The organism is Bradyrhizobium sp. SZCCHNR1002, assembly GCF_032381435.1.
GTDB lineage: Bacteria > Pseudomonadota > Alphaproteobacteria > Rhizobiales > Xanthobacteraceae > Bradyrhizobium > Bradyrhizobium aeschynomenes.
This window is the reverse complement of the sequence record NZ_JAUHIS010000001.1, coordinates 1,489,934-1,547,604: the sequence shown is the minus strand read 5'-3', so window position 1 is coordinate 1,547,604 and position 57,671 is coordinate 1,489,934. Positions and strand designations below refer to the sequence as shown.

General features: G+C 67.6%; 36 protein-coding genes (2 of these 36 running past the window's edge). 14 read left to right on the top strand and 22 right to left on the bottom strand.

The features are described 5' to 3' along the window. The 4 genes in view from QX108_RS06895 to QX108_RS06880 are tightly spaced (each overlapping or abutting the next) and all read right to left on the bottom strand, a layout consistent with a single transcriptional unit that may run on beyond the window. Positions 1–4,075, bottom strand: the 5' portion of a protein-coding gene (locus tag QX108_RS06895; protein WP_315780249.1) for a type I polyketide synthase. It extends 437 nt beyond the left edge of the window; the window shows 4,075 of its 4,512 coding nt (coding positions 1–4,075); the start codon lies at positions 4,073–4,075; its stop codon lies off the left edge, out of view. Beyond that, entirely contained in the window at positions 4,072–7,380 is a 3,309-nt protein-coding gene (locus QX108_RS06890; RefSeq protein WP_315780251.1) for an amino acid adenylation domain-containing protein, read from the bottom strand. Before QX108_RS06890 ends, QX108_RS06895 begins: the two co-directional genes overlap by 4 nt. Continuing rightward, complete coding sequence (locus QX108_RS06885; protein ID WP_315780253.1) at positions 7,377–11,771, bottom strand: type I polyketide synthase; 4,395 nt, start codon at positions 11,769–11,771, stop codon at positions 7,377–7,379. Before QX108_RS06885 ends, QX108_RS06890 begins: the two co-directional genes overlap by 4 nt. Next, on the bottom strand, positions 11,768–13,132 hold the full coding sequence (locus tag QX108_RS06880) for an MFS transporter (RefSeq protein WP_315799390.1): 1,365 nt from the start codon (positions 13,130–13,132) through the stop codon (positions 11,768–11,770). The genes QX108_RS06885 and QX108_RS06880 overlap by 4 nt, the downstream gene beginning before the upstream one ends. 272 nt (positions 13,133–13,404) lie before the next feature. Between QX108_RS06880 and QX108_RS06875 the strand changes: the two genes are divergently transcribed. Next, positions 13,405–14,058 (top strand): 4'-phosphopantetheinyl transferase, encoded by a 654-nt coding sequence (locus tag QX108_RS06875; protein WP_315780570.1) that lies wholly within the window; start codon positions 13,405–13,407, stop codon positions 14,056–14,058. 63 nt (positions 14,059–14,121) lie between these two features. Here QX108_RS06875 and QX108_RS06870 read toward each other — a convergent pair whose 3' ends face one another. Next, positions 14,122–14,898: a GntR family transcriptional regulator gene (locus QX108_RS06870; protein WP_315726219.1), complete on the bottom strand. Its 777-nt coding sequence runs from the start codon at positions 14,896–14,898 to the stop codon at positions 14,122–14,124. 66 nt (positions 14,899–14,964) lie between these two features. Between QX108_RS06870 and QX108_RS06865 the strand changes: the two genes are divergently transcribed. Genes QX108_RS06865 through QX108_RS06840 form a run of 6 tightly spaced genes read left to right on the top strand, consistent with a single transcriptional unit; the run spans position 14,965 to position 22,418 of the window. Continuing rightward, a complete protein-coding gene (locus QX108_RS06865; RefSeq protein WP_315780257.1) occupies positions 14,965–16,281 on the top strand; it encodes a M20 family metallopeptidase in 1,317 nt (438 codons plus the stop codon). Next, entirely contained in the window at positions 16,281–17,828 is a 1,548-nt protein-coding gene (locus tag QX108_RS06860) for an ABC transporter substrate-binding protein (protein ID WP_315780259.1), read from the top strand. Before QX108_RS06865 ends, QX108_RS06860 begins: the two co-directional genes overlap by 1 nt. A gap of 15 nt (positions 17,829–17,843) precedes the next feature. After that, positions 17,844–18,791, top strand: coding sequence for an ABC transporter permease (locus QX108_RS06855; protein ID WP_315780261.1), 948 nt, complete (start codon positions 17,844–17,846; stop codon positions 18,789–18,791). Then, positions 18,784–19,614: an ABC transporter permease gene (locus QX108_RS06850; protein WP_315720667.1), complete on the top strand. Its 831-nt coding sequence runs from the start codon at positions 18,784–18,786 to the stop codon at positions 19,612–19,614. Before QX108_RS06855 ends, QX108_RS06850 begins: the two co-directional genes overlap by 8 nt. Next, positions 19,611–21,185, top strand: a complete 1,575-nt coding sequence (gene nikE, locus QX108_RS06845) for an ABC transporter ATP-binding protein (protein ID WP_315780263.1) — start codon at positions 19,611–19,613, stop codon at positions 21,183–21,185. Before QX108_RS06850 ends, nikE begins: the two co-directional genes overlap by 4 nt. 18 nt (positions 21,186–21,203) lie before the next feature. Then, positions 21,204–22,418: a M20 family metallopeptidase gene (locus QX108_RS06840; protein WP_315780265.1), complete on the top strand. Its 1,215-nt coding sequence runs from the start codon at positions 21,204–21,206 to the stop codon at positions 22,416–22,418. Between the two features lie 7 nt (positions 22,419–22,425). Here QX108_RS06840 and QX108_RS06835 read toward each other — a convergent pair whose 3' ends face one another. From QX108_RS06835 to QX108_RS06820, 4 genes are all read right to left on the bottom strand, one after another. Beyond that, a complete protein-coding gene (locus QX108_RS06835) occupies positions 22,426–22,782 on the bottom strand; it encodes a carboxymuconolactone decarboxylase family protein (RefSeq protein WP_315780267.1) in 357 nt (118 codons plus the stop codon). 9 nt (positions 22,783–22,791) lie between these two features. Further along, positions 22,792–26,028 carry an efflux RND transporter permease subunit gene (locus tag QX108_RS06830; protein ID WP_315780269.1) on the bottom strand — a complete coding sequence of 1,079 codons (3,237 nt, stop codon included), beginning with the start codon at positions 26,026–26,028 and terminating at the stop codon, positions 22,792–22,794. After that, entirely contained in the window at positions 26,025–27,026 is a 1,002-nt protein-coding gene (locus QX108_RS06825; protein ID WP_315720662.1) for an efflux RND transporter periplasmic adaptor subunit, read from the bottom strand. Before QX108_RS06825 ends, QX108_RS06830 begins: the two co-directional genes overlap by 4 nt. Positions 27,027–27,144: 118 nt before the next feature. Then, positions 27,145–27,453 (bottom strand): metalloregulator ArsR/SmtB family transcription factor, encoded by a 309-nt coding sequence (locus tag QX108_RS06820; RefSeq protein ID WP_315720661.1) that lies wholly within the window; start codon positions 27,451–27,453, stop codon positions 27,145–27,147. Between the two features lie 119 nt (positions 27,454–27,572). Here QX108_RS06820 and QX108_RS06815 point away from each other — a divergent pair, with 119 nt between their 5' ends. The 7 genes from QX108_RS06815 (at position 27,573) to QX108_RS06785 (ending at position 35,628) form a co-directional block, all read left to right on the top strand. Continuing rightward, the gene (locus QX108_RS06815) at positions 27,573–28,859 is read left to right on the top strand and encodes an FAD/NAD(P)-binding oxidoreductase (protein WP_315780271.1); all 1,287 of its coding nucleotides are present in this window, start codon (positions 27,573–27,575) and stop codon (positions 28,857–28,859) included. Next, positions 28,856–29,296 carry a thioredoxin TrxC gene (gene trxC / locus QX108_RS06810; RefSeq protein WP_315720659.1) on the top strand — a complete coding sequence of 147 codons (441 nt, stop codon included), beginning with the start codon at positions 28,856–28,858 and terminating at the stop codon, positions 29,294–29,296. The genes QX108_RS06815 and trxC overlap by 4 nt, the downstream gene beginning before the upstream one ends. A 52-nt stretch (positions 29,297–29,348) precedes the next feature. Then, positions 29,349–29,552, top strand: a complete 204-nt coding sequence (locus tag QX108_RS06805) for a DUF2892 domain-containing protein (RefSeq protein WP_172183741.1) — start codon at positions 29,349–29,351, stop codon at positions 29,550–29,552. Between the two features lie 47 nt (positions 29,553–29,599). Continuing rightward, on the top strand, positions 29,600–31,045 hold the full coding sequence (gene ccoG, locus QX108_RS06800; RefSeq protein WP_315780274.1) for a cytochrome c oxidase accessory protein CcoG: 1,446 nt from the start codon (positions 29,600–29,602) through the stop codon (positions 31,043–31,045). A 201-nt stretch (positions 31,046–31,246) separates the two neighbouring features. After that, the gene (locus tag QX108_RS06795) at positions 31,247–31,453 is read left to right on the top strand and encodes a hypothetical protein (RefSeq protein WP_172115248.1); all 207 of its coding nucleotides are present in this window, start codon (positions 31,247–31,249) and stop codon (positions 31,451–31,453) included. A gap of 1,046 nt (positions 31,454–32,499) precedes the next feature. After that, on the top strand, positions 32,500–33,969 hold the full coding sequence (locus QX108_RS06790) for a B12-binding domain-containing radical SAM protein (protein WP_315780276.1): 1,470 nt from the start codon (positions 32,500–32,502) through the stop codon (positions 33,967–33,969). Between the two features lie 36 nt (positions 33,970–34,005). After that, a complete protein-coding gene (locus tag QX108_RS06785; RefSeq protein ID WP_315780278.1) occupies positions 34,006–35,628 on the top strand; it encodes a hypothetical protein in 1,623 nt (540 codons plus the stop codon). Between the two features lie 7 nt (positions 35,629–35,635). Here the strand turns inward: QX108_RS06785 and QX108_RS06780 are convergent, their stop codons facing one another. The 13 genes from QX108_RS06780 to QX108_RS06720 all read right to left on the bottom strand — a co-directional run. Continuing rightward, positions 35,636–37,345 (bottom strand): hypothetical protein, encoded by a 1,710-nt coding sequence (locus QX108_RS06780; protein WP_315780280.1) that lies wholly within the window; start codon positions 37,343–37,345, stop codon positions 35,636–35,638. A gap of 78 nt (positions 37,346–37,423) precedes the next feature. Then, on the bottom strand, positions 37,424–40,165 hold the full coding sequence (locus tag QX108_RS06775) for a DUF4157 domain-containing protein (RefSeq protein WP_315780282.1): 2,742 nt from the start codon (positions 40,163–40,165) through the stop codon (positions 37,424–37,426). Positions 40,166–40,173: 8 nt separating this feature from the next. After that, entirely contained in the window at positions 40,174–43,218 is a 3,045-nt protein-coding gene (locus QX108_RS06770) for a DUF4157 domain-containing protein (RefSeq protein ID WP_315780284.1), read from the bottom strand. Then, complete coding sequence (locus QX108_RS06765; RefSeq protein ID WP_315780286.1) at positions 43,215–44,600, bottom strand: ATP-binding protein; 1,386 nt, start codon at positions 44,598–44,600, stop codon at positions 43,215–43,217. The genes QX108_RS06770 and QX108_RS06765 overlap by 4 nt, the downstream gene beginning before the upstream one ends. Next, positions 44,552–46,225 carry a contractile injection system tape measure protein gene (locus QX108_RS06760; protein ID WP_315780288.1) on the bottom strand — a complete coding sequence of 558 codons (1,674 nt, stop codon included), beginning with the start codon at positions 46,223–46,225 and terminating at the stop codon, positions 44,552–44,554. The genes QX108_RS06765 and QX108_RS06760 overlap by 49 nt, the downstream gene beginning before the upstream one ends. Before the next feature lie 18 nt (positions 46,226–46,243). After that, complete coding sequence (locus tag QX108_RS06755; protein ID WP_315780290.1) at positions 46,244–48,292, bottom strand: hypothetical protein; 2,049 nt, start codon at positions 48,290–48,292, stop codon at positions 46,244–46,246. 11 nt (positions 48,293–48,303) lie between these two features. After that, the gene (locus QX108_RS06750; RefSeq protein ID WP_315780292.1) at positions 48,304–50,370 is read right to left on the bottom strand and encodes a hypothetical protein; all 2,067 of its coding nucleotides are present in this window, start codon (positions 50,368–50,370) and stop codon (positions 48,304–48,306) included. 5 nt (positions 50,371–50,375) lie between these two features. Then, positions 50,376–50,549 (bottom strand): hypothetical protein, encoded by a 174-nt coding sequence (locus tag QX108_RS06745; RefSeq protein WP_246739323.1) that lies wholly within the window; start codon positions 50,547–50,549, stop codon positions 50,376–50,378. Between the two features lie 43 nt (positions 50,550–50,592). Continuing rightward, positions 50,593–52,245 (bottom strand): hypothetical protein, encoded by a 1,653-nt coding sequence (locus QX108_RS06740; protein WP_315780294.1) that lies wholly within the window; start codon positions 52,243–52,245, stop codon positions 50,593–50,595. A 33-nt stretch (positions 52,246–52,278) separates the two neighbouring features. Further along, the gene (locus QX108_RS06735; RefSeq protein WP_315780296.1) at positions 52,279–56,646 is read right to left on the bottom strand and encodes a hypothetical protein; all 4,368 of its coding nucleotides are present in this window, start codon (positions 56,644–56,646) and stop codon (positions 52,279–52,281) included. Between the two features lie 3 nt (positions 56,647–56,649). Continuing rightward, entirely contained in the window at positions 56,650–57,084 is a 435-nt protein-coding gene (locus tag QX108_RS06730; protein WP_172183761.1) for a hypothetical protein, read from the bottom strand. Continuing rightward, positions 57,081–57,497 carry a GPW/gp25 family protein gene (locus QX108_RS06725; RefSeq protein ID WP_172132801.1) on the bottom strand — a complete coding sequence of 139 codons (417 nt, stop codon included), beginning with the start codon at positions 57,495–57,497 and terminating at the stop codon, positions 57,081–57,083. The genes QX108_RS06730 and QX108_RS06725 overlap by 4 nt, the downstream gene beginning before the upstream one ends. A gap of 63 nt (positions 57,498–57,560) precedes the next feature. Then, positions 57,561–57,671, bottom strand: the 3' portion of a protein-coding gene (locus tag QX108_RS06720; protein ID WP_315780299.1) for a phage baseplate assembly protein V. Its footprint extends 1,527 nt past the window's final position; the window shows 111 of its 1,638 coding nt (coding positions 1,528–1,638); its start codon lies off the right edge, out of view; it ends in the stop codon at positions 57,561–57,563.

The window sequence follows — 57,671 nt, the reverse complement described above, 5'->3', positions numbered from 1 at the left end:
CGAACTGCTCGGCGTCGCCCTGCAGGATGATGCGCAGGATCGCGGTGAGGCTTTCCGACGGGCGCATCGCGAACGCATCCATGCTCGTGGCGGCGCCTCCCGCAAGCTCATCGTCGCGGGTCAACCACCGGTCCCAATTGGTGCTGACCCAGTCCGTCGTGCCTTGCCGGCTGCGGAGCGCCGCGGCCGCATCCAGCACCTGGTTGGCGGCCGAGTACGCGGCGAAGCCGAGGCCGCCGAGAATGGCGGCGTTCGACGACAACAGCACGACGAAGCGCGGCGGCGCCGCGCATGCGGCGACGGCGGCGTCGAGGCCATCGAGCCCGGCGAGCTTGGGAGCAAATTGCGCGGCCGCATCCTCCGGCGTGAGCTGGAGGATGGGGCTGATCAGGGCGGTGCCGCTGGTCACTGCGGCCGCATGGATGATCCCGGCGACCGGACCATGCGTGCGTTCGAGGGCCATCACGGCTTGCGCCATGGCTGCGGGATCGGCGACGTCGGCGGCCACGACATCGATGGAGAGGCCTTCGCGACGCCACCGGCGCAGCGTCGCGACCCGCTCGGCGTGCCGGGTATCACAGGCGTCCCAGCGGCTTTCGTCCGGAAATCCGGGCCGCACGATCAGCGCGACGCGGGCGCCGAACTGGCGCGCCAGATGGTCCGCGAGCAGCCGGCCGACACGACCGAGGCCGCCGGTGATCACCACGAGATCGCCGGGAGTGACGCTGCGGATGGGCGCTGCATCGGGGCCGAGTTGCGCCGGCGTGTAGTCCCTCAGCCAGCGTCGGCGCCCGCGCAGGGCCACGATGGGCTCCAGGCGGACGGCGCTGATCTCGCGCAGCAGGCCATCGACGGCAATCTGCGGCGATCCACGACGGTCGAGGTCGACGACGCTGACTTCGCAGCCCGGGAATTCCTGCGGCAGGACCTGGGCCACCCCGAGCAACGTCGGACGCGCTGCGATCAGTTCGTCCTGGGGGTCGACGAGCACGGTATCGCGCACGCCGATCACGATGCGCGCGGGCGGCGCATGTCCCGCGGTCGCGCAAGCCTGCATCAAGCCGACGATCGTCATGAAGCCGTTGCTCACCTCGGCGTCGGCTCCGCTATCGGGACCTGCACTCCAGAGATGAACGGCGAGTGCAGGTGCAACGCCGGCTGCGACGAGGAGCAGATTGAGGTCCTCGGCCGAGCCGGGACGAATTTGGAAACGATCCTGATCGTCGATCGCAAAGCCGTCGCCGGCGGTGACGCAAAGCACCGGATCATGCCCGGCCCTGCGCAGCCCGGTGATCACGTCGGCAGCCATGACGCTGCCGTCGTCGAACACGAGCGCCGCACCCGAGACGGCGCCGGGTCGCGGTGCCGGCGGCAGCGCCCGGCGCCAGGCAGGCAGATAGAACCACTCGTCGATCGGCTTGTCAGTTGCCGCGCCGCGGCGCTCGCCAGGCGCGGGCGCGTCGATCCACAGCCGGTTCCGTGCGAACGGATAGGTCGGCAGTGGCACGCGGACGCCGTCCGGGACGCCTGCGGTTGCGGAGAGATCGACGTCGACGCCCGCGCACCACAGCTGGGCGGCGGCGGTCAGCAGCACGGCCTTGTCATCGTCATCGACGCCGGCTTTGCGCAACGACGTCACCCGGTGGTGGTTCGCGCCGTAGGCGGGATGCTGCGCGGCCAGCATCGTGCAGGCTTCGCCCGGGCCGCATTCGATCAGGACGAGGTCAGGCTCGCGCAGCAGCACTGCCAATGCACGATCGAAGCGGACCGTGCGGCGCAGATGCGCGATCCAGTAGTCGGGCGTGAGCTCGCCTGGCCGAAGCCAATCGCCCGAGAGACTCGAGATCATCGGGCACGACGGTGCGCGCTGCGGCACCTCGGCAAAGCCGGCGGCGAAGGCGGGCATCACGCCGTCGATCGCGCGCGAGTGACCGCCGACATTGAGGACAAGGCGCTGGGTGCGAATGCCGTGCGCCTCCAGCTTGCGCTCCAACTGGTCGATGTCGGCCGCAGGGCCGGAGAGCGTGCACAAGGCCGGGCCATTGATGGCGGCAAGGTCGATCTCGGGCCCCGCCAGCGCCATCGCCGTATCGCTCGGAGCCATCACCGCCAGCATCGCGCCGGCCGCGCTTGCATCCTGGAGTGCCGAGCGCAAGGCGACGATGCGGGCGGCCTCGGCCAGCGTGAACACGCCGGCGAGCGTCGCGGCTGCATATTCGCCGAGACTGTGGCCGAGCATGATGTCGGGCGTGACGCCGCGCGTTTGCCATAGCCGCCCCAGCGCATAGGACACCGCGAACGTCGCGGGCAGCGTGACGCGGGCGCTGCGATCGGCCGGTGTGTCCGCGGCGTCGCGGATCAGCGGCAGCACGTCGACGCCGGCAGCGCTGAGATGGGTGGCGACATCGAGCAGTGCGTCACGGAACGCAGGCTCCTGGTCGAGCAGTCCGCGCGCCATGCCGGGATAGGCAACGCCGCCGCCTGGAAACAGGAACGCGCATTTCGGCCGAACCAGCGCGCGGGCCGCAACACGGCGCCCGCTTCGACCCGAGAGCGTCGCGGCGGCCTCGGCCGCATCACGCGCGATGACGGCACTGCGCTGCTCATGAGGCGTACGGCCGGACTGCTGCGTATAAGCGGCGTCGGCGAGCGTGACCTCACTGCCGGCCAGGCGACTGGCGAGCGCCGCGCCCAGTCGCTCGACACCGTCCTCGTCGCGCGCGGAGAATGGCAGCACGCGCCAGCTTCCGTCTCGTCCGGCGTTTCGCTGTGCCGTGAAGCTCTCGACCACGACATGAGCGTTGGTGCCGCCGATGCCGAAGGCGCTGACACCGGCGCGACGGACTGCGTCGCTCCAGGGCTTGGAGTCCGTCGCGAGATAGAACGGGCTGGCGGCGAAGTTGATCGCCGGGTTGGGCGTGTTGATGTTGATGGTCGGCGGGATGATGCCGTCGCGCACCGCGCAGACCGCCTTGATCAATCCGGCGACGCCGGCGGCGGCGTCGAGATGGCCGACATTGCCCTTGAGGCTGCCCAGCGCGCAGAAGCCATTCCGCTGCGTGGTCTCGCGGAACGCCTGCGTCAACGCGCTGACCTCGATCGGATCGCCGAGCCGTGTGCCCGTGCCGTGCGCCTCGATCAGTCCGATCTCATCGGCGGTGATGCCGGCGAGCTGCTGCGCCAGCAGCACCGCCTCGGCCTGTCCCTCGACGCTCGGCGCGGTAAAGCTCATCTTGCGGCCGCCATCATTGTTGATGGCGCTGCCGCGGATGACGGCATGGATGACGTCGCCGTCGGCCAGCGCTTCCGAGAGCCGCTTCAGCACGACCATCGCGGCCGCATTGCCGGGCACGATGCCATCGCCCGCTGCGTCAAACGGACGGCAATGGCCGTCGCCGGAGAGCACCGACCCCTCCTGGTGCAGATAGCCGCCGGTGAGCGGCAGGCTCACGGTCACGCCGCCCGCCAGCGCGGTGTCGCATTCGAACGCGAGCAGGGCGCGGCAGGCCATGTGTACGGCGACCAGCGAGGTCGAGCATCCCGTCTGCACGTCGACCGCGGGGCCGTGCAGATCGAGCTTGAATGCCAGCCGTGTCGCAAGAAAATCCTTCTCGTTGCCGATGAAGATCTGGTCGTCGCCTTCGGCCGCGCGCGGATTGTCGGTGAGGTTCGATAGCCAGTAGCCGGCACGGGCGGCGCCGGCGAAGACCCCGGTCCACCCGGCGATGCCGCCCTTGCGATAGCCGGCGCTCTCGAGCGCGGCATGGCCGACCTCGAGCAGCAGCCGATGCTGCGGATCCATCAGCATGGCCTCGCGCGGCGAATAGCCGAAGAAGCCGTGATCGAAGCAGTCGGCGTGCTCGAGCACGGCCTTGGCGCGCACATAGTCCGGCCGCGCGGCGAGCGATGCTGGCACACCGGCCTTGGCGAGATCGTCGTCGCTGAGCTCGCGCACGGATTCGATGCCGGCCTGAAGATTGCGCCAGAAGGTCTCGACGTCGGGCGCGCCGGGGAAGCGCCCGGCCATGCCGATGACCGCGATCGCCTCACGCTCGATCGAAGGGCTCTCTGTCATCGCAGGCCCTCTCCACGCATGCGCTGGGCCCGACCGCGAACGCTGCTCGCGGCACCGATACCAGCCGGCTGCGCGGCGGAGTTGATATGGCGCGCCAGCGCAGCGACGGTCGGAAACTGAAACAGGTCGGCGATGGCGAGCGGCACTGCAAATTGGCTCGTCATCCTGTCGAAGGCTTCCACCACCAGCAGCGAATTGCCGCCGAGCTCGAAGAAGGTGCTGTCGCAATCGACATCGTCGCGGCGGAGCACGGTGCGCCAGATCGCAGCGATCGCCTGTTCGGTCGGGCTGCGTGGGACGGATTGGCTCTGCGCCGGCGGCGCGAATGGACGGCCGAGCAGGGCCAGCGCGGCGCGATCGATCTTGCCGTTGCCGGACAGCGGCAGCATGTCGAGCCGCAGGAAGCGGGTGGGCATCATGTAATCGGGCAGCCGAGGCCGCAGCCAGTCGCGCATCGCGTGCAGCGTCAGAGAGGCCGACCGTGGGACGACATAGGCCGCGAGCTGGCCGCGGCCGGATTCATCCGGCTCGGCTGTCACGGCGCAGTCGGCGATGTCAGGATGGGCTGCCAGCACGACCTCGATCTCACCTGGCTCGACGCGGTAGCCGCGGATCTTGATCTGGCCATCGCGCCGGCCGAGGAAGGAGAGCCGTCCGTCGCGGTTCAGCTTGACGAGATCACCGGTGCGGTACATGCGCGCCCGGTCGTGCGCGCTGAACGGATCGGCCACGAAGCGTCCGGCGGACGGCTCATCCGGGCCGAGATAGCCATCGGCGACCTGCATGCCGCCAATGCAGAGCTCGCCCGCCATCCCGAAGGGTTGCAGCCGGTCCTGTGCATCGAGCACGTAAAGCCGATTGCCGGGCAAGGCGCGTCCGGCTGCAGGCAAATTCGGCCAGCGGAAGGCGTCGCCGTCGAGCACCTCTTCGCTTACGACATGGGTCTCGGCGGGGCCGTATTGGTTGATCAGCCGCAGGCCGGGATGCCGGACGAACAGGGCGCGGACCTCGTCCGTCATTTGGGGCTGCTCTCCCGCGGTGATGATCTCACGCAGGCCGTCCAGACGCTGGTTGGAGCAGACCACGCCGCGCGCGAGCAGGGCGATCAGGGCGAATGGCAGATACACCCGCTCGATCCGCTGCCGTGCGATCAGCCTTGCCAATTGCTGCGGATCACGCCGTTCTGCCGCGGTAGCCGGGATCAGCGTGCCGCCGGTCAGCAGCGTAAACAGCACCTCCTGGATCGCAACGTCGAAGCCGACAGCCGACGACTGCAGGGTCCGCATCGGCTCCGCATGTTTGGCGCGTTGTGCGGCCATCAGGTTCGCGAAGGCGCCGGCGGGCATGCGGATGCCCTTTGGTACCCCGGTCGATCCTGAGGTGAAGACGATATAGAGCGGCGCATCGCGGCGCGTCGCCCGCGGCGGAATCGCCCCGGAGCCCAGGTCGGCCAACAGCTCGTCGATGGTCGCCCGCTCGGCGCCGATGTCTGCGCTGCCATCGTGCCCGTTCGCACACAACACCAGCACTGCACCAGCCAGTGTGATCTGCTGCGCCAGGCGCAAGGCCGGCAGGTCCGGATCGATCGGAGCAAAGGTGAAGCCGAAGCGGGCGCAAGCCAGCATTGCACAGACGAGATCGCGGCCGCGCGGCAGCAGCAACGCGATCACGTCTCCCGCCGCAAGACCGCGTGCATGCAGTGCTGATCCGATCCGGTCGGCACGATCGAACAGCTGATCATAGGTGAGGTCCGGACCGGAGTCGTCGCGATAGGCGCATTGTCCGGCAAAGTCGACGCGCGCCTGCGTGAGCAGCGCGCCGAGATCGACTTCCGAAGCCGGGCCGCCATCGCCGGCAGCGATGATGTCGGCCTGCGCTGCCGCATCGAGCAAAGAATGGCCGGCGAGCGGCAGGTCCGGCGCTGCCACCGCGGCTGTGAGCCAGACCTTCAGCATCGCGACAAGGCCGGTCATCGTCTCCCGGTCGAACAGGTCGCTGTTGTAGAACAGGCTGCCGGTGAGCCCGGCGTCGATGTCGCGCGCGCCGGTCCAGCTCTGCCGCCCATCCCACAGATGCAGCTCGATGTCGAAGCGCGAGGCGGGCAGGCGATAGGGGAATGCGGCCGTCGAAAGTCCCTCCAGCTGAAGCGGCAGCATCGGTGCGTTCTGTAGCGCGAACAGCACCTGCACCAGCGGATTGCGACTGGTGTCGCGCGGCAGATCGAGATCGTCGACGAGCTTCTCGAACGGCAGATCCTGATGCGCCTGAGCCCGGATCATCGCTTCGCTGGTACGTCGAACGAGATCGCGGAAACTCTTTGCGTCCTCGAGATCGAGCCTGATCGCCAGCGTGTTGACGAAGAAGCCGATCAGGTTCTCGAGCGCAGGATCGGTGCGACCGGCGACGGGCGTGCCGATAGCAAAGTCGCTCTGTCCGGCGAGACGACCGAGGACGGCACGAAACGCGGCAAGCAGCACGCAATACAGCGTCGTCGACTGCTGTCGTGCCAGCTCGCGGGCCTCAGCGATCAGCGTCGCATCGAGGCTGAGATCGATCGCATCACCCCGCAGCCGCGCCAACGCCGGGCGCGGACGGTCGAGCGGCAGGTCGAGCGCGGGAACGCCGCCCAGCGCCGTCGTCCAGAAACAGAGCAGGTCTTGAAGGCGAGTCCCGCTGAGCTCGGCGCGCTGCGCGGAGCTGAAGCTCGCATAGTCGGTCGCGAGCGGCGCGAAGCTCGGGGCTTGCCCGTGCCGGCGCGCGGTATAAGCCGCAGCGAGATCGCGATTAAACACCGCAAGCGACCAGCCGTCGGCGCAGATGTGGTGCAGCACGACGACCAGGACATGGCGCTGCGGCGCCAGCCGGATCAACCGGGCGCGGATCACCGACGCGGGCAGGTCGAACGGAGACGCGACTTCGGCATCGACCAGCCTGCGGGCCTCGTCCTCATCCGCCGCGTCGACGACCGGCAGCGCGACGCGCATCGCAGGGCGTACCGTCTGCATGGGGCGTCCGTCGATCTCGGCGAAGACCGTGCGCAGCGGCGCATGCCGCGCGAGCAGATCGTTCAGCGCCTCGGTCAGAGCCGTGACGTCGAGCGGTCCGGACAGATCGAACGCGCCAGGGATGTTGTAGGCCGGGCTGCCGGGATTGAGCCGGTCGAGAAACCACAGCCGCTGCTGCGCAAACGACAGAGGATAGCTGTGCGGCTGGTCGTCACGGCGGCTGAGCAGCTGCGCCAGCAGCGCGCGCTGCTCGGCGGCCGACATCGTCGCCAGATCGGTGGCCGGCCGCGCGGCGGTCATGTCGGTTGTCCCTCCGCCAGCAGCCGTTCGAGCAGTCGATTGACCTCTTCGCCCGACATGACCTCGACCATGCGACGCGCTTCCTCGCTCACCGGCCGGGCGAGCTCGCCTTTGGTGATCGCGGGCGCGGCCGATGCTGCGTCGGCCAGGCGGTCGAGCGCGGCGGCGAGCCGGACCGGTGTCGTGTGCTCGAACAGAAGATCGGGCGTGACCGGCAACGCGAAGCGCAGCCGCAGCCGTGACACGACCTGGATCGCCTGCAGCGAGTCGCCACCGAGATCGAAGAAGTCCCCGTCATGAGGCAAGTCGGCGCGTCCGAGCACCTCGGCGAAGATGTCGCGGATGCCGCGCGCGCGGTCGGTCGCGTCATCGACGGCACCGTCGTTGGAGGCCGTGGCATTGCCGGCCAGCGATGTCCATCGCGCAAGACGTTCGTCGAGATCGCCGCCGCACACGACGACCTGGCCGGTCAGCCCTCCGGCGACGACGCGCTCAATGGCTTCGATCGCCTGCGGCGTCGAAAGTGCGTAGCGCGCCGATGCAACGTCGCCGGCATCGAGGCCCTCGGCCCAGGCGTCCCAACACAGCGACGCCCATCGACCGTCGCGCTCGGCATGCGCGTCGAGCCAGGCATTCGCGGCCGCATAGGATGAAAAGCCGAGGCCGCCGAGCAGCGAGGCCAGCGACGACATCAGGATGCGAACGCTCAGTTCGCGTCGTCCGAGCACCGTTTCGAGCGCCTGCAATCCTGCGACTTTCGCCGCAAGCATGCGCGCGGACACGGCGTCATCAGTCGCCGGGACCGACGCGAAGGCACGAGTCTCGGCAGCCATGTGAATGACGCCGTCGAGCGGCCCGAAGCTGGCCTCCGCACGGGCGACGACGGCGGCAAGGGCGGTCGCATCAGTCACGTCGCATGCGAATGCCTGAGCCGCGCCGCCCGTGGCGGTGACGTCTCGGAGGCGACGATCGAGGTCATCCGGCAGCGAGCGGCCGAGCAGCGACAAGCGTGCGCCATGCCGGCGCGCAAGCTCGCGTGCCACCGTCAGGCCGAGCCGGCCCAGACCGCCGGTGACGAGATAGTGCCCGTCCAGCCTCGCGTCTTCACCGATCGGGCCGACCGGGCGGAAGCCGCGTTCGAGCACGCGGCCGCCACGTAGCGCGGAGACCGCCGGGCCCGGTGCGGCGCAGGTTGCAAGCAGCGCTGCATCGGTCACGTCATGTCCGACGTCGATGACGCGCGCGGTGACGTTCGGCTGCTCCTGGCCGAGCACGGTGGCGGGCCCGAGCATCAGCGCGGCCTCTGGATCGGGGCGGTCGTCGCTATCGACCGCAAACACATTGCGCGCAGCGATGGTCAGGTCGATGCGCGCAGCGATGTTGGCGGCATCGAGCGCGGCTCCAATCCGCAGCAGCGACTCGTAACCGTGTGTCCGCGCATAACCCTCCCTTTGTTGCAGGAGGGCGAGATGCAGGATTCGATCGGGAGCCCCTTCGCGCAGACGTGCGATCAACTCGCCACGGTCGGCAGTCGCGGGGACACGCACGAGCCGTCCACCCGCGCGAGCGACGGCGGCGACAAGGGCGTCGTCGAGCCCGCTCGTTGTCGCGCCGACGACCCAGGTCGTACCGGTGAGCGGACTTGGCACGCGCCGTGGCCGGCGCTCCCAGGCCGGCAACAACAGCACGTCGCGCTGCTCCGGCCGCTCGGCTGTGGTCGCCTGCGGGGGCGCCGCCGCATCGAGGTCGGCGATCATGTCGACGGCGTAGCGCGTCGCGCGGAACGGATAGGGCGGCAGCGCCACCGGCCGGCGCTTCCGGCCGGCATTGAAGGCGTGCCAATCCAGCTCGCAGCCTTGCACATAGAGCTCGGCAACCGCCGTGTAGGTCTCACATGCGTCGTCGGTGCTCGACGACGGCTGCGGCAGCGCCGCCACGATCTCGGTGTCGGGCGTGCGGGCGGGGTGGCGACGGGCGAAGCCGGCGAGGGTGCGTCCCGGCCCGATCTCGATCAGGATGTGCGGGCCCTCCGCCAGCACCGAGCTCAATCCGTCATGGAAACGCACCGGGGACAGCGCCTGGCCGATCCAGTAGGCGGGATCGCAAGCCTCCGTCGCGCTCAGCCAGCGGCCATGGACATTCGAGGCGATCGGAAGGCGTGGAGCGGCCAGTGCGGTGCTTGCCAGCGCTGCGCGGAACGCGTCCAGCGCAGGCGCCAGCAGATGCGAATGGAAGGCGCGGGTCGCGGGCAGGCGTCGGGTCTGCACCCCCATGGACGTCCAGCGCGTCTCCTGCGCGGCGACTTCTCGCGGCGTGCCGGAGACGACACATTGCGCGGCGGTGTTGACCGCTGCCAGCCGGAGATCGGGCCCGAGGTCGCCGAGGGCAGCTTCGGTCAGCGCAACCGCGAGCATCGCGCCTTCGGGGCTCGCCTGCATCGCTTCGCCGCGCGCAACGACCAACGCGAGCGCAGCGTCTTCCGTCATCACACCGGCGAGACAGGCGGCCGTGATCTCGCCAATGCTGTGGCCGATCAGCCGGTCGGGCATCAGCCCCCACCGCATCAGCAGCCGGGCGAGTGCATATTCGATCACGAACAGTGCCGGCTGGGTCCAGCGGGTGTCGCCGAGACCCGCGGCACCGGCAGCGCCATCGGCGATGACGTTGCGGATATCCACGCCGGTAAGACTCAGGAGCGTTGTCGCGTAGCGGTCGACGATGTCCTTGAACGACGGCTCGGTCCGAAGCAGGCCGGCTCCCATGCCGGCGAACTCCGCGCCTTGACCGGGAAACATGAAGCACAGCGGGCGCTTCGTTGCCCCGACGCGGCTGGCGATCACCGCGCCGCTGCCCGCGCATGCATCACGCGCTTCGCCGGCCGTTGTCGCGACGATCGCGCGCCGACGCGCGAAATGGCGGCGCCGGGTCTGCAGCGTGAAGGCGACGTCGGCGATTTCGGGCGGCTGCGGCGCCAACAGCGCCTCGCCGAGCCGGCGGACCACGGCGTCGGCGACCTCGTCGTCATGGGCCGAGAGCGGCAGGATCAACGGACGTTCGTTCGCCGCCGCCGGCACGTCCAACGCAGGTGCCTCTTGCAGCACGGCATGGGCGTTGGTGCCGCCGATGCCGAACGAACTCACGGCCGCCAGTCTCGCGCCGTCCGATGTCCACGGGCGCAGACGGTCGTTGACGGCAAAGCGGGTGCGGCCGAGCTCCAGCTTGGGATTGGCCGCGCGATAATGCAGCGTCGGCGGAATTTCCCGGTGATGCAGCGCAAGCGCCGTCTTGATCAGTCCGGCGACGCCGGCGGCCGCCTTGAGGTGCCCGACATTGCTCTTCAGCGAGCCGATCCAGCAACACGCCTCGCCCGGCGCGCCCGGGCCGAAGGCGTCGGCGAGCGCAGCGATCTCGATCGGATCGCCCATCACCGTGCCGGTGCCGTGCGCCTCGATGAAGCCGATCTCGGCGGCATCGACGCCGGCCACCTTGCGAGCGAGCGTCACGACGTCGGCCTGGCCCTGGATGCTCGGCGCGGTGAAGCCGACCTTGCGGCCGCCGTCATTGTTGATGGCGGTTCCGCGGATCAAGGCATAGATGCGGTCGCCGGCCGCGAGCGCGTCCTCGACCCGCTTCAGCGCGACGACGCCGACGCCATTGGAGGGCAGGGTGCCGGCCGCGTCGGCATCGAACGGACGACAGCAGCCGTCCGGCGATTCCACCGAGCCGTGAGCGAACGTGTAGCCCTCGACATTGGGCGTGCTGATCGACACGCCGCCGGCCAGCGCCAGGTCGGATTCGAAAGTCAGCAGCGACTGGCAGGCGAGATGGACGGCGACCAGGGAGGTCGAGCACGCGGTCTGCACCGTCAGGCTCGGTCCGCGCAGGTCGAGCTTGTAGGAGACGCGGGTGGCGAGGAAGTCGGGGCTGTTGCCGAAGAAGATCGGCGTCGACCTGGCGGCTTCGACGACATCGCGTGCGCGCGCGAGCAGCGCAGCCTGGTGGCTCTGCTCGGCCTCGCCCGCGAACACGCCGATCCAACCCTTGAACGTTGCGGGATCGCAGCCGGCATCCTCGAGCGCGTGCCAGCAGCTCTGCAGAAACCAACGGTGCTGCGGATCGAGATAGGCGGCCTCGCGCGGCGGGATGCCGAAGAAGTCTGCGTCGAAGCAGTCGCCCTCGTCGATCACCCCCTTGGCGGGCACATAGTCGGGATGGTCCACGAGCGAGGCGGGGAGACCGGCTGCGACCAGTTCCTCCCTCGACAGACGCCGGACCCCGTTGCGGCCATCCCGCAACAGCGACCAGAACGCGGCGATGTCGGCTGCGCCCGGGAAACGCCCGGCCATGCCGACGATCGCAACGCTGCCGGGCGGCACGGACGGCGACGTCATGTGGCGGCAGCCGCGCGCGCGAGGGAGTTGCCGGCGAAGGCGGCGGCAAAGCCGATCAGCGCGCTCACGAACATCAGGCTGAAGATCGGGGCATGCTCCGTGGTTTCGACGAAGCCGGCGGCTGCCGAGATCGCCGCCGCCAGCACCGTCATCAGGAACGTGACCAGCGCCGATGAGGTCGCGATGTCGCGCGTCGCCTCGGTGAGCGCCGCCGAGCGGCCGACCACGACCGCCATGCCGAGGCCGAAGGTGAAGGTGCCGGCCGAGAGCAGGATCAGGATCACCGACGGTTCGAACACGCTGGTCAGCCAGCCGATCGCAGCGCCGAGAACCGCAAGGATGCAGCCGACGAGGATGTTGGCGTGCAGCGAGAGCCATTGTCGCCGCAGCGACTCCCGCACCACGATCGATCCGATGATGAAGGGGAGGAAGGCCACGAAGGCGAGAATGCCGTAGGTATGCACGGAGACCTTGAGCTGATGCATGAACAGGAACGGCGCGCCGATGAAGAAGATGGTGAGCGCGCCGGTCAGACAGCCGATCATCGTGGCGTACAGCACCAGCCGGCGCTGCCCCAAGGCGATGCGGTAGCTCTCCAATGTCACGACCAGATGCGGGCGCTTCCGATCCTCCTCGGCCGGTCGTGCCAATGTCTCCGGGCTGGCAAAGGCAAAGGGGCCGAGCGCGAGCACGACGGCCGCCAGCACTGCAAACAGGCCGCGCCAGCCCAGCGTTCCGACCAGCGATGTGCCGATGATCGGCGTCAGCGCCGAGGCGAGCGCCAGCGCGGTGCCGAGGCGGGCGAGGATCATCAACGTTGCCTGGGCATCACGGCTGTCGCGGATCATCGCCTGGCCGACCGTCGGGAGGACGCCCGCGCCAACCGACAGAATGAAGATGCCGATGAAGACGCCTGCCACGACCGGCGCCAGCGCTGCGATCACGGCGCCAAGGGCGAGCAGCGCCACGCCCCCGATGAGCACGGGGCGCCGTCCGAAACGATCCGCCAGGGGCCCCACCAGGATCTGGACGGAGGCATAGCCGGTCAGAAAAACACTCATCAGCATCTGCGAGCGGCCAGCTGAAATTTCAAAGTAACGACCGATCTCCGGCAGCGCCGGAGCAAAAACGAAATTCGATAGCTGCGACATGACGATGGCTGCACCTGCCAATGTCGGAATGAAGCGTGTATCGAGCTTGAGAGCTGCGCTCATTTGTCCGACGGAGTTGCCGCGCACCGAATCATGACGACAGAATATCCGATTAGAAGACGCACCCTTGTGAACTATCGCATAAGTCGCACCATATAATTTGGTGCAAAGGCGAACAAGCGCGCCCCGCTGTTGTGCACAGCCGCGCAACTAAGCGAGTTGATTCCGGTCTACGCGTTACGGTGCGCGATCGGCATTGATGGTCTTCTGCCTCTGGCGCGGATCACTGCGATGACCGATCATGCCGAGATCCGCAAGACGCAAAGGCCGACATTGAGATCGATGCTCCGAGATTGACGGTGCGGGGGCACCGATCGGTATGTACAATCATGGGAAGTTTAGGTCGGCGCGGCATGAGGCGGTCTTCGCTCAAACAGCGTCGCGGCCATCCGAGCTGAGGCTCTCCGCATGCAGAGTTGTTGATGACGGCGATAGCAGATCTGTTTTCCGGCCCTGTCGGCGTCGAGACCTCCGCGCTTTCGACTGCGGATGGCGAGCTGTTTCCCGAGGAGCGCGCCTTCATTCAGGCCGCAGTGCCCAAACGGCGGGCAGAGTTCACCACGGCCAGGATTCTGGCGCGACGGTCGCTTGCAGCATTCGGTGCGCCACCGGGCCCGCTCGTCCCCGGACCCGATCGGGCGCCGGTCTGGCCATCTGGCTTCACGGGGAGCATTTCCCACTGCGCCAACTACTGCGCCGTCGTCGTGGCACGGCGCCGCGACGTGACGTCTCTTGGCCTGGACGTGGAGGATGTGCGCGAGCTGGACGCGAGCTTGCAGGACCTGGTGCTCACGCCGGCGGAGCGGCAATGGATCGCTGCGCAGCCCGGGGCAATTCGGCCGGTGCTTCCGATCCTGATCTTCAGCGCCAAGGAAGCATACTATAAGTGTCAGTATCCGATCACGCGGGGCTTCCTCGATTTTCAGGACGTCGAGCTCGGGATCGAATGGGCATCGGGCACCTTTGCGGCCCGCGTTCTCAAAACGGGATGGCCGGTCGCGGTCGCCCGCCTGTCGGGTCGGTTCGTTGTCGATCAGGACCGCGTCGCCTGCGGTGTGGCGCTGATGCCGGGCTGAAGCCCTAGACGCTCCCAAGGAGCGATACCGGGGCGGCGCGCGGTTCATCGTCAGCGCCGGGTCTCAGCGAATCTCGTTCGAGTAGTAGTGGCCGGCCGTCGTGGCGCGGTGTTGGCTAAGGATCGCCAGCGCCCCGGTCTGGTCGTAGGCCTCCTCGTTGATGACCAGTACCGCGCCTGGCGCGGACAGGTTGAGAAGCGTTCGGTCCTCCTTGGTTGCGACCTCCGCCGTGACCTTCTCGCGCACGGCGGCGATGCGGATGCCGTAGGTCTCGAGCAAATGGCGATAGATCAGGGCGGGGACCTTCGTCGTCTCGCGCGGAAATTCAGGCACGCGGCTTGCGACCATCGCGATGCGCGAATGCAGCACGGGCGCGCCCGCTACGCGGCGGATGCGATGAAGATGCAGCAGCGGCTCAGTTTCGGCGGTGGCGAACAGCGCGGCTTCGGCGGGCGCGGCGGCCCGTTTTGTCACCGACAGCACCTCCGCCTCCGAGTGCAACAGGCTGCCATCCGCCCCCAACAGGCGGAAATATTGAAAGAAGAAGCTGAGGCCATGTTGCGACGCTCGGCCTGTGACGACGGTCCCCGTCTTGCGCCGGCGCATCAGCATGCCGCCGGCGGTGAGGTCGGCCAACGCGCGGCGAATGGTGCCGACCGCGACGCCATATTGATGGGCGAGCGCGACCTCGCCGGGCAGCACCGTGCCGGGCGCAAGCTCGCCGATCAGGATCGCCTCCGCGATCTGCCGCTTGACATGCTCGTACAGCGGCACGGGCAGGACACCGCTGCCTGCACCCACCCCATCTGCCGCTTTGCTGGCCACAGCTGCCTTTTTCATGGATTTGACAAACGCCGCGTCGTGAATTCTATTTCTATATAGAATATAGGATTTGGCTCGCGGCAAATGATTTCTCAGGACAGGGCGGATCGGGGCGGGGCCAATCTGGCCCACGGCGTGGCGGCGATCGACCGGCTGTCCGCGACCGCCGTCCATGATCTGCAGAGGATGGTGGCGGTCGACACCAGCTTTCCGCCCGGTGCTGGCTACGATGATTTTGCCGATCTCATGGAGCGGCTCGCCGCGCCGCTCGCGCTGGAGTGCGAGCGCATCATCGTTCCGGAGGAGCTGTGGCGGGCACCCGGCGCGTGCGGGCGACGCACCAATCTGATCGCGCGCCGCCGCTCCGGCAGGCCCGTTCTCGGCCTCTATTTTCATGTCGACACCGTGCCCGCTGCTCCCGGCTGGACCACCGATCCGCTGCAGCTGACGTGCGAGGGTGATCGTCTCGTCGGCCTCGGTGCGGCCGACATGAAGGGTTCGATCGCAGCGGCGCTGCTCGCGCTGCGCGCCGCGCAGCAGACCGGCCTGTCGCTTGCTTATGATCCGATGCTGCTGTTGTGCACGGACGAAGAAGCGGGGCTCTATCCCGGCGTGCGCTATCTGGCCGAGCAGGGCCGTCTCGAAGGGCACATCCTCAACTTCAACGGCAGCGCGATGCCGCGGATCTGGGCCGGCTGCTTCGGTCTGTTCACGCTCACGGTGCGCGTTCATGGCAAGCCGGCGCATGCGGGCGAGCAGCGCAGCGCCGGCGCCAACGCGATCGAAGCGGCGCTGCCGATTCTCAATGCCGTCGCTGCCTTGAAGCCGGTGATTGCCCAGCGCACGTCGGCACTGCCGCCGGCGCCGCAGGCGAGCGGGCCGCTCACGGCGAGTCTCGACATTTCCGCCATTCATGGCGGCCGATGCGGCGGACAGATCCCGTCGCTGGTCGAGCTTCTGCTGTGCCGCCGCTATGCGCCGGAAGAGGATTTCATTGGCGCGCGCAGCGAGATCGAAACCGCGATCAAGCAGGCCGCGGGCTCCCTCGACGTCGAGATCATCCTCACCGGACATCTGGCGCCGACCTCCGATCCCGGCGGGCCGCATTGGCCGCGCTGGCAGCAGGCGCTGTCGCTCGGATTCGGCTATGCGCCCGATGACTTCGCACGCTGGGGCGCTTCCGGCTGCTCCGATTTCGGCTGGGTGCAGCAGGCCACCGGACTTCAAGAGGTGCTGCTCACCGGTCTCGGCAAGCCCGACAGCCGCATCCATGCGCCGGGCGAATCGACGACCCTGACCGATATCGTCGCATTGGCGAAATCGGTGCTTGCTTATCTTTCAGTCGAGTTCTGTCCCGAACTCTCTCCCGAAGCCATGACGCTCAAGAAGGACTTCGCCTGATGCCGTCCGTCACCCGTCGCCATTTTCTCGCCGGCACCGCAGTCGCGCTTGCCTTGCCGCGTGTCTCGCTGGCTGCCGAGGCGCCGAAGCGTGGCGGCGTGCTGCGGATCTCGGTCGATCAGGGCGCGGCGGTCATTCATCCGCTGCTCGCGCGCGTCAATCCGGAATATCTCGTCACCGAGCTGCTCTATTCCAACCTCACCCGGTTGAAGCCGGACATGGCGGTGGAGCCCGATCTCGCGCTGTCGTGGGAAGCCGGCGCGGGCCTGACGGAGTGGACGTTCAAGCTGCGTCCGAACGTCAGTTTTCATGACGGCTCGCCGCTGACGGCCGAGGACGTCGTCGCGACCTTCAAGGCGATCCTCGATCCGAAGACCGCCTCGCCTGCGCGCACGAATGTCGGCCCGATCAAGGACGTTGCAGCGATCGATGCCGCGACCGTGAAGTTCACACTGACGGTCGCCTTCGCCGATTTCCCGGTCGCGCTCGCCTATACCAATGCGCGCATCGTCCCGGCGAAGGTGATCGCCGCCGATCTCGGCAGTCTCGCCACCAAGGCCAATGGCTCGGGGCCGTTCAAGCTCGTGTCCTACGAGCCGGACCGCAAGATCGTGGTCGAGCGCAATCCGGCCTATTACGATCCGGCGCGGCCGGCGCTCGATCGCGTCGAGATCCTGGTCTATCCCGATCGCACCGCCGAAGCCTCCGCGCTGATCTCGGGGGATATCGATCTGATGCTGTCGACCACGCCCGGCGAGTATGAGCGACTGGGCAAGGCCACCGGCATCAAGGCGCTGCGGATTCCCTCGGGCCAGTTCCTCAACGTCAACATGGGCTGCGACCAGAAGCCGTTCAACGATGTCCGCGTGCGTCAGGCCCTGGCGCTGACCATCGATCGTGAGGCCATGGCGGGGTTCGTCGCCGGCGGCTACGGCACGCCCGGCAACGACACGCCGCTCAGCCCGGCCTACCGGTTCTACAAGGACAGCAAGCTCAAAAGGCCGGATATCGCCAAGGCGAAGCAGCTGCTGGCCGAGGCGGGCTATCCCTCCGGCATCGACCTGACCATGGTCGCCTCCGACAAGCCGGACACCCGCACGCAGCTCGGCGTCGCGATCCGGGAAATGGCGGCGCCCGCAGGCTTCCGCATCAATGTGCAGACGATGCCGCACGCGACCTATCTCGACCAGGTCTGGAAGAAGGGCAATTTCTACGTCGGCTTCTACAACATGCAGCCCACGGCGGATGCCATCTTCAAGCTGCTCTACACCTCGGATGCCGCCTGGAACGAAACGCGCTGGAACAATGCGCGCTTCGACGAGGTCGTCAATGCCGCGCGCAGCGAGACCGACGATGCCAACCGCGCCGCGCTCTATGCGCGGGCCCAGGCGATGATGAACGAGGAGGTGCCGTCGGTCATCCCGGTGTTCTTCGACATCCTGGCGGCCCAGCGCGCCTATGTCGAGGGCTACACCTTGCATCCGCGTGGATCGGTGTTCCGGCTTGATCTCGTCTCGCTCGGCGCTGGCGCGCCCAAGCGCGCCTGAGACGGGACCTGATCGGTGTCGTTAGCCTGGCTGCTGCGGCGGCTGCTCCTGATGGTCTACACCGTCGTCATCGTCAGCGTGCTGGTGTTCGCCATCACGCAGGCGCTGCCGGCCGATGCCGCGCAGACTCTCCTCGGCGAGAATGCCTCGCCGGAGGCGCTGGCCGCCGTGCGCGTGCGCCTCGGGCTGAACGATCCGGTCTGGCTGCAATTCGCGCACTGGGTGGCACGCGCCGCGACCGGCAATTTTGGCGTCTCGATGCGCACTGGCCTGCCGGTCGCGCCCGAAATGCTGACAGCACTGTCGCGTTCGCTGCTGCTCGCCGCCGGTGCGCTCGTCGTGACCCTCGTGATCGCGGTCCCGCTGGGGATCTTCGCCGCGCTGCGCCAGGGCAGGGCGGCGGATACCTTGACGAGCATCATCGCCTATCTTGGCGTGTCCCTTCCGGAGTTCGTCACCGCAACGGCGCTGGCGCTGCTGCTCACCGACATCCTGCCGTGGCTGCCCGCAACCGGCTACGTTTCGCCGCTGGAGGATTCCGGCCTCGCATTGCGTCACCTGACGTTGCCGATCCTGACCGTTTCGGTCATCCTCATCGCGCACGTCATGCGCATGATGCGCTCGGAGACGCTGGACGTGCTGCAATCCGACTATGTCCGCGCGGCGCGGCTGAGGGGACTGCCGGAGCGAACGGTGCTGGTCCGTCACGTGATGCGCAACGCGCTGCTGCCGGTCATCACCATCGTCGCGCTCGACGTCGGCTATCTGCTCGGCGGCATCATCGTGATCGAGGAGATCTTCGCCATTCCCGGCATCGGTCGCGCGCTGATGATCGCCATCACCACCCGCGATCTGCCGTCGATCCAGGCCGGAGCGATGATCATGGCGGTGACCTACGCGATCACCAATACGCTCGCGGACGTCGTCTACGCGCTGCTCGACCGGCGGATCCGCTATGACTGAGCTGCTCGGCAGGATGATCCGCAAGCCGCAAGGCGCGATCGGCATCGTTCTGCTGGTCGTGCTCGCAGCCATCTGCATCCTCGGGCCGTGGCTGGCACCATACGGACCGGAGAAAATGGACTTCCTCGGCCGTTTCCGCGCGCCGGGCTGGCAGAACCTGTTCGGCGCCGACCAGTTCGGCCGCGACGTGCTCAGCCGCCTGTTGTCCGGGGCGCGTGCGACAGTCCCGATGGCGCTTACTGCGACCTTGGCGGGCAGCGCCATCGGCGCCGTCATCGGCGTCGCATCAGCCTATCTGGGCGGCAAGACCGACGAGCTCATCATGCGGACCAACGACGCGGTCATGGCCATTCCCGGTCTCCTGATGGCCCTGCTGCTGGTCAGCACGCTTGGTAACGGCGCGAGCAATGCCGTCGTCGCGATTGCCATCGCCTTTGCGCCGGGCATGGCACGGGTGACGCGCTCGGTCGCGCTCGCCGTGCGGAACCAGGATTTCGTCAAGGCCGCGGTCGCGCGCGGGGAGGGTGCCGCGCAGATCATCTTCCGCGAGATGCTTCCCAACGTGATGGGGCCAATCGTGATCGAGGCGACGATCCGCGTCTCCTTCGCGGTGATGCTGTTCGCGACCCTCAGCTTTCTCGGCCTCGGCGCGCAGCCACCCGCGTCGGAATGGGGCTTGATGGTCGCCGATGCCCGGCAATACATGCACCGCGCACCGTGGATCCTGATCGCGCCGTCGGCCGCGATCGCGCTGTCGGCCATTGCGTTCAATCTCGTCGGTGATGCCCTGCGCGACGCTCTCAATCCCCGGGACGATCGATGACGGCCGCACTCACGATCACCAACTACGGTTTGGACTATGCGACCGCGGCCGGCGCCGTGGCGGTGCTGCGTGACATCTCGCTGGAGATTGCGCCCGGCGAGGTGCTCGGCCTCGTGGGCGAATCCGGCTCGGGCAAGAGCTCGCTGGCCTGGGCGCTGATGCGGCATCTGCCGGCCAATGCGCGCGAGGTGTCGGGCGCGCTGCGGCTCGGTGACGTCGACCTGCAGGCGCTCGGTCCGAAGCAGCTGAGCGCCTTGCGAGGTCGACGCATCGGCATGGTGTTCCAGGATCCGTCGACGGCGCTGAATCCGACGTTGACCATCGGTCGCCAGATCACCGAGGCCCTGATGCGCCACCGCGAACTGAATGCGCGGGCCGCCAGGGATCTCGCGGTCGAGTTGCTCGGCCATGTCGATCTGCGCAACCCGGCCGCCATCTTGCGGCGCTATCCGCACGAGATCTCCGGCGGCGAGAAGCAGCGCGTGATCATCGCCACCGCGTTCGGCTGCCGGCCTGACGTGATCCTGTTCGACGAGCCGACGACGGCGCTCGACGTCATCACCGGAGCAAGGATCATCGAGCTGTTTGCGCGACTGCGCGCCGAGACGGGCGTGGCAGCGCTCTACATCTCCCATGACCTGGGGATGATGACCCGCGTCGCGGATCGCGTCGCAGTGATCCGGCACGGCCGGGTGGTCGAGCAGGCGAAGGCGTCCGAGATCTTTCGTCGTCCGCAGCACGACTACACGAGGTCCCTGATCGCGGCGGTGCCGCGGCCGGAGCGGAGGCTCGTGCACGACAAACCCGGTGAGGCCGTGCTGCTCGAGGCGCGGGGCATTGACGTCCATTACGGGAGGGCGGGGCTATTCCGCGCAGCTCCGCCGCCGGCGACCAAGGCCGTCGACATCGACATCCGCGCCGGCGAGATTGTGGGCCTGGTCGGCGAGTCCGGCTCGGGCAAATCATCGGTTGCGCGCGCGCTGACCGGGCTCGCGCGCTTTGATGGCGCCATCCGCTTCGATGGCCGAACATTGCATGGGGCTGGCGACATGAGCCCGGCCTATCGTCGCGATGTTCAGATCGTGTTTCAGCACCCCGATTCCTCGCTCAACCCGCGTCATCGCATCGGTGAGATCCTGTCGCGGCCGCTCAAGCTTTATGGCGGCGACGTCGCTTCGGTGCCACGGCTGCTGGAGCAGGTCCGGCTGCCTGCGTCTTATGCGGCGCGCTGGCCGCACCAATTGTCGGGCGGCGAGAAGCAGCGCGTCGCGATCGCGCGCGCCTTCGCGGCGCGTCCACGACTCGTCGTCTGCGACGAGATCACCGCGCCGCTCGACGTCTCCGTGCAGGCCCAGATCATCGAGCTTCTGCTGAAGCTGCGCGCCGAGACCGGCGCGGCCTATCTGTTCATCACCCACGATCTCAATCTGATCCGGCAGATCGCCCACCGCATCGTCGTGATGCGCCGGGGCCAGCTGGTCGACAGCCGTGCCGTCGATGCTTTCGGTGCGGAGGACGTTCACCCCTATACGAGCGAGCTGATGGCGGCTTCGCCGGTGCCGGTCAGCTGACCGCGAGGATTGCAACCCATGGACCGCGACGACCTGCTCGCCCGCATCGACGTTCCCGCAGCGCTCGCGCTGCTGTCGCGCATGGTGCAGCACAAGAGCTATTCGAAGACGGAAGGAGAGAAGCAGCTCGCGAACTTCATGGCCGAGCGCATGCGAGAGATCGGGCTCGACGCCGCCGTCACGCCGTTCGGCGACGAGGGGCGTGTGAATGCCGTCGGGCGCTGGAAGGGTACGGGCGGCGGCAAGAGCCTGCTGTTCAACGGTCACGTCGATACCAACCCGGTGACGGAGGGCTGGACCGTCGATCCCTGGGCAGGGAAGGTCGATGACGCGTTCATCTATGGCATCGGCGTTTCGAACATGAAGGCGGGCGACGCCGCCTATTTCTGCGCGGTCAAGACGCTGATCGAGGCCGGCGTGAAGCTCAGAGGCGACGTGATCCTCACCTATGTCGTCGGTGAGCTGCAGGGCGGCGTCGGCACCTACTCCTTGATCGAGCAGGGGCTGCGCGCGGACTATTTCATCAATTCAGAGCCGACCGATCTCAAGGCGATGACCATGCACGCGGCAGCATTCATGTTCATCATCGAGCTCGTCGGCAATACCCGCCACCTGTCCAAGCGCGAGGAGGCGGTCGATGCCATCAGCGCGGCCTGCGATCTCATCCCGCGCCTCAACGCGATGACCTTCTCCGGCGCTCGGTCGCCCGCGCATGAGGCGATCAACCGGGTGCATGTCGGCGTCGTCCATGGCGCGCTCGGCCGTGAGCTGCACGAGTGGCGGACGCCGCAGGTGGCGGATTTCGTCCGCATCAAGGGCTCCGGCCGCTACGCGCCCGGTCAGACCGAGCAGGGCGCGCTGGCCGACATGCGGCGCGAGCTCGATGCGCTGGAGGCTCGGTTTCCCGGCCTCAAGGCGCATCTGATGTCGGAGGATCGCGCCGGGGTCCCGACGATGCCTCCGTTCGAAGTCGCGCCGGACAGTCCGATCGTCCGGGCCGTCAATGACGCCTATCGTGTCGTGCGCGGCGAGGCGCAGCCGACCGGGCCGGTTGCGCCGAGCTGCTTCTATGGCACCGACGCCGGCCATCTCTATGCCTCGGGCGGGATGGAGGGCATCGTCTGCGGGCCGGGTGGTCGCTACAACACGATGCCGGACGAGCGCGTCGATATTCCCGACTATCTCGACATGATCCGCATCTACATGCTCGCCATTCTCGACATCTGCGGCTGATCGTGCTTCAGGCGGCGGCCGCCTGCTGCTGGAATTCCTCGAAGGCGGCGATCGCATCAGCCGCGTACATCAGCGAGGGCCCACCGCCCATATAGATGGCCATGCCAAGCGTCTCCTCGACCTCCTGGCGTGTCGCGCCGAGGCGGACCAGCGCCTCGGCGTGAAAGCCGATGCAGCCGTCGCAGCGGACGGCGACGCCGATCGCCAGCGCAATCAGCTCCTTGGTCTTCTTGTCGAGCGCGCCGTCCGCGCCGGCGGCTCGCGCCAGCGCGGAAAAGCCCTGCATCACGTCGGGGATGTCCTTGCGCAAGGTCTTCAGATTACCGGACAGATCCTTGCAGATCTCGCTGTACAGCTTGGTCATCATCATCTCCTAGGACATCTTCGTGGTGGGTTTTCCGGGCTCGCGCAGCGCGATGTAGATCGCGGGGATGACGAGCACCGTGAGCAGGGTGGACGACGCAAGGCCGAACAGCAGCGAGATCGCCAGCCCCTGGAAGATCGGATCGAGCAGGATCGTCGCCGCGCCGATCATCGCCGCGAGTGCGGTCAGCAGGATCGGCTTGAAGCGCACCGCGCCGGCCTCCAGCACGACGTCGCGCAAGGTCTTGCCCTCGCCGCCGCTGTGCCGAATGAAGTCGACCAGCAGGATCGAGTTGCGCACGATGATTCCGGCGAGCGCGATGAAGCCGATCATCGACGTCGCCGTGAACGGCGCGCCGAGCAGCCAGTGGCCGAGCAGGATGCCGATCAGGGTCAGCGGGATCGGCGTCAGGATCACCAGCGGCAGCCGGAAGCTCTTGAACTGCGCCACCACCAGCACGTAGATGCCGAGGATGGCCGCGCCAAACGCCGCACCCATGTCGCGGAAGGTCACGTAGGTGATCTCCCATTCGCCGTCCCACAGCAAGGTCGGACGCGACTCGTCCTTGGGCTGGCCATGGAAGCCGATCGCCGGCTTCGGCAGCTTGCCCCAGTCATGCGTGTCGATCCGGTCGGCGACCGCAAGCATGCCATACAGCGGCGCCTCGAAGCGGCCGGCGAGCTCGGCCATCACCATGTCGGCGAAGCGGCCGTCGCGGCGAAAGATCATCGGCGATCCCTCTTCCATCGTCGCCTTCACGACCTGGCCGAGCTCGACGACGGTCTTGCTGCCGGGCAGAGTGTTGGCCGGCACCGGCGTCGAAGCCAGAGCCTGGCTCCAGCTCTTGGTGCGCTTCGGCAGCCGCACCGCGATCTCGATCGGATTGCGGTCCTCGCCGCGGTGCGAGTAGCCGACCGAGACGCCGCCAAACAAGGTCTGGATGGTGTCGTAGACGTCGCGCTGCTCGACCCCGAAGAATTCGAGACTGTCCTGGTCGATCGACAGCCGCAGCCGCGGCCGGCGCTGGCCGATGGAGTCGTCGATGTCGACGATGAAGGGGACGTCGGCGAACACCTTCTTCAGCTCGGTGGTGACGGCCCGCCGGGTCGCGGCATCCGGGCCGTAGATCTCGGCGAGCAAGGTCGCCAGCACCGGCGGGCCGGGCGGCACCTCGACGACCTTGATGCTGGTGCCCGAGGGCACCGAGACCGCCTTCAGCCGCTGCCGCAGGTCGAGCGCGATGTCATGGCTCGCGCGCTTGCGGTCGCCGCGGGCGGCGAGATTGACCTGGAGCTCGCCGAGCTCAGGCCGTTCGCGCAGGTAATAGTGCCGGACGAGGCCGTTGAAGTTGAACGGCGCCGCCGTGCCGGCGTAGCTCTGCACACTCGTAATCTCCGGCAACTGATGCGCGATGTCGGCGGCGGCAAACAGCGTCCGCTCGGTATCCTCCAGGCTGGCGCCTTCGGGCAGATCGACCATCACCGCGATCTCCGACTTGTTGTCGAAGGGCAGCAGCTTGACGGTGACGGACTTGGTCGCGAACAGCGTCATCGACAGCAAGGTGGCGATGCCGACGCCGAGCAGGAAGATCCAGGCGGAGCGCTTGCTGGCGACGATCGGGCGCGCCACGCTGCGATAGATCCGGCCGAGCCGGCCCTCGCCATGTGCGTCATGGCTCGGATCGTGCTGTGCGCCACCCGCGGCGGCGGTCTGCTTCGGCGCGAGGCGCAGCATCAGCCACGGTGCCACGACCATCGCGACGAAGAACGAGAACAGCATCGCGGCCGAGGCGTTGGCCGGGATCGGTGCCATATAAGGGCCCATCAGGCCCGACACGAACAGCATCGGCAGCAGGGCGGCCACCACCGTCAGGGTGGCAACGATGGTCGGGTTGCCGACCTCGGCGACCGCCTCGATGGTCGCCTGCAGGCGCGGACGGCCGTCACGCATGCCCCAATGGCGGGCGATGTTCTCGACCACGACGATGGCGTCGTCGACCAGGATGCCGATCGAGAAGATCAGCGCGAACAGGCTGACGCGGTTGATGGTGTAGCCCATCAAATTCGCGGCGAACATCGTCAGCAGGATCGTGGTCGGGATGACCACGAAGGTGACGAGCGCCTCGCGCCAGCCGATTGCGATCGCGATCAGGACGACGATCGAGATCGTCGCGAGACCGAGATGGAACAACAGCTCATTGGCCTTCTCATTGGCGGTCTCGCCATAGTCGCGCGTCACCGTGACCGCGACGTCACTCGGAATGAGGCTGGTCTTGAGCCCTTCGAGGCGTTGCGCGATGTCGTGCGACACCACGACCGCGTTGGCGCCGGCGCGCTTGGCGAGCGCGAGGCTCACCGCGGGCACGCGGTGCCAGTCGCCCTTGTCGCTGCGGGCGTCGTCCCAGACGCGGTGCTCGGCGAGATTGGGGCCGATCACGACGGTCGCGACATCGCGCACATAGACCGGGCGGCCGTCGCGGGTCGAGATCAACAGGAGCCCGATATCGGGGATGCCCGTCAGAGTCTGCCCGGCCGTGACGTTGCGTACGATGCCGCCGTCGCGGACGTCGCCGGCGAGAAAGGAACGGTTGGCATCCTTCACCTTGGCGACGAGCTGCTGCAAGGTCACGCCGAACAGCGACAGCTTCTCGGGACTGGGCTCGACGCGGATCTGCTGGGCGCCGCCGCCGGAGATGTAGGTCAGGCCGATATTGTCGACCTTGGTCAGCTCGGCCCGCAGCTTGTCGGCGAGCTCGTAGAGGTCCTTGTCGGACCAGCGCTCGGCAGCCTCCGGCTTCGGCGACAGGGTGAGCACGGTGACGGCGACATCGTTGATGCCGCGGCCGACGATCAGCGGCTCGGGGATGCCGACGGGGATGCGGTCGAGATTGGCGCGGAGCTTCTCATGGACGCGCAGGATCGCGTCCTCGAACTTGGTGCCGACCAGGAACCGCGCGGTCACCATGACGCGGTCGTCCTCGGTCTGGCTGTAGACGTGCTCGACGCCGTCGATCGCCTTGACGATCGTCTCCAGCGGCTTCGTGACGAGCTCGACGCCATCAGGCGCACGCAGTCCGTCGGCGTTGACGCGGATGTCGACCATGGGCACGCTGATCTGCGGCTCCTCCTCGCGCGGGATCACGACCACGGCGATGAGGCCGACCACGAGCGAGGCGAGCAGGAACAGCGGCGTCAGCGGCGAGGCGATGGTCGCCTGGGTCAGCTTGCCTGAGAGTCCAAGTTTCACGGCTGCACCAATTGGTCGCCGGCGCGCAGGCCGGACAGGATTTCAAGTCCATCGGGAAGATCGGCGCTCGGCAAAGCGCGGCCGCGCTGCACCGGAACGCTGACTTGCTGCGATCCCTGTTGCAGCTGAACGTAGTCGATGCCGAAGCGGGTGGTGACGTAGCGGCCAGGGATCACATAGGCGTCGCGCTGGCCGCCGGAGATCCACACCCGCAGCCGGTCGCCGACGAAATACTGGCCAAGGCCTTGAACGATCGCGTCCGCGACGACGCGGCCTTCCTCGATTTGCGGATAGACGAGGTCGATCACGCCCCATTTGTCGCCGCTCTCGCCGAACTCGGCGCCGTCGACACGAACCTTGTCGCCTGCCTTCAGGAACAGCGCGTGGCGCTCGGGCACGCGGAGCCGCAGCTTGAAATTCTGCTGGGCCACCGTCACCACGGGATCGCCGGGCAGGACGACCGAACCGACGGTCACGAGCTTCTTCAGCACGCGGCCGTCATCGGGCGCCAGCACCTGGCCTTCACTCATCTGCTGGTTCACCACGGCGCGCTCGGCGGTCTTGGCGCGCAGCGAATTCTCGGCGACGTTCAGCGCAGTGCGCGTCTCGTCGAGCTTGACCCGGGGCAGGGTGCCGCGCTCGACGAGGCCCTCGGTCCGCGTGAAGTCGATCTGCGCCTGGTTGGCCTGCGCCTGCAGCGCCTCGATCTGGGCGTCGAGCGACTTGAGCTGAAGTGCGAGCTTCTCGTCGCCGATCAGCGCGATCGGCTGGCCACGCTTGACCGGGTCGCCTTCGCGCACCGAGAGCTGAGCGATCGTGCCGCCGATGCGGCCGCGCGCCGGGACCACGCTGACGCTTTCCACGGTCGCGAACACCGCCTTCTCGTCGGCGACCTGACGCGGGGTCACCGTCAGCGTTTCGGCAAGGGCCGGCGTGGCCTGCGAGCTCAGCTGGCAGGCCATCGCGGCGATCAAGGTCAGGAGCGATAATCTGCGCATCAGCCTCATCCTGTTCGTTTTGAGTCAAATCGTGTGGTCGGGCGAAACGGGCGGTCCAGACATCCCACCGGGATGCGGGTTCCCACTTGATGCTGGTCAAGTCGGCGGTTGGGCGCCGTCATAGTCTCGGCACAGGTTTCGGCGGCGGCGTTGCGCAATAGACCTGATAGAGCGTCTTAAGGACCTCGCGGGCCGGCTCGCTGGCGATCGAGTAGTAGATGGTTTGCCCGTCGCGCCGGGCGGTCACCAGACCATCCTTGCGCAGCAGCGCGAGGTGCTGCGAGACGGTCGAGTCGCGCAGGCCGAGGAATGCCGCCAGTTCGCCGACCGACCGTTCATTGTCGACCAGCTGGCAGATGATCAGGAGCCGATGCCGGTTCGACAGCGCCTTCAGGAGGTCACTGGCCTGGTCGGCCGCCACTTCCATGATGTCAGCATCAAATTTCATAGTTGCGTATATACAGATATTCGAATATATAGTCAAGGCCGGCCGGGAGGTTGCGGCTCAAGCGAAACAAGAACGAAGCAAGGCGATGGAGGACCCAAATGGCGGACGTTGTCGTGATCGGAGCGGGGCTGAGCGGCTCCCTGATGGCTTATGAATTGCTGCCCCAGATGCGAAAGGAGGATCGCGTGACCGTCATCTCGCAGGGGTCCTCGTATCATTTCGTGCCCTCCAACCCGTGGGTTGCCGTGGGCTGGCGCAAGCGCGACGAGATCGAGATCGATCTGGTCGACGTCATGCAGCGCAAGGGCATCCGCCTGCTGACCCAGGGCGCCAAGCGCGTGCACCCGGACGACAACCAGGTCGAGCTGACGGACGGCACCATGGTCGCCTATGATTATCTTGTCGTCGCCACCGGGCCCGAGCTCGCCTTCGACGAGATTCCAGGTCTCGGCCCGGACGGCCATACCCAGTCGGTGTGCCACGTCGATCACGCCGCGCATGCCAAGGCGGCGTTCGACAAGCTGGCCGAGAAACCGGGGCCGGTCATCGTCGGCGCGGTGCAGGGCGCGTCCTGCTTCGGGCCGGCCTATGAATTCCTCTTCATTCTCGAGACCGAACTGCGCCGCCGCAAGATGCGCGACCAGGTACCGATGACCTTCGTGACCTCCGAGCCCTATATCGGCCATCTCGGCCTCGACGGCGTGGGCGACACCAAGGGGCTGCTCGAAAGCGAGATGCGCGAGAAGCACGTCAAGTGGATCACCAGCGCGCGCGTCACCAAGGTCGAGGACGGGCGGATGTTCGTGGAGGAGGTGGCCGAGGACGGCTCGGTGCGCAAGACGCATGAGCTGCCGTTCGCCTATTCGATGATGCTGCCGGCGTTCCGCGGCGTCGGCGCCGTCAGGGGCATCGACAAGCTCACCAATCCGCGCGGCTTCGTCGTCGTCGACAAGCATCAGCGCAACCCGGCCTATCCCAACGTCTTCGCCATCGGCGTCTGCGTCGCGATCCCGCCGATCGGGCCGACGCCGGTGCCGGTCGGCGTGCCCAAGACCGGCTTCATGATCGAGTCGATGGTCACCGCGACTGCCATGAACATCGGCGCGCTGCTGCGCGGGCAGGAGCCCAAGACGCAGCCGACCTGGAATGCGATCTGCCTTGCGGACTTCGGCGATTCCGGCGTCGCGTTCCTGGCGCAGCCGCAGATTCCGCCGCGCAACGTCAACTGGTCGTCGAAGGGCGAGTGGGTGCATTACGCCAAGGTCGCCTTCGAGAAGTATTTCCTGCGCAAGATGAGGCGCGGCACGCCTGAGCCGTTCTACGAGAAATTCCTGCTCGACCGGCTCAACATCGCAAAGATCAAGGAAGTCAGGACGGGCACATGAGCGAGACCTTTCAGCTGGTGTGCGGCCAGTGCGGGCAGATCAACCGACTGCCCGCGGGCCGGGCGCCGACCCAGGGCAAATGCGGCAAATGCCACGCACCGCTGTTCTCCGGTCACCCGATCGAGGTCGACCAGGCTGCGTTCGAACGCCATGTGGCGCATAGCGATCTGCCGCTGCTGGTCGACGTCTGGGCGCCGTGGTGCGGCCCCTGCCGCGCGATGGCGCCGATGTTTGCGCGCGCTGCGCAAGAGTTGGAGCCGCACGTGCAGCTTCTCAAGCTGAACTCCGACGAGGCGCCGGACGTCTCGGCGAAGTTCGGCATCTCCGGAATTCCCACTCTTCTGCTGCTGCAGAAGGGACGGGAGCTCCAGCGGATTTCGGGTGCGATGGACTCGCAACGAATCGTCGCCTGGACACGATCCGGCCTGCGGCAGTGATGCCATGGCGCCGGCTTGATTACGCTCAAATGCAACCATGAGGGACTATGCCATGAACGTCGACAAAGCAGTTCTCACCTTCGCAGGATTCGTCGTCCTTCTCAGCCTCGCGCTCGGCTGGTACGTCAGTCCGTATTGGTTCCTGCTTGCCGCCTTTGCGGGCGTGAACATGATCCAGGCCTCGTTCACCGGCTTCTGTCCGGCCGCCATCGTGTTCAAGAAGCTGGGGCTGCGCAGCGGCAACGCGTTCTCTTGAGCCGCTCGGACGAAGGATGGGCGAGATGAAGATGAAGCGAGGATCTCATGGCTGACTCGGACGAAACCTACATCGTCGGTCCGCTCTACAAGGCGCGCGACAAGGTCTATCCGGCAGCCGTGCACGGCCGCTTTCGCCGCATCAAATGGACGATCCTCTGCATCACGCTCGGCATCTACTATCTGCTGCCCTTCGTGCGCTGGGACCGCGGTCCCGGCATGCCGAACCAGGCGGTGCTGGTCGATTTCCCGCACCGTCGGTTCTATTTCTTCTTCATCGAGCTGTGGCCGCAGGAGGTCTATTACTTCACTGGCCTCCTGATCATTGCGGCGGTCGCCCTGTTCCTGATGAACGCGGTGGCCGGCCGGCTGTGGTGCGGCTATCTCTGTCCGCAGACGGTGTGGACCGATTTGTTCTACGCCGTCGAGCGCTGGGTCGAGGGCGACCGGCGCGAGCGCATGCTCAGCGACAAGCGCGGCTGGACCTTCACCCACATTCGTCAGGTCGCGCTCAAGCACTTCCTCTGGATCATGATCGGCTGGTGGACCGGCGGCGCCTGGGTGCTGTATTTCGACGATGCGCCGACCCTGGTGAAGGACCTCGCCACCTTCCAGGCGCCGTTCACGGCCTATCTCTGGATCGGCATCCTGACCGCGACGACCTACGTGTTCGCCGGCCACGCCCGCGAGCAGGTCTGCATCTACATGTGCCCGTGGCCACGGATCCAGGCGGCGCTGACCGACGAATGGGCGCTCAATGTCACCTACAAGGGCGACCGCGGCGAGCCGCGGATGTCGGTCAAGAAGGCTGAGGCGGCGCGGTTGCAGGGGGCACCGGCCGGCGATTGCGTCGATTGCCACCAATGCGTCAACGTCTGCCCGACCGGCGTCGACATCCGCCACGGCATCCAGCTCGGCTGCATCCAGTGCAGCCTGTGCATCGACGCCTGCGACAGCGTCATGACCCAGATCGGCCGGCCGACCGGCCTGATCGGCTACGACACCGACATCAACGTCCAGCGCCGGAAAGAGGGCAAGCCCGAAATCTACCGGATCATCCGGCCGCGCACGATCATCTATGCGAGCTTCATCGCCATCGTCGGCGGCATCATGCTGTACTCGCTGGCGACGCGGGGCACGATGGGCATCAACGTCCTGCATGAGCGCAATCCGTTGTTCGTGCAGCTGTCGGATGGCGGCGTGCGCAACGACTACACGGTCCGCCTGCTCAACAAGCGTGGTGCGCGGGACTTCGTCCTCGACGTCGTCGGCCTGCCGAACGCCAAGGTGACGGTGGCCGGCGAGACGCGCGAGCAGGATGGCCGCATGATCATCGACGTCGGTCAGGATCAGACCCGCGAAATTCGCATGTCGATCGAGGCCAAGGGAGCCGATCTCCCCGCCATGCCGGTCGACATCGAGATCAAGATCACCGATCCGGCCACCGGCACGTCGGTGAGCAAGCATGATCATTTCGTACCGCCGACGCGATAGCACGGCCACCGCGCGGGTCACCGCGGCAGGGCCGTTGCGCCGGCGACGTCGGTAGCTGATGCCAAAGAGGGAGGGGCAGCCGCTCCTCCCTCTTTTCATTTGTCCAGTCCGGTTGTTCCAAATCAATGATGCGCGCGCACGGCAGGCAGAGCATCGTCATGTCAAGGGATCGATGTTGTTCCGAATGACGGAGAATGACAGATGTTCAAGGTCGCAGTTCTCATCTGGGTCATGCTGGGCACCGTGCTGGCAGGTAGTGCAGTCACGGCGCTGTTGACGGTGCAGGGGCTGGTGGCGAGCCCGATGAAGGACCTGCCGCTGGCAGCGCTGGCCGGCTTCATCGTCGCGATGCCGCTGTCCTACTTCGTTGCGGCGAAGATCAGCCGCAACGGACGCCGCACCGCCTGACAGGCGCGAGCCGGACAAAGAGGCGTTCACGGGGTCAAACAGCGTATCGACGGAATGCGCGGGAGCGGGACGTCATGAACCGTTCCCGCGGCGCGGATGCGCCCGGGCGGCTCCAGTCCGTTCCGCCCTCTCGAAAGAAGAGGGCGCGGGGAATGCCGGGCGCTGGCCGCACCCATGGCCCGCCTGCAGAAAAAAAGCAGGCGGCAGTCCCACAGGTTCAGCCGAGGCATCCCGGCATTCCCCGCGCGATGGTCTTCACGCTTATCTCGCGCTCTCCTCGGTGTACCGGCTCGTTAGCCACCGTCGCCCGAGGGGATCATCATCACCCCAGAGGCTTGGCGCCAGCATCGGGGCGCCAGGACCACGCGTCTTCACGTCCGCCACCAGCTGTTCGTCCGCGCGCATCAGAGCACGCTGCAGCATGATCGCGGCCACCGCATCCCACCCCGCGTGTCGTGACGATCGCGATACGTCCCTCTTGCCGGGGCGGGACAGGCGCACTCAACCACAAATTCCGAAAAAAAGAAACCGAAAAGTCGCGCATGGCGCGGTGACGGCTGCGATCCTCTTGGAACAGCGTGCGAAATGAGTGTTTCGGAAGGGCGGGGCCCGATGCGAGTGCCGGTCAGGGTGCGGAACGGACGTCTCGTCGTCGCGAGGTGAGTCGCCCGACGGGCAGCGGGTCGCACGGCTCCAATCGGCGGTGTGGCCGACGTTGTTCCATTATCGGGGAACCGGCTCGGCCCTGAGCGGCGCATCTCCTGGTTGTCCGGGCCGCGCAGCCGCGTTAGGTTGCGGGTGATTATTACGGGCAGGGAGCTGCCCGGCCATTCGTATTGATAGTTGAACCCGGATGTCCGGGCATCGTTCGTACAAATGAGATCCTGCTAAGAGATGATGTGGATTTTCCGATTGCTCCGTTCGTCAAGTGCGTCGCCATGTGCCCGGCCCGGAATGGCGAGGGTCGGGTCGCAACGGTGGAGCCGGGCTGAACGGCGTTGCGCGTTGTCCCGGCCCATGTTGCAAGGCGCCGGCGGAGCACCCCCATGAAGGTTGCCTTCGTTCACACGCCGATGCCGCGGGTGATCGTGCCGGAACGGCGGCCCTATTGGCAGGCATTCGATACCCGCTACCACGCAGCGCATCCGAACCTGCGTCCCATGCGCAAGGTGATGTGGGAACTGCCACACTGGATGCATTGGCTCGGAGGCGTGCTGCGTGCATGCGGGTACCTGGATCAGGTCGCGATCGACTTCTACACGGACGGCTGCGAGTTGTCGGGAATCGATGAGGAGGCAACGGCCCGCATGCTGCGCGAGGTGCCCGCCGATATCTTCCTGTTCTCGCCGATGGCGCCCAATCTGCGCTACTCATTGCAGATCGCAGGTCTCGCCAAGCAGCTTCATTCGCGGTGCCGCACGGTCTTCGGCGGCGTCGCAGCAACGCCGCTGGCCGAGCAGGTGGCCGCCGAGCCTGCGGTGGATTTCGTCATTGCCGGCCGCGGTGAGCAGGCGCTGCCGGCGCTGCTCGACAGCCTGAGCGGACGGTTGCCGCTCGACGAGGTCGGGCATCTGGTGCGGCGGCTGGATGACGGACGGATCGTCAGGACGGCGAGGACCTATCCCTGGCTGCCGGTCGGAGCTATCCCGATGCCGGTTGTCGAGCTGTTTCCGGCCGAGGCCGGCGAGTGCCTGCGCTACATCCGGTTGGTGAGGGCGCTGGGCTGCCCCTTCGAATGTCCGTTCTGCACGATCCAGACCATCGGCCGCAGCGCCGACAGTTTCACCATCGACCGCGTGCTCGCCGAGCTCGATGCCTATCGCGATCACTATGGCCGCCACCATCACGTTTATTTCGGCGACGAGACCTTCACCATGCATCCGAAACGGACGTTGGAATTCTGCGCGGCCTTGGAGGCGCGGGGCGACGTTACCTACGACATCCAGACCCGCCCCGACCTGTTGACCGATGCGCCCCTGCTCGACGGCCTGCGGCGCAGCGGGTGCGCCTGGATCGAGATCGGGATCGAGGCGCTGCGCGGTGCGGACCATCGCGTCCTGAAAGGTGGCCGCGGCGCCTCGGAGTTCACCGATACATTGAAGCGGGTCCGGGATGCCGGGCTCAATGCCTGCTCGTTCCTGATCAACGGACTGCCGACGCAGACCCTCGACGACATGCGCAGATCGATCGACGACGTCTGCGAGCTGATCGGGCGCCGGCTGCTGTTTGCGTCCTACATCTTCGGCATGGTGCCGTATCCCGGCAGCCAGTACCATGCCGAGCCCGACCGCTTCGGTATCGAGCTGCTGCACCGCGACTACCATCTCTATCACGAGGAGCTGCCGCCGGTGTACAGGACGGCGCATGCCGGGCCGGACGCGATGCACCGCGTGCTTCAGGATGGCGTCATGGCGCTTGGAGAAGCGATGACGCTGAGCGAGGATCAGTGGCCGGATCATATGGCAGGGATGCCCAGGGATGGGTACGGAACGTTCTGGAATCTGCCTCACTCGTAGCGGGGGTCGAAACCACGTGCGATGTCGGAGGCCGTCGTGAGACTGCAGAAGATCGCCACGCTGCTGCAACGGCTCCGGCGGACGGCTTTCGAGCCGGACAGGGTCGATGCCCACGCGGCTCGCTTCGCAGTAGCGAAAGACAGCCGCGACCTGTTCGATGTCGCTTGCGATGCCGGGCTCGACGCGCTCGATACCACGCCACCCGAAGCCTATCAAAGCTGGCTGCAGCTCGATCCCTACAGCATTCGCGTCTTTGAGGACTTCGCGCAGCACGCGCCGCATCTCCGGCGTATCCAGGGCTATTACACGCTGTTCGTTCTGCGCGCGCACGATTTCGATGCGTTCGTCAAGGGCCGGCTGCGCTACCAGGAGCTCAGCATCGATCGCGTGGTGCGGCTGCCGACCTTCGCGATCAACCCGGAGCAGCATCCCGGCGAGGCTCCTGGGGGTGACGAAACGAGGCTCGGCGCGCTGGTGTTCGACATGGGCGCGCGCAACAGCAGCCTCGGTCCGGCCTACAGCCGCTGGATCGTCGCCGACATGCTCTGGCGCCTGGATCATCTGCTGGTGCAGAACCCCGACATCGACAAGGTCGGCATCTTCGCCACCAACAAATCCTCGATCGACCTTGCCATCTACTTCGAGATGAAGCCGGTTGCGAGCATTCTCAGCGAGCGCTTCCCCGACTGGAAGATCTATCTCGCCAGCAGGAAGACCTATTTCGATCAGGTCCGGACACGAGACGAGCTCGCGCCGCTCTATCGCAGCAATGTGTGGACCAGATCCTATGAGATTTCACCCCAGGAACGTAAGCTGCTCGGCGAGAAGATGGAGCCGATCTACCGCGCCCGCCTGCGCCGGCGGCAGCGGGATCTCATCCGGAGGACGCCCATGAACGGGCCACTGGAATGCGATGTGCTCATCGTCGTGGCGACCAAGCTCGAGCGCGACACCGTGCTGGGTCATATCAAGGGCCTTCCCGGACCTCGGGGGTATGATCGCCGCTTCGGGCAGAGACGGACCTATTACGACTTCGGCGAGCTCGGCGGCGCGCGGGTGGCGATGGTTCAGTGCGAGATGGGGGCGGGCGCGCCCGGAGCCTCGCAGGCCACCGCCAGCGACGCGATCGACGAACTGCGGCCGCACAGCGTCGTGCTTGCGGGCATCGCCTTCGGCGTATCGCCCGACAAGCATCAGATCGGCAGCATTCTGATCAGCCAGCAGCTCAGGCCGTACGAATTGCAGCGGGTCGGCGTCGATGCGCAGGGCCAGCCGCGGCTGATTGCCCGCGGCGACCGCGTCACCGCCTCGACGCGGCTGCTCGGGCGCCTCCGGGCGGCCGAGGCCGATTGGGACGGGGCGGCGGTCAGCACGGGGCTGCTGCTGTCCGGAGAGAAGCTGGTCGACAATCTCGACTTCCGCAACCAGCTCACGTCGTTCGAGCCGGAGGCGATCGGCGGGGAAATGGAGGGCGCCGGCCTCTATGCTGCCTGCGCCGACCGCAACACCGACTGGATCATCGTCAAGGCGATCTGCGACTGGGCCGACGGCAACAAGCACGAGAACAAGCGCGAGCGGCAGCAACTCGCGGCGCGCGAGGCATTCGGCTTCGTCTTTCACGCCATCGCGCAGGGCGGCTTCGCCCGACACCGGAGCTGAGCCGTCCTCATCCCTCACGCTTGGCCGGCACCATCTTGTCGTAGACCTTGCTGCCGAGCAGGGCGGCGTGGCTGACGAACAACAGCGAGGTGAAGGTGCCGTCGATCTGCGGCATCGAGGTCAGCACCGAGGCATTCTGCGCGGCGGCGAAGACGATGCGGACGGCGTCGATGTTGGAGACGACATCGAACAGCACCAGCAGGTAGCTGATGCTGAGGATGCCGGTGATGGCGACGTGCTGGACCCGGTTGATATCGACCATGTCGCTGCGTCCCTTCACCTCCTGCAGCACCATGTCGGCCAGCGCGGCCCTCTCCGGGCCGGCCTTGTCGGCGAGATATTTCGGTGCCTGCGTCGGCGAGGCGGCGTCCGGCGCGGTCTGGTCCTGCGTGCCGACGATGGTCGAGTTCGAGATCAGGCGCGACAGGAACGGCGTCGCGACGGCGAAGCCGCCGACCAGGGCGAGATAGAACGGGATGCTCGGGAACAGATTGTAGGCGTCGAGCGCGATCTTTGCGTTGTTGGGCGTTTCCTTGGCGGCCGTGGCCGCTGCCGCCTGCTGCTGCAGCTCGGTGATCAGCAGTCCGCCGAAGCCGTAGTTGAAGAGCCCGCACACCAGCAGTCCCGACAGCAGGATGATCGACCAGATCGCGAGCTGGGCCAGCGTCAGGCTCATGCGGTTGCGCTCGTCGATGATCGGTCCGAGCGCGCGCCCGGTGACGCCGAAGCCGCAGGAAATGAACAGCATCAGCAGCGACAGCAGGGCCAGCCAGAACGGGATCACGAGCGACATCGTGCCGTTGACGACGCTCGACCATGCCAGCGCCTGGCTGGCGAACCATTCCGGCCAGGTGGTCTGGCGGCTGGCTTGGCTGCCGGGCTTGGCATCGGGATCGGGATATTGCGCCGACGCGACGATGGCTTGCGCGGCCATGAACTGCGTGCGGCAATCCTGGTCCTTGTTGGCATTTGGCCGCCATTTGACGCTGTCGAGCACGGTCGGCTTCTCGGCGGTCGCCACCGTGCAATCCAGCCCTGCGCCGGTGCTGCCGGTCGCGATGCGGGCGTTCTGCACGAACTGGCCGAGCGACAGGCGCGCCCCGACGCCCATGCCGTAGGATCCGAGGGCCGACACCACGAACAGCGCCAGCGCGACGACGAACAGCAAAAGGCCAGTTTTCGGCATCGCTTTCGACGTCGCCCGCGGCTCGGCCATCGGGGCGGTGCCGCCCGGCATTCCGGTGCCGGTGATGGCATTGATGAAGACCGCAGCGCCGCTGGAGCCCGCATCGGTTGCGGCGTCGCGCGTGAAGACGTCCACCGTCTGGCCGTTGACGAGCGTCTGATGCAGCTGATGCGTGATCTTGTCGGCTGCGAGATCGGCCCATGGCGCTGGCGGCGGCGGGCTCGTCCTGGTGTTGAGCTGCAGGGTGTTGCTGTCGGCCTCCCAGATGATGATCCGGCTCTGTGGTGCGGTCGCGCTGCGCGCGTCCTCCGCAATCGACAGGATCGCGCGCACGGTGCCGCCGAGCTCGCGGTCCTGGACCGACGGCAGCTGATCGCGCCGCTCGAAGCCGGCGCCGTCCATCGCTGCGGCCAGCTGGGCAACCAGCCGCCTGACGCCGTTGACGCTGCCGCTGCCGTCGGCGGGCGCGGTGCCCAACGTCTTGGTCTCCGCCCAGACGATCTGAGCCAGTTCACCTGATGAGAGCGTCATGATGTCCTCCGGGCAATCTTCTTTGCGCATCAATCGGTCGTTGCACGCTTATGATAGTGGATCGGCGGGCTGGCCGCGTCATTTCGACAGCCAGTCCTGCAGGAATTTGCGCGTCGCCTCGTCGTTCTTCGGGTCCTTGCCGAAGCCGAGATCCTCCCACATCTCCTTGCCGGAGCCGTAGTCCTTCCACATCTCCTTGCCGCGGCTCTGCGCATGGCAGTTCGGGCACACCGTGCCGAGCTGCTCCTGCACCGTCGGGAATGCATTGCGGTTGGGATCGGGCGGAGTGTAGCCGGGCGGGCTGGCGTGGGCGTTCGGATCGCGTTGCTGAACCGGTTGCGGCTGCGCCCTTGCCGGCAGGCTCAGCGGCTTCTGCGGCAGGTTCTTGACCGCAGACCGCAGCGCGGTGAGCGCCTGTGCGGTGACGCTGGAGCAGGTCGGGATCCGGTTGAGGGCGTCGATTTCGGCCGGCGTCATCTTCGGTCCGGGCACATCCTTCGGCTGCCGCCCGTGACACGATGGGCAGACGTCATCCATGCCGTATGTCGCCGGGGGCGCCGCACGGCGTGCGCCAGGGGGGACGCCCTGGATCTCGGCGTCGGCGAGCTGCGCCGCGATCAGCACCGTCTCGGCGTCGGTGGCGCCTTCGGGGAAGATGCGCATGAACTCGGTGACGAAGGCTGCGTTGACACAGCCGTCCGACCGCATCCGGCCGATCAGGATATTGTAGACGGCGATCTCGTTCGGCCGCTTGCCGTCGAGCCGCTTGTAGGCGCGGTCGAGCTCGGTCTCGGTGGCAGCGTCGTAGGCAGCCTCGCCCCCCTTGCTCCCCAGATAGCCGCCAGCGCCGCCGGCGGCGAGACCGCAGAACAGGAGGCTCCATCCCAACGTCTCGATGCCGAATATGAGATTGCAGACGACGTAGCCTCCGACTGCGCTGCCCGCGAAGCCGCCGACCGCGCCGGCCAGCACACGGGGACGCTGCTTCGGCGTTGCCGTATAGAGCTGATAGCCGGTGATGATGGTGAAGGCGGCGATGCCGCCGATCTTGAGGCCCTTGAACAGCAACGCCATCCGGCGCCCGGCGTTGGCGGCGGCTGCCGTGCCCTCGGCGGCGCCTTCCAGGGCGCCGGCTTCGCCGCTCGCGCCCGCGAGCGTTTTCTGCGCCAGCGCCTCGACCAGCGCCTGCGGCTCACCCGACAAGGCCTCGACGGCGGCGATGCTGCCATCGGCGTTCTGCGTGATCCTGATCGTGATCTGCGCGGGCACCTTGGCGCCGGCCGGCGCCGAACCGTTGACCTGTTCGAGGTTGTTGCCGAAGCTGTAGCGGACCTCCGACACCGTGGTGCCGTTCGGATTGCGGACGGAGTTGACGACCTCGACCTTGGTCTCGACCTGCACCGAGGTGGTCTGGTTGCCCGCCGACGCACCCGGCAGGGCCTGTGCGCCTTCCGCGGCGGCGACAGCCGTCTCGGAGCCCTTCAGAACGGTCAGGCTGCTGCTCTGCAGGTTCTTGATCTCGAAGGTCAGCTCCGGATATTTCAGGCTGAGCTTCTTCAAGACGCCCGCGGCCGTCTCCGCGTTCGTGGCGCCCTGGCCGCAGGTCGCACACACCTCCTGCTCGATCAGCATCCAGACGCGGCGGCCCTTGAGCTGGTCGCGTGGAATCTTCGCGAGCGCCTCCTCGAGCTGGTCGGCGATGTGCTGCTCGGCATGGCCATGCGTGTGCGGCAGCGTCTCCGGGCTGGTGTGCGGCGGGAAGTTGGATTGCGCATTGTAGCCCGGGCCGCCTGCCAGCTTGGACTGGCCGACGAAGCTGCGGTTCTCCAGGCCGGGAATGTCGGTGCGGGCCGCGCCGACGGTGCCGCCCTGAACCTCGATGTCCGGTGCGACGGCGTGGGGCTCGACACGCGTGATGCCGCTGGCGGCGCGATTGGCCTTGATGTCCTTCGTCAGCACGTCCTGCATGCCGTTCTGCGAGAAGCGGCCTTGCCCGGCGGCATCGGCCGGCTTGATCACGCGGCGGGCATATTCGTGGGCAGCCAGTTCGTCGGTGCCCTTGGCATATTGCGCGAGCTGGCCGTCGCTCATCGCCGCATAGCGATTCTGCAGCACCTCGACCGCGGTCTTGTCGCCGCTGCTGACCAGCTTGCGCAGCTGGTCGATCGACATCTTGTCGTAGTCCGGCGCACGGCGCAGCACGGTGCGTTCGCCGCGCTGCTGCACCACATGGGTCAGCTCGTGGGCGAGCAGGCGCTGTCCTGCGCTGGAGTGCGGCGCGTAGCGGCCGGCGCCGAACACGACGTTGTGGCCGACCGTGTAGGCCTGCGCGCCGACTGCGCGCGCCGAGGCTGCGGCGCGGGCATCGGTATGAATGCGCACGGCGGCAAAGCTTCGGCCGAAGCGGCCTTCCATGGCCGTGCGCGCCGGGCGGTCGAGCGGCTGGCCGGGCGCGCGCAGCACTTCGTGCACGATCGGCGGCGCAACGCCCGCCTGCGCGTCGTTGCCGCCTTGCATGGCCTGGCGCCGCAGCTTGTCCTCCTTGCAGGAAGAGCAGGTGCCGCCGCATTCGCATTGGCGCTGCAGCGCAGGCGCCCGTGTCGCTGCGCCGATCTGTGCCGAAGACGCAGGCCCGCCGCCGATGGCGCGCGCAACCGCCTCGGCCTCGCGCTCCGCGGGATCGTCGACCGCGCCGATCTCGAGTCGCGCCTGGAGGGGCTGCAGCAGCGGGGAGGGCGGCTGGAGCGCCGCGCCGGCGCCCGCCCGCTGCGTTGATGCGGACGTGGGAGCGGTGGCGGTTCTCGCTGCGGCCGTCTTCATCGCTGCTCTCAGTTGGTGAAGATGCGGTAGGTGGCAGAGCGGCCGGGGCTGATCAGGAACGGCTGCTGTCCGTCCGGCGCGATGTTGATGAGGTCGGCATTGGTCGTCTTCAAGGCAAATCGCAGCAGCGTCTTGCCCTTGTATTTCGCATCGGTCTCCGTCGTCGGCGATCCCATGACCTCGTAGGTCAGCTGATGATAGTAGTTCTTGCCGTCGTCGCCGATCCAGGTCAGCGTCATCAGCACGCGATCGCCGGCCTTGGTCGCCGTCGTGATCGGCGCGTTGGTCACGAAGCTGTAGTCGCGCTCGCTCGTCTTGCTGCGATCGCCGGTGAAGGCGCGCGCCAGCGTGTAGCCGCCGGATTTGCCGAAGGACGGCTCGGTCTGCTTGCCCCTGGGGGCCGGCGGCGCCTTGTCGCCCGATGCCGATCCCTTATCTCCCTTGCCGCCCGCCCCGGGAGCACCCGACTTGCCGCCGTCCTTCTGTCCCGCGTTCGACGGTGCGGGCGCGGCCGTGGCGCCGCCGGAGCTCTGGCGGCGCTTCTTCAGGGCCTCGACGATCTGCTTGCGCAGCTCGTCGGGCGAGAGATGGCCCGGCTTCCAGTTGAGCGTCTTGAGCAACGCCAGATCGTCCGGCGTGATGTCGGCGGTGACCTGCATCATCGTCTCCACCCATTGCGCGGTTGGCACGCGGAACTGCTTGTCCGATGAGGAGTCGATCAAATGCTGCATCAGCGCGATCTGACCGGACGAGGCCTTGCTCAGCATCAGCGCGACCTTGGTGGCCTCCTGCTGCGCCAGGCGCTGCTCGGCCTCGGTCGCATTCGGCGAGGTCAGGGGAATGACCATGCCGCCCGGCACAGGCGTCGCGCCGGTCGCCGCATTGCCCGGCGTTGCGGTCGAGGAGGTGCCGGGCACCGCTCCCGCAGTCGGCCCGGCCGTGCCCTTGCTGGCGTCGCCGGTGGTTTGCGGCGTGCCGGTCTGCTGCGCGCCGCCGGGCTTTCCGCCCGGTGTTTGCGCGCCGGTGCTCTGGCCCGTCGGAGCATCGCCGGTCTTGGTGCCCGGGGTCTGGGTGCCGGAGCCGCTCACCCCCGGAGTCTTGCCGCTGCCGCTTCCGGTCGCTCCGGGCCTGTCGGCACTGCCCGTACCGGTGCCTTTGCCTTGCGTGATCGCTTGTCCCTGCGGCGCGCTCGGGCCGGCGGTCGTCTGGCCCGGCGTGCCTGACGTGGTTGCGCCCGGCGTGGTCGTGCCGGTCGAGGTCTGCCCTTGCGGCGAACCCGGCACGGGCGTGGCCGGTGCGCCCTTCTGCGGCGAGCCGACGCCGGCGCCGATCACGTTCTCGGCCTTGCCGCTTCCTGTGCTCTTGGCGACGGCAACGACGTTGTTCTTGGCTTCGCCCTTGCCGGCGGTGGCCGCCGACGCCGACAGATTGCCTTCGCTCTTGCCCGCGCCTGCGGTGGCGGCGGCCACGCTGGTGTTGTCGGAGGATTTGCCGGCGCCCGCAGTCGCCACCGAACCGCCGAGCGAATCCGAGCTCATGCCGGCGCCGGCCGAGAGCGCGGTCGCACCAGTGTCGTTGGCGGAGACGCCGGCGCCGGCGGCACCGGCCGCTGCGCTGTCGGAGAACCAGCTGAAGCCTGCACCCGCGGTGCCGACCGAGGCGCTGTTGGAGCCGACCGAGACGCCGACGCCGGCATTGCCGCCACCGACGCTCGAGCCGAACAGGGAGATGCCGAAGCCGACATTGGCGGCGCCGGCCTTCTCGCCGCCTTTCTCCTTGTCCTTCTCTTTGTCTTTCTCCTTTTCCTTCTCCTTGTCTTTTTCCTTTTCTTTGTCCTTGTCCTTCTTCTTGTCGGACTTGGGGATCTGATCACAGGCGCATTCCGGGCGCAGCTGCTGGAGCGTGGCTCGCGGCTCGCAATGATAGAGATAGAGGCCGTGGCTCGCCGGATTGACGAAGATCAGTTGTCCGCAGTTCTTTGGCAGGCCCTTGGTGACGAGCCAGCCGACCGGAGCGCCGGACGGATTCCACTGCTTCGCCGTGAGATGATAATGGTTGAACGATTGGTACCATTTGTCGGCCGCGACGATGGCGCGGTAGAACAGCTGATCGCGAACGCCGGCGGCGCGGCCGCCCGCGCTGTCCGGCTTGACCTCGCCGGTGTAGATCGCGTGCCGCTTCAGATCGATCATTGCGAGATCGAGGCGGCCGCTATTGCCCTTGCCCCAGCCGCGGAAGACGCGCACTTCCTTCCTGCCAAGCCCGCTGGCGACGAAATGCCCGCCGATCCAGTTGTGCGCGGCGGTGCCGGCATGCATCGGCAGCTGACACACGCCGCAGCCGCCGGCAGGTTGACCGATCCCGCTCGTCAGTCCTGTCCCGCCGGGTCCGCCGGGCTTGCGCGCCAGCCGCAGCGGCGCGCCGCGCCCCTGCTGCACGACGTGAGTCAGCTCATGCGCCAGCAGCCGGCGGCCGGCCGGAGATTGCGGCGCGTAGTGGCCGTTGCCGAATACGACGTTGTGTCCGACCGTGTAGGCCTGCGCGCCGACCGCGCGCGCCGAGGCGGCGGCATTTGCATCGGTGTGGATGCGGACCGCCGCGAAGCTCCGGCCGAAGCGCGGCTCAAGATCGGCGCGCGTCGCGGCATCGAGCGGCTGGCCAGGCGAGCGCAGCACGTCGTGCACGACCGGCGGCGCGATGGCGGCGCTCAGCGCCGCCGTGCTGCCGGAGGCGTCCTTGCGCTGCATGAGGTCCTTGCGGCAGTCGGGGCAGGTGCCGCCGCAGGCGCACTGCCGTTGCATGCGCGGCGGGCCCGCGGAGACGGCGCCCAGTGATGCGGGCATGGCATGGCTTGCAGGACCGTCGACGACGCGGCTGGCCATCGCATCGGCCTCGCGCTCCAGCGGATCGTCGACCGGACCGATCTCGAGCCGCGGCTGCAGCATCGCGATCGAAGGAAAGGTGAGGGGCGGGGACAGCGCGACACCGCGGTTCGATCGCGCGCTCTGGCTCTGCGCCGCCTGGGGCGCGGCGCGCGTGGCCGTCTGCTTCATGCCGCCCTCCCTTCCTTGATCATCTCGCTCTTGATCGCGGCGACGAGATCGTCGCGGCCGATCGGGCGGCCGTTGTCCTTCAGCGATTGCAGCGAGGCGAGGCGGATCACGTTCATGATCGAGCCGCCAGACAGCGTATAGTCGCGCGCGATCTTCGAAAGGTCGAGATCGCCGGCGAACTGCGCCTTCGGCGAGAAGCCCTGCCGCCACAGCAGCTCGCGCTCCTCGGGACGCGGCAGCGGAAAGTAGATCACGGATTCGAAGCGGCGTGCGAAGGCGTCGTCGATGTTGTCGCGCAGGTTGGAGGCGAGGATGGCGATGCCGTCGAAGCTCTCGATCCGCTGCAGCAGGAAGGCGATTTCCTGGTTGGCGTAGCGGTCATGCGCATCGCGTGTCTCGCTGCGCTTGCCGAACAGCGCATCGGCCTCGTCGAACAGCAGGATCCAGTTGCGGCCCTCCGCCTGGTTGAACACGGCGGCAAGGTTCTTCTCGGTCTCGCCGATGAATTTCGACACGACCATCGACAGGTCGACGCGGTAGACGTGGCGTCCCGTGGACTTGCCGAGCAGGCACGCCGTCATGGTCTTGCCGGTGCCGGGCGGGCCGTAGAACAGGCTGCGATAGCCGGGGCGCAGCTTGGCGGCCATGCGCCAGTCGTGCATCAAGGTGTGGCCATGCGCGATCCAGGATTCGATCTGGCCGAGACCCTGGCGCGTGGCCGGATGCAGCACGAGGTCGCTCCAGTCCAGCGCCGTCTCGATCAGCTGCGCGGGGAAGTGCGCGCCGAAGCTCGGCCGGCGCTGCTCGCCGCGCGTGAACAGCGCCAGCGCATCCTCGGACAGAACGAGCCGCGCCTTCATCACCGGCTCGTCGTTGCCGGTCGCGGCCCGCAACAGCCCGCGGCGGGCGAACGGATGATCCGGCTCGAACAGCGCCTGCAGGCGGAAGCGGGTGGCGAGGTCGGTGCCGCCGATGATGAAGGCGAGCGTCTCGCCGGTCGGCCAGAAATCGCCGTCGGGCTCCTTGCGCACGCCGCCGAACTCGGCGAAGCGACGGTCGAAGGTCTGGTTGCGGGTGAAGAAGACATCGAGCAGCTGCGGCCGCAGATGCGGCGCCAGGGCCAGCACCAGCGCGACCCGCTCGGTGAAATCACAAGCGTGCTCGCGCAGGAAGCTCGCGTAGGGCGACGGCGACTGCGACAGATCCGGCGGCTCGGAGGGGGCCGCCGGCATGGCGCCGTCGAGGTTGAAATACAGCTTGAAGCGCGCATCGATCAGCTGCGCGAGCCAGCCCAGCTCGGCGTCCAGATCGACCGCGTTCTGCTCCAGCGCGCTCACCATTCCACCCGCATCGCCGCCTGCATCCATGGCAATCGCAGCCATTGCAGGGTCCAGGGAAGCCGTTCCAGCAGCACGTCGGCGCTGCGGCGCTCCAGCCGCAGCAGCCAGGCGCCGTCGCGCGTGCCGAGCAGGCCCGGCCGCATCAGGAAGGTCTCGCGCAGGCCGGCCTGCGAGATCGCGCCGAGGCAGCTCGCATGCGCGATCGCGGCATCGATCAGCGCTCCGGCTTCGGCCTGCTCGGTGTCGGTGACGGGCTCGGCGATCTCGCACGGATCGAACGGCGGCAGGCCGCACAGCGCCTTCGGCAGCAGCAGCGCGAATTCCGGCGCGTCAGGCTCGCCGGTCGCCAGATGATGCAGCAGCAGCACGGCGCGCTGCTGCGCGGCCAGGCTGACGAAGCCCGTTTCCTTGTCATCGAGCAGACCGCGGCGGGCGAAGAAGCGCGGCAGGAACGGCCATAGCAGGCAGACGCCCGCGGCCATGACGGAATGAACGTCGTCGGGCGCACGGCGCTCACGATCATCCTGACGAACAGGCGCGGGCCGACGCGAGAGCCGCGCCTGCAGGCGCTCGGCATCGGCGGATGTGATCAGTCCGGCCTGGCGAAATGGCTGAAGCACGGCTGCGAGCGCAGTGTCGAAGGACGGACCGACCGGAGCCTCGGCGAGCCGCGCGAAGCTCTCCGCCCATGCCGGCTGTTCTCGCTCAGCCAGTCGGGCTGCCAGTGGCGCCAGCTCCGCATGCAGGCCTGCGAGCATCGAGCCTGGCGGCCAGCTGCGCGGCGCCCGCGGCGGCTCTGAGGCAAGCGCCGAATGAATGCGTTCCAGCTCGGCGATGCGGGCGACGAGAACGGCCGGTGATGGCCGCATTGCCAGGGCGGCCGCGCAGGCCTCCAGCAGCGCCGCGAGGGTCATGCCGGCGGCGATGGCGATGCTCGTGAGCGCGGTCTCGACGGGGTCGGCGCGGGGGACGGCACAGGCTGCATGTAGCAGTCCGCGCCAGATTGCGAGACGCTTGCGTCGGGGCGTCAGACCGGCGATCGAAGACGTTTCCAAGAGTTCTGCCAGCTGATGCAGAATGGCGGTGCCTTCGGGCGCGAGCGCCGCGACGATGCGCTCCAGCGTGGTATCGGCGAGATGTCCGACGAGGCGGGTCATGGCTGCCGGATCGGCGACGAGGCCGCGTAGGCTGTGCGCCAGGCTGGCGGGTGATTGTCGCAGCGCCGAGTCCGCGGCGCGGTTCAAGAGGTCGCGATCGCGGCCGTCGCACCACCACGGCAGGGTGCCGGTCGTCACGAAGTGATTGATGACGAGCAGCGCCGCCGCGTCGGCCGCAGGCTTCGTCCGTCCGGCCGGCGCAGGGCTTGTCGATTGAGGATGGTGGCTCAGTGCAGCCGATCGATTCAGCGCGCCCGGAAGTCTGGCGGCGATCCGCGCGGGCAGCTCCCGTGACAGCGAACCCAGATCGAGCCGTCCCAGGTCCAGCTCGAGCCGGTCGATCCGGATCAGCTCGGCATGCGGCGTGAGCTCATCGAAGATGCGCTCCAACAGCGGCGTCAGCGCCTCGCGGACCACGTCCGAGACGGCCGTGCTGACGCGCTCGGCGGTCGCCGCATGGGCGACGGTCAGCTCGACGATCTCGCGATGAATGGTGTGACGCTGGGCCATGGCGCGCGACGAACGGTCCTAGTTCTGTTTGAGCGTGACGGTTGCGGTCGCAGCCAGCGTGACGGTTGCGACCGGCGGATTGAGCCGGGTTGCGATGATCGAGAACGTGGTGCTTGCGCTGATCGGATCGGTGAGCAAAGCGAGGGTGTCGCCGGTGCCCGGCTGCGCTGCGCCGACCGGCGCGCCCGCAGCGACGAGCTGATAGCTCATCTCCGTCTGGGTCTTGTCGACGAGGATCTTGGCGCGATTTCCCGCGGGCACGGCGGCATCGCCGGCGCGGACGGGGCATGTCGGGTCGGGCCGGACGGCAACCGGAAAGCGGATCCGGCGTCGCACCGGGATCGCTGCCTTGCTGGTGGCCGACAGCACCAGCACCATGTCGTTGGCGATCGCGGCGGAGGCGAAATCGAGCGCCTGGCCATTGCCGTCGCGCGCCGCGCCGATGGCGATGTCATCCGCAGAGGTTTCCTGGAACAGCGCGTAGCTGTCGGCGGCCGCGCTCGCCGGCACCACCACATGGGCGATGCTGCCGCGATCGATCAGCGCGGCGGTCAGCTGCGCGGTCGGCACCGCGGCGATGACGGCCGGATTCGGCAGGTCGATGCCGACCCGGCTCTGTGCCATCATCGCGCCGATCGTCCATGACGTCCCCACCGCGCTCGCGCCGGTCTCCACCACCGGCGGCAGCGGCGGCTGGCCGTCGCGCGTCACCGCGAAGTCGACCTCCAGCTCGAGCTGGCCGATGCCCTTGTTGACGTTCGCGTCCTCCGGACTGCGCTGGTGCACATAGGCCGGAAGAACGGCCGGCACGGGTTGCGCCGTCCGCGGTGTGTAGTAGACGCCGGCCTGACCGCCCGCGATCGTCATCGCGCCGTCGGTTGCGGCGCCCGCGAGCGTCACGGTGACGCTGAGGCCGGGCTTGGGATTGGGGCGCACCAGCACCGCCAGCATCTGGCGCAGCCAGATCCAGGACGAGAACGACGTCGTCCCTGTCGCATGAGTCTTGCGCGCGGCGATCGCGACGACGCTGTCGGCGGTGGCTTGCGGCAGGGGCAGCCGCAGGTCGGCATTGGCGCCGGGCTGCCAGTCTGCGCCGAGCGTAAAACCCTGCGGCACGGCGCCCGGATCTGCCGCCGCCAGCGACGGCAGGCGGATCATTACGTCGGGCTGGCCCGGCACCGGCACGGCAAGCAGACCGGGGCCCGGCGGTGCGCCTTGCGCGAAGGCCGTATCAGGCAGGCGCAGCAGCACGGCGCGGTAGTCGACGCCGCCCTGGGCGGCGGCGATCCTGATCTTCGGAACGGACAGGAAGTCGACGATGGCGCCGGGCTCGGGCGCGAGCGCCAGATCCGGATTGGCCTTGACGTAAACGCGCAGGCGGATCGCGAGCAGATTGGTTTGCGTCGGACGCCCCAGGGCGGCGTCGAATGTCTTGGTGGCGCGGATCCTGATCTCGGTGTCGGCCTGCAGCGGCTTGCTCGCCAGCTCGATCGGCCCACCGGTGCCGCGGACGGCCTGGCTGACCGAGACGACGTCGTCCTGCGCGGCCGCGGCGACGTCGTCCGGATGCGCCGGGTCACCGTTGACGAAACGGACCAGCCGGTAGTCGACGCCGTCCTGGCTGGAGGGCAGGCGCACCGTGACCGCCGTGTTGTAGCTCAGGATGCGCGGTGATGGGCCATCCTCGGGCAACACGATCGCCGCCAGCGAGAGGTCGAGTCCGACCTTGACTCCCGCCGTTGTCAGAAGGTCCGCCTCGCGGCCATTCGGCGCCCGTGCACGGATGGTGAAGGTCACGTCGTCGCGGATGGGCGGCGTGGTCAGCGCCACGGTTTTGCCGGTGCCCTTGACGGTAGCCCCGACCGCGTCGCCGGTCTTGTTGCGCAGCCCGTAGTCGACGCCCGTCTCGCTGGTCTCGATCTTGATCGTCGCAATGTCGTTGAAGGCAACCGTGAGCCGCTCGTTGGGCACCGACAGGTCACGCACCGGATAGGTCTCGCCGAGCCCGAGCGCCTCGAGCATGCGGTTGCGTGCCTCGCGCAGGCGCAACACCGTGGCCGTGCTCATGGTTGCGCCGCTCATGTGAGTGGCCCCGATGGGACGGAATCGGCCTTCACGCCGAGCCGGTCGGCAAGACGATGGTGGCGCAGAGCCAGCAGCAGATCGTCGTAGGTCGCGGCAAAGGCGGCGAAGGGAGCGGGATCGAGCCACAGCAGATAGGCGGTGAGATGCGCCGGCGTTTCCTCGCGCATGATGCGCTGGATCATGCTTTCGAGCGTCTTGAAGCGCGATGGAAATATGAAGGTGAGCTGCGCCGTCCATGGATCGTTGCGCGAGGCCGCCGCGAGCAGCGGCAGCGCGTTGATCTCGTCCTCCGGCAGCGCGCGCAGCAGAATGTGCTCGACCAGCAGGAACCTGGTCTCGCTGGCCGGCCAGCCGAGCCGGAGGCGTACGCGGTCGATCAGGGCGGGCGATGATCCCGGTGAGAGCAGGTCGACTCCCGTGCCGCGCCCTGCACCGAGCTCGGGCATGCGGCGGAGGAATTCGCGCTTGGCCTGTAACAGCCGCGCGGTCGCGGCATCTGCATCCTGTGGCGTCGCGGTCGCCGACAGTTGCGGATCGTCGGTCACGGTTTCGGCGAACCGCCCGAGCAGATGGTTGAGCAGCCGGTTGCGCCGCTTCATCGCCCCCGGCGGCTGCTCGGGCTCGACCAGCTTGGCCAGCTCGTCGGGGCCGAAGGTCGGATCGAGGATCGGATCGCGATCCGGATCGTCGCCGATGTACTGTGCGGCATAGGTGCGCGGCGACGTCTCGTCGATGCCGAGCAGCGAGGCGACATGGGCGAGCTGGGCGAATTCGTTCGCCAGCAACTGGTCGAGCACGGCCAGATAGCCGCGGAGCTGGTTGGCCGCGGCCTTGCGGGCGTCGTCGGCCGTATCGGGCAGGGCGCCCGCGCCGACGCCATAGAGCCGTGGCAGGTCCGTCTCCAAGGGCAGATAGTGCGCGACGTCCCGCCTTTGCCCGGGGCTCGGGATCAGATCGCGCTCGGCCGTGTCGAGCTCGGGGAACAGCCGCGCGCTGCGCGCACGCGCGTCATACGCGCTGATCACGCTGGCAGTGTCGACGATGACCGGCTGGCGATCCTTGACCAGCTCGATGCTGCTGGCGGTGAGATCGAGACGGGCCGCGCCGGTCTCGTCGAGCGTCAGCGACCACGGCTCGGCCGACGGGCTGCCGGCGCGCGCGAGCAGGATCCAGCGGACCGCGCGGACCCCCGGCACGCTCATGATCGCGCGGATCACGTCCGACGTATGCAGCGCAACGCGGCGCCCGGCTGCCGGCAAGGTCGCTGGATCGACGAAGCCGCGCAGCAGCGGCGGGCCTTCGAAGATCTCGTCGCTGCGCGCGCCCTGCGCGAGCGCCTGGTCGAGCCTGAGGAACCCCACCGACGGCGAGATCAGCGCGCTGACCCGCTCGAAGATGCCGAGCAGCACGTCGGCGCCGTTCTCGGTTTCGCCGATCTCGACGGAGGCGCGCACGGCCACCGGCATCGGATCGAGCATGACGATGTCGTCGAAATCCTCGCATAGCGGCCGGTTGGCAGAGAGGCGTCTTGCGACCGCGAGCCGGACGACAGCGGCATCGATATCCTGCACATCGGACTTTTCCACCAGCACGCGCCACAGGCCGCGCGGCGCGACCGCCTCGGAGCTCGCTGGCGGCGTCGGATCGCGGTCGATCGCGATCGTCTTGGCGGCCGGATCATAGCGAAGCGGGAGCGAGGCGCCGTCCGCCGTGACGATCCAGGCGTTCTTGACGCCGGGCACGTCGAGCACGATGCGCCTCAGATCATCCGGCGTGACCGCCCTGGAGGTGAGCGCCTGCGCCGGCGTGAACAGGCAGGCCTCGGTGGTCTTGCCGGCTTCCGTCAGCAGATCGGGGATCGGGTGAAAGGTGCGATAGCCGAGATCGCTGAGGGCGTAGCACATCGCCTCGAGCAGCGTGATGCCGGGATCATGGGCGTTGAAGTCGGTCCACTGCTCGCCGGCGAGGCGCTCGAGCTCGATCAGGCCCTGACGCAGCAGGGCCGTGAAGTCGAGCAGCGGATGCTCCGGAGGTCCGGTGGAGATCGATAGCGCGTCCACGGGTCCTAACCTTCCTTGCTTTCGCCGAGCTCCTCGGACAGCACCTGGATGGCGCCGCTGATGCGCAGCAGCGTTTCGCGCAGGTCGCGCACGCGCGCTTCGGCCTGCACCAGCTGGGTCTGGCCGCTGGCGAACTCCTCGCGCAACTGGCTCAGCCGTTCCTTGAGACGGTCTTCCATCGTCGAACTCTCGATCATTGTCATTGTCGTATGGTCGCTCCTGTCAGTGCAGCATGACGAAGATCTCGATCACGCCTTCGCCGGCCGCATGCGCGCCGAGCGCTTTGCCGATGATGGTTCCGGCGCGATAGGCGCCGTCGGTCGTTGCCGGAGCAGCCCGCATGGCGTAGCCGGGGCGTGAGGCCGCGGTCAGGAGATCGCCACGGCGGATGGGTCCGCCTTCGTCGGTGACCTTGCAGGGGACGCATCCCGAGAGCGCCACGGGAAATCCCTTGCTGCCGTCGGCCGGAAGATCCTCGCGGTTGATGAGCGAATTGAGCAGCATCCCGGGCTCGGTCGAGATGACCCCGATCACCCGGCTGCAATTCGCTTCCGGGGCAAGGACGATATGCTCGGAATCGGGATCGAGGCTGACGACGTCTCCAGGCGCGAGCGATGCCTGTGCGAAATAGATCTCGGCGAGATCGCGCGGTCCGGTCTGCACGGGGCCGCGTGACCAGACCGTGCCTTCGGCTTCCAGATCCCACGTGCGCATGCCGCCGCCCCAGCCCGGCGTGAGCGGATTGGGGCCCTTGCCCATGCTGCCGATGCGGCCGGTCACCAGCAGGTCGCCGTTCACCTCGAGATAGTCCCAGACCTTGACGACGCGCCGGAGCGGAGAGGTGTTGACGGTTCTGCCCAGGATCATCAGGCCGCCGTAATTGGCGCCGTTCTCGATGGCCGCGTAGCCGAGCTTGTTGCCGATGCCCGTATGATTGTGGTCGGTCTTGGTGAAGTAGAGATCCGAGCCGCCGATCGACAGGCTTCGCTTGACGTTGAAGTCGCCGTCCTTCTGGAGCTCTGCATAGCTGACATTCTTGATCCTGAACTGGATCGTCTCGGGCGAGTTCAAATACGTCGTTCCGAAGTCGTCGCCCGCTGCGCTCTGCAGCAGCGCATAGTTGTCGGCGGCGGCCTGGTTCAGCGTGGTGACGCCGAAATGGACGTAATTGCCGTTGGCCGGCCAGGGTCCGATGGACAACGAGCCGAACCTCGCCACCCCGGCGACGTCGAGCATCGCGGCGGGGGACGGCGTTCCGATGCCGAGATGGCCGTTGGCCGCGAAGGTCGCGCGCTGGACGTTGTTGACGCGGAACGAGATGTCCTTGCCGTTCAGCGCCGTTCGCCCGAGCTGCGCGCCGGAGATGCCGACCGCCAGCGCATAGGTGGTCGTGAGATCGCCGGCAGCGCTGCCGCCGACATAGGAATAGTCGACATTGACGTCCGGCGCGCCGATCGTGAGCAGCCCGGCCCTGATGCGGCCGCCGACCTCGAGCCGCTCAGCAGGCGCGACCACGCCGATGCCGACCCGGCCGTTCGCGGCATCGACGGCAAGGCGGCTGTTGCCGGCGGCATCGTTGATGGAGAGGCCCGGCCGCCCCGTCTGCGGATCGTTCGGGTTCGATCGCGGGCGCAGCGACAGCGTCCAGGCGGGGCTGGCGTCGGAGATCTGCATGTAGAAGTTGATGGCCTTCTCGAAGTCGCCGACGGCTTCGATCGAGAGCGGCTCGCCGCCGCCGGGCTTGATGACGCCATCGTCGCGCTGGTTGATCAGGCTGTCGATGAGCTGGGAGAACTGCTGCTCGGTCGGGATCGCATTCTTGACGAAGTAGGACTTCAGCGTTGCCCGCGATTTCTTGTTGTCATCGATGTTCATGGCAGCCTCGTACCCGCGATCATGTGTGAGTGTCTAACCGATGATGAAATCAAGCTCGATTTTCATGTAGTTGATGCCTTTGAACTGATCGGCCGGGAAGATCTCGTCGGCAATCAGATCGATCTCGTGCCGCCGCGCGGCGACCAGCACCGCGTCCGGCCGCTCGGACCCGACGCTGTCGCCGTCCGGGCCGCCCGGAGGAGCCAGGGTGAAGACCTCGCCGTCCTCGCTGGAGAACAGCTTGATGCCGGCGACGTAGTCGACATAGGAGCGCTGGTCGATGAAGTTGACGATGCTGCTGGCATAGATGCGGCGCCCGATCATGATGTCGGCGCCGTCGTCGAACGCCCATGGCGAGAGGAAGCGGTTGAGGTCGTCGTTCAGCCGCTGCTTCCACAGCGCCGGATTGCTCTGGTCGACGAAGCGGACGCCGACGCGGATGCGGACCTGGACGTATCTGGCGTTCTCGACGCTCAGCCGCGCCGATCCCGGCAGCAGCGGCGTCAGGTAGGCCGCGACGTCGGCGAGCAGCGCCGATGCGGCCTTGGGCTCGAACGGATCGAACAGGCTCTTGCCGCGGATGTCCGGAATGACGATCAGCCTGACGAGGCCGAGCGCGTCGCGCCTGTCGATCGCGGCTTCGTTGGAGGTCGCCGGCAGGCACTTCACCTTGTAGATCTCCGGGAAGCGGCGCAGCACGAGCCGCTCATAGTCCCAGGCCGTCACCGCACGCTGCTTGTGCCGCAGCCGCTCGCTCGACGACGCATGGAAGCCCACGGGATCTTCCGCCGGACGTCCGCCGAACGAGGCATAGGGCTGGTGCACGGCGGCGACGCCGGGCAGCGGCGCGAACAGCGACTTGATGGTTTTGGGCGGCAGCGGCGTGAGGTCGATGGCCGAGGCGTTCAGCTCACGGGTCGCGAGCGCCGCCTGTGGATGGATCGCGATGGTGTCGCAGACTGCGGCGGCGCCGATGGCCGCGCTGGCGCGCAGCCAATACGGCCCTGCGGGAAGCCGTGCATCCGGCGCTGCCTGCGGCAGAGCGAAGGTGATGATCCCCGAATTGATCAGCCCGCGCGTGCCGTCCTGCAGCATGGCTTCGCCGGGCAGATCGACCCAGCCGTTCCGGTCGAGCACGCTCCAGCGGATGGCAGGCGGGTCGACATCGGCATTGGCGCTGCCTTCGGCCATCTGAAACAACAGCGACAGAGTCTCCGGCGGACGTAGACCTTCGAGGCCGATCAGCAGCTCGCCCTCATTGCCGTAGTCGGGGAGCAGGGGAGAGCCGTTCGCGGCGGCGCTGAGCTCGGCGATCCCGAACGGGTGCAGGTGGAACACCATGTCCGATGCCGGCCCCTGCTGATAGGCCTCCATGCGGATCTCGTGCCCCGCCAGCAGATCGAGCGTGAGCGATTTCAGCTTCGGTGCATAGGGCAGACCGACCGTGTAGCTCGCTGCATTGATGGTGCCGCCGCTCTTGGCGAACACGGCCGTGTCGACCGCGAGCGCGATCGCCTTGGTGGCGGCCAGCCCGGCATAGTCGCGATGGCCGAAGCCGATGGCGAGCTCCAGCCGCAGTGCGTGCGGAAGGTTGCGTGCGGTCGCCGCCGCTGTTTCCGGCGGCGGTAAGGTGTAAGCTTGCACGGCATCGCTGACGCTCGCGATCTCGAGTGTCTGCGGCTTGCTGGCGTCCTGCGTGCGCCGCGCCCTGTCGGTCACGAACAGGGCGCCGGCCCCGCCTTGCGCCGTCACCAGCGGGCCGTCGACCAGGCTGACCTTGGCCGTGAACGGGCCGGCGAGCTGGTAGGCCGCGTAGGTCGCGTTCAGATCGGGTGGGCCGCCCATCCAGTCGAGCCGCATCTTGACGGCCCGCAGCCGCTTGTTCTGCAGATCGGGATGTCCGATCCAGAAGGTGGCGCCGGCGTCCGGCTGCGGCCCGAAAGGCTCGAACGGGCGCTTGCCGTCGAGCGGACCGAGATCGTTCTCCAGCACCAGGGGGCCGAGCGGCTCGCCGCTCTGCGCCGGCTGCACGTAGGATCCGATCGCCGCGCGCATGTGGATGCGCGCGATCCGCAGCGAGCGCAGCCGGGCATAGCGGATCACCCAGCGGCCGAGCGTGCCGTCCCAGATCTGGCGCAGCGTCAGCCGGACGGCGGGCCAGGGACATGAGGCGAGTGCCTGATCGCCCGGCAGCGGTGCGATGGCCGGCATCGTCGAAGGCAGCGTCAGGCGAACGCGCAGGCCGATCAGGGTGGTCGTGCCGGGGATCGGCGCGATGTCGTCGAGCTTGCTGTAGTCGACGGTGCCGTCGCCTGTCATCTCCACCTTGTCGGCGCCGAGGGTGACCCAGCCGTCGGCGGTGCTGACCTGCACCGAGAAGGGCTGCTCCGGCGCGGCAACGATCGGGCCGCCGCCATCATCGTAAAAGCCGAAAGTCAGGATGATCTGCCGCGTTCCCGCGCTGAGCGCGAACAGCGGCGAGCCGATCACGAGGCCGATCGTTTCCGGCGGCGGCTGCTCGGGGGATTGTGCCGGTGCGGCGCCGAGCGTCTTCCAGCGCTGCTCCAGCTCGGCGCTCGGATGCACCGTCGTCGCGTCTGCCTGGGGATACAGATTGAGCCAGTCCTGTCGCTCCGGCCGCGGGATGGGCAGCTGCGTGCGCTTGCGCGAGGCGCGTTCGAGGATGTCGTAGACTTGCACCCATTGCTCGGTGCTTGCGGTCTTCGGCGCATCCGCGACCCTCCTCAGGGTCTGCATGTCGGCAGCGGAGGCCCAGTCCTTCAGCTCCTCCAGCAATTGCGGCGTGGGGGCGCTGGGCGACGCCCCGGCAGCATCGGCCAGGATCGACTGCAGGCCCGCGGCGGGATCGGCAGCCGCCTCGCGCCGCTTGCGTATCGCATCGCGCCGTGCAGCGACCACCTTCTTCTGCAACGCATCTTCGAGGGTGCCGTAGACCTGCTGCCATGCACGCTCGGAGACGTTCGCCTCCGGCTGATCGGCCGTCGCCATCATGGCCGCGAAGGCCTCGGCCGACATAAAGGCATAGGCTTCCAGGTTGCGCACCGCCGCTGCATAGCCGTCGATCGAGGTTGCGCCGGTCGGCGTGTAGTCGATGGTGCCGATCGCCTCCTTCATGTTGGTCGCGAAGTCGGCGGGATCGATCACCTTGAGCCGGTAGTTCGAATCCTTGCGCTTGTCCTGGCCGGCATGTTCGAGCAGCCCGTTGATGACACGCCAATCGGCATCGGAGGCCCGTTTGAGGTCCATCATCGTGACGAAGGTCGCAACCGGCATGTGCAGCTTTTGCGTGATCGCATCCTGCACGTCCTGCCGATAGCGCTGCACGTAGAGATCGTCGACGGTCGTGATCTCGGGCAGGCCCGCGAGGTTCGGCGTGCCGTTCAGCGCGGTCGCGAGATTGGCGTTGAAGTCGCGCGGATTGGCCGGGTTGAGAACGAAGTTAGGGTCGTGCCGCGCATCGCGGCCCGCCGCCTGCAGGATCGCATTGATCTTGGCCCAGTCGGCGCCGGCATTGTCGCGGGTACGCTTGCGATCGATCAGCTCGCGCAGCTCATAGTGCTGCAGGTGCAGCGCCGTGGGGGCGAACGCGACCAGGGCGGCGAGCGACTGCAGCAGCGGATAGGTGACCGGCTTGCCGCCATAGAGCGGCAGCGGCCCGCCCGGCGAGGGCTCGCCGAGCGCGAGCCGCAGCATGGCGAGGAACCGGTCCTCCTTGGTGCCGAGCGCGCCCTTTCTCGGATCGCGCGCCTCCGGCAGCCCGATGACGAGCTTGTCGGTGAACACCGTGGCGAGCCTGCTGACTTTCGCGCGGTTGACGACGACATCGGCGTCCGTGCGGAAGAAGCGCTCGCGCTTGGCGGAGTCGCGCCCGGCCGGAAGCCTGGTGCCGGCGGGGATCTGCACGGCATGCGCACCATTGGCGAGATCGAACAGCACGAATGCGCGATCGGGCACCGGCAGCTTCGGGGCGAGCCGCAGCACGTCGCGATAGTAGTAGTCGAGATGGCGGGGGACGATCCCATTGAGCGCGTTCCGGGCGGTGTCGAGCAGCTTGAACAACGCAAGCAGCAGCACCAGATGCGGCCGTCGCAGCCGGTCGTCGGAAGCCGTGCCCGGATTGTCGATGAAGGCGAGGATCTGATCGTTGCTGAGCTCGCCGAGCAGGCCCGACCAGTCGCCGACGGGATCGTTGTCGGCGTCATAGTAGGTCACCTTCTCGACGTAGCCGCGCAGGAATGTCAGCAGGTCACGCGTCGTCCGCTCGTCGATGCCGACGCCGTCCGGATAGCGGTCGGAGACGATCCTGGTGGCCAGCAGCCGCGCGAGCTGGCTGGTGCCGTCACGCCGGGGCGAAGGAATCTCGGCGGGCGGCTGCACCATCGCTTACCCCGCCTTCACGCTGGTTTCGGCCGCAACGAAGCTGCCCTTGCCGGTGTAGCTCGTCGTCGCGTCCGGAATGGGCGAGCCGGGCCCCGGCGGCGGCTGCATCGCCGGCGCCGCGACGGTGAAGCGTGCGGTGAACGAGCTTCCCTTGAGCAGCAGCTTCTTGGCTCCTGACTGGCAGGTTGCCGCCTTCTGGTCTCCGGCCAGCGCGGCGATCGAGAGTGTTCCGGTGCCCGGGATCGAATAGGGACCGGCCGTGTACATGCAGCCGGCGACGGACACGCTGCTCTCGTCGCCCGCGACGCAGGCGAGCTTGCCGGCGACCCGGGCCTTGCCGCTCGCGGTGATCGGACCAGGGCGCACGACGACGGTCGCCGCACCGAAACCCGGCTCGAAACTCGCCATGTCGCCATCGATCACGATCACGTCGCTCACGGCACCGCTCTCGTCGCTTCGTTGAGGTAATAGGGATAGACCATGTTGAAACGGGAGTTGTTGGTGCGAACCGTGAAGCGGATCGCGATCAGCACGAGGCCGGGGGTCTGGCCGTCGGTGCTGACATCGACGCCGTCGAGCCGGATGCGCGTCTCGTGATAGAGGATCGCATCCGACACCGCCTCGCGGATCGAGGTCAGCAGCGTCTGGTCGATCTCCTCGAACATGTAACGCGAGACGTCGCAGCCGAAATCCTGCCGCATCACGCGCTCGCCCAGCGCCGTGCCGAACAGGATCGTCAGGCTCTGAACGATGTCGTCGTCGCCGGCGACCATGGCGACGTCGGAGCCGTTCGGTCCGAACTGCGGCGGAAACGCCCAGCCGCGTCCGAGATAGCCGGCGGAGGTCGTCATGTCCGTTCCGTTCGGTGTAAGCTGAAGCGCCGCATATCGTTCGTCTCCCAGCAACGGTGGAAATCAGTTCAGGTCGATCGAGCTGCCCTTGATCTTGATCGCGCCCTTGGCCTGGATCACGAGGTCCTTGCCCGAGTCGATGGTGATGCCGTTCGCGTCGAGAACGAGCTTGTT

What these genes read in the sequence shown, in the direction of transcription:
- QX108_RS06840 (WP_315780265.1), top strand. Translation starts at nt 21,204, where the DNA reads ATGGACCGCGACGACCTGCTCGCCCGCATCGACGTTCCCGCAGCGCTC.
- QX108_RS06725 (WP_172132801.1), bottom strand. Translation starts at nt 57,497, where the DNA reads ATGACGACCTCCGCCGGCTATCTCGGACGCGGCTGGGCGTTTCCGCCG.
- QX108_RS06870 (WP_315726219.1), bottom strand. Translation starts at nt 14,898, where the DNA reads ATGAAAAAGGCAGCTGTGGCCAGCAAAGCGGCAGATGGGGTGGGTGCA.
- nikE (WP_315780263.1), top strand. Translation starts at nt 19,611, where the DNA reads ATGACGGCCGCACTCACGATCACCAACTACGGTTTGGACTATGCGACC.
- QX108_RS06780 (WP_315780280.1), bottom strand. Translation starts at nt 37,345, where the DNA reads ATGACGCTCTCATCAGGTGAACTGGCTCAGATCGTCTGGGCGGAGACC.
- QX108_RS06765 (WP_315780286.1), bottom strand. Translation starts at nt 44,600, where the DNA reads ATGGCTGCGATTGCCATGGATGCAGGCGGCGATGCGGGTGGAATGGTG.
- QX108_RS06850 (WP_315720667.1), top strand. Translation starts at nt 18,784, where the DNA reads ATGACTGAGCTGCTCGGCAGGATGATCCGCAAGCCGCAAGGCGCGATC.
- QX108_RS06775 (WP_315780282.1), bottom strand. Translation starts at nt 40,165, where the DNA reads ATGAAGACGGCCGCAGCGAGAACCGCCACCGCTCCCACGTCCGCATCA.
- QX108_RS06805 (WP_172183741.1), top strand. Translation starts at nt 29,349, where the DNA reads ATGAACGTCGACAAAGCAGTTCTCACCTTCGCAGGATTCGTCGTCCTT.
- ccoG (WP_315780274.1), top strand. Translation starts at nt 29,600, where the DNA reads ATGGCTGACTCGGACGAAACCTACATCGTCGGTCCGCTCTACAAGGCG.
- QX108_RS06735 (WP_315780296.1), bottom strand. Translation starts at nt 56,646, where the DNA reads ATGGTGCAGCCGCCCGCCGAGATTCCTTCGCCCCGGCGTGACGGCACC.
- QX108_RS06790 (WP_315780276.1), top strand. Translation starts at nt 32,500, where the DNA reads ATGAAGGTTGCCTTCGTTCACACGCCGATGCCGCGGGTGATCGTGCCG.
- QX108_RS06865 (WP_315780257.1), top strand. Translation starts at nt 14,965, where the DNA reads ATGATTTCTCAGGACAGGGCGGATCGGGGCGGGGCCAATCTGGCCCAC.
- QX108_RS06890 (WP_315780251.1), bottom strand. Translation starts at nt 7,380, where the DNA reads ATGACCGCCGCGCGGCCGGCCACCGATCTGGCGACGATGTCGGCCGCC.
- QX108_RS06795 (WP_172115248.1), top strand. Translation starts at nt 31,247, where the DNA reads ATGTTCAAGGTCGCAGTTCTCATCTGGGTCATGCTGGGCACCGTGCTG.
- QX108_RS06820 (WP_315720661.1), bottom strand. Translation starts at nt 27,453, where the DNA reads ATGGAAGTGGCGGCCGACCAGGCCAGTGACCTCCTGAAGGCGCTGTCG.
- QX108_RS06815 (WP_315780271.1), top strand. Translation starts at nt 27,573, where the DNA reads ATGGCGGACGTTGTCGTGATCGGAGCGGGGCTGAGCGGCTCCCTGATG.
- QX108_RS06770 (WP_315780284.1), bottom strand. Translation starts at nt 43,218, where the DNA reads ATGAAGCAGACGGCCACGCGCGCCGCGCCCCAGGCGGCGCAGAGCCAG.
- QX108_RS06745 (WP_246739323.1), bottom strand. Translation starts at nt 50,549, where the DNA reads ATGGAAGACCGTCTCAAGGAACGGCTGAGCCAGTTGCGCGAGGAGTTC.
- QX108_RS06755 (WP_315780290.1), bottom strand. Translation starts at nt 48,292, where the DNA reads ATGAGCACGGCCACGGTGTTGCGCCTGCGCGAGGCACGCAACCGCATG.
- QX108_RS06760 (WP_315780288.1), bottom strand. Translation starts at nt 46,225, where the DNA reads ATGGCCCAGCGTCACACCATTCATCGCGAGATCGTCGAGCTGACCGTC.
- QX108_RS06740 (WP_315780294.1), bottom strand. Translation starts at nt 52,245, where the DNA reads ATGAACATCGATGACAACAAGAAATCGCGGGCAACGCTGAAGTCCTAC.
- QX108_RS06885 (WP_315780253.1), bottom strand. Translation starts at nt 11,771, where the DNA reads ATGACGTCGCCGTCCGTGCCGCCCGGCAGCGTTGCGATCGTCGGCATG.
- QX108_RS06875 (WP_315780570.1), top strand. Translation starts at nt 13,405, where the DNA reads ATGACGGCGATAGCAGATCTGTTTTCCGGCCCTGTCGGCGTCGAGACC.
- trxC (WP_315720659.1), top strand. Translation starts at nt 28,856, where the DNA reads ATGAGCGAGACCTTTCAGCTGGTGTGCGGCCAGTGCGGGCAGATCAAC.
- QX108_RS06835 (WP_315780267.1), bottom strand. Translation starts at nt 22,782, where the DNA reads ATGACCAAGCTGTACAGCGAGATCTGCAAGGATCTGTCCGGTAATCTG.
- QX108_RS06825 (WP_315720662.1), bottom strand. Translation starts at nt 27,026, where the DNA reads ATGCGCAGATTATCGCTCCTGACCTTGATCGCCGCGATGGCCTGCCAG.
- QX108_RS06860 (WP_315780259.1), top strand. Translation starts at nt 16,281, where the DNA reads ATGCCGTCCGTCACCCGTCGCCATTTTCTCGCCGGCACCGCAGTCGCG.